The sequence below is a fragment of the Arthrobacter sp. TJ-217 genome (genome assembly GCF_058269255.1).
The window spans coordinates 505,738-563,408 of sequence record NZ_JBZCNJ010000002.1 but is presented as its reverse complement, the minus strand read 5'-3'; the positions used below and the strand labels follow the sequence as shown (position 1 = coordinate 563,408).

At 68.5% G+C, this 57,671-nt stretch carries 43 protein-coding genes and 1 tRNA gene (2 of these 44 only partly in view); 13 read left to right on the top strand and 31 right to left on the bottom strand.

Features of this window, described 5'->3' with window-relative positions; all coding sequences use genetic code 11:
• The 10 genes from AC4D2R_RS05675 to AC4D2R_RS05630 form a co-directional block, all read right to left on the bottom strand.
• On the bottom strand, window positions 1-2,336 hold the 5' portion of the coding sequence (locus AC4D2R_RS05675; RefSeq protein ID WP_490938323.1) for a helix-turn-helix transcriptional regulator. 349 nt of this gene lie to the left of the window's left edge; only the first 2,336 of its 2,685 coding nucleotides appear in the window; its start codon is at window positions 2,334-2,336; its stop codon lies off the left edge, out of view.
• Window positions 2,337-2,345: 9 nt separating this feature from the next.
• Window positions 2,346-4,979: an AAA family ATPase gene (locus AC4D2R_RS05670; RefSeq protein WP_490938321.1), complete on the bottom strand. Its 2,634-nt coding sequence runs from the start codon at window positions 4,977-4,979 to the stop codon at window positions 2,346-2,348.
• Window positions 4,980-5,225: 246 nt separating this feature from the next.
• The gene (gene pth / locus AC4D2R_RS05665) at window positions 5,226-5,813 is read right to left on the bottom strand and encodes an aminoacyl-tRNA hydrolase (RefSeq protein WP_490938319.1); all 588 of its coding nucleotides are present in this window, start codon (window positions 5,811-5,813) and stop codon (window positions 5,226-5,228) included.
• Between the two features lie 14 nt (window positions 5,814-5,827).
• The gene (locus AC4D2R_RS05660; protein ID WP_490902334.1) at window positions 5,828-6,439 is read right to left on the bottom strand and encodes a 50S ribosomal protein L25/general stress protein Ctc; all 612 of its coding nucleotides are present in this window, start codon (window positions 6,437-6,439) and stop codon (window positions 5,828-5,830) included.
• A 514-nt stretch (window positions 6,440-6,953) separates the two neighbouring features.
• Entirely contained in the window at window positions 6,954-9,629 is a 2,676-nt protein-coding gene (locus tag AC4D2R_RS05655; RefSeq protein ID WP_490938317.1) for a helix-turn-helix transcriptional regulator, read from the bottom strand.
• Window positions 9,626-12,280, bottom strand: coding sequence for a LuxR C-terminal-related transcriptional regulator (locus tag AC4D2R_RS05650; protein WP_490938315.1), 2,655 nt, complete (start codon window positions 12,278-12,280; stop codon window positions 9,626-9,628). Before AC4D2R_RS05650 ends, AC4D2R_RS05655 begins: the two co-directional genes overlap by 4 nt.
• A 353-nt stretch (window positions 12,281-12,633) precedes the next feature.
• Entirely contained in the window at window positions 12,634-13,614 is a 981-nt protein-coding gene (locus AC4D2R_RS05645; RefSeq protein ID WP_490902331.1) for a ribose-phosphate diphosphokinase, read from the bottom strand.
• Window positions 13,611-15,125: a bifunctional UDP-N-acetylglucosamine diphosphorylase/glucosamine-1-phosphate N-acetyltransferase GlmU gene (gene glmU / locus AC4D2R_RS05640; protein WP_490938313.1), complete on the bottom strand. Its 1,515-nt coding sequence runs from the start codon at window positions 15,123-15,125 to the stop codon at window positions 13,611-13,613. Before glmU ends, AC4D2R_RS05645 begins: the two co-directional genes overlap by 4 nt.
• A gap of 78 nt (window positions 15,126-15,203) precedes the next feature.
• Window positions 15,204-15,275: transfer RNA gene (locus AC4D2R_RS05635), tRNA-Gln, on the bottom strand.
• A gap of 564 nt (window positions 15,276-15,839) precedes the next feature.
• On the bottom strand, window positions 15,840-15,977 hold the full coding sequence (locus AC4D2R_RS05630; protein WP_490938311.1) for a hypothetical protein: 138 nt from the start codon (window positions 15,975-15,977) through the stop codon (window positions 15,840-15,842).
• Between the two features lie 120 nt (window positions 15,978-16,097).
• Here AC4D2R_RS05630 and AC4D2R_RS05625 point away from each other — a divergent pair, with 120 nt between their 5' ends.
• Entirely contained in the window at window positions 16,098-16,745 is a 648-nt protein-coding gene (locus AC4D2R_RS05625; protein WP_490938309.1) for a hypothetical protein, read from the top strand.
• On the opposite strand, the gene AC4D2R_RS05620 is transcribed toward AC4D2R_RS05625, so the two are convergent.
• The 10 genes from AC4D2R_RS05620 to AC4D2R_RS05575 form a co-directional block, all read right to left on the bottom strand.
• Window positions 16,659-18,203, bottom strand: coding sequence for a dynamin family protein (locus tag AC4D2R_RS05620; RefSeq protein WP_490938387.1), 1,545 nt, complete (start codon window positions 18,201-18,203; stop codon window positions 16,659-16,661). The genes AC4D2R_RS05625 and AC4D2R_RS05620 overlap by 87 nt on opposite strands.
• A gap of 8 nt (window positions 18,204-18,211) precedes the next feature.
• Window positions 18,212-20,041 carry a dynamin family protein gene (locus AC4D2R_RS05615; protein WP_490938307.1) on the bottom strand — a complete coding sequence of 610 codons (1,830 nt, stop codon included), beginning with the start codon at window positions 20,039-20,041 and terminating at the stop codon, window positions 18,212-18,214.
• 108 nt (window positions 20,042-20,149) lie between these two features.
• Window positions 20,150-21,379, bottom strand: a complete 1,230-nt coding sequence (locus AC4D2R_RS05610) for an IniB N-terminal domain-containing protein (protein WP_490938305.1) — start codon at window positions 21,377-21,379, stop codon at window positions 20,150-20,152.
• Between the two features lie 369 nt (window positions 21,380-21,748).
• Complete coding sequence (locus tag AC4D2R_RS05605; RefSeq protein ID WP_490938302.1) at window positions 21,749-24,340, bottom strand: LuxR C-terminal-related transcriptional regulator; 2,592 nt, start codon at window positions 24,338-24,340, stop codon at window positions 21,749-21,751.
• A gap of 8 nt (window positions 24,341-24,348) precedes the next feature.
• Window positions 24,349-26,367, bottom strand: coding sequence for an Hsp70 family protein (locus tag AC4D2R_RS05600; protein WP_490938300.1), 2,019 nt, complete (start codon window positions 26,365-26,367; stop codon window positions 24,349-24,351).
• Between the two features lie 114 nt (window positions 26,368-26,481).
• Complete coding sequence (locus AC4D2R_RS05595) at window positions 26,482-28,305, bottom strand: ABC-F family ATP-binding cassette domain-containing protein (RefSeq protein WP_490938298.1); 1,824 nt, start codon at window positions 28,303-28,305, stop codon at window positions 26,482-26,484.
• Between the two features lie 39 nt (window positions 28,306-28,344).
• Window positions 28,345-29,295 carry a 4-(cytidine 5'-diphospho)-2-C-methyl-D-erythritol kinase gene (locus AC4D2R_RS05590; protein ID WP_490938294.1) on the bottom strand — a complete coding sequence of 317 codons (951 nt, stop codon included), beginning with the start codon at window positions 29,293-29,295 and terminating at the stop codon, window positions 28,345-28,347.
• 123 nt (window positions 29,296-29,418) lie between these two features.
• Window positions 29,419-30,309: a 16S rRNA (adenine(1518)-N(6)/adenine(1519)-N(6))-dimethyltransferase RsmA gene (gene rsmA / locus AC4D2R_RS05585; protein WP_490938290.1), complete on the bottom strand. Its 891-nt coding sequence runs from the start codon at window positions 30,307-30,309 to the stop codon at window positions 29,419-29,421.
• Between the two features lie 111 nt (window positions 30,310-30,420).
• Complete coding sequence (locus AC4D2R_RS05580; protein WP_490938286.1) at window positions 30,421-31,581, bottom strand: resuscitation-promoting factor; 1,161 nt, start codon at window positions 31,579-31,581, stop codon at window positions 30,421-30,423.
• 321 nt (window positions 31,582-31,902) lie between these two features.
• Window positions 31,903-32,904, bottom strand: coding sequence for a TatD family hydrolase (locus AC4D2R_RS05575; protein WP_490938284.1), 1,002 nt, complete (start codon window positions 32,902-32,904; stop codon window positions 31,903-31,905).
• A 189-nt stretch (window positions 32,905-33,093) separates the two neighbouring features.
• Here AC4D2R_RS05575 and AC4D2R_RS05570 point away from each other — a divergent pair, with 189 nt between their 5' ends.
• Genes AC4D2R_RS05570 through AC4D2R_RS05560 form a run of 3 tightly spaced genes read left to right on the top strand, consistent with a single transcriptional unit; the run spans window position 33,094 to window position 38,023 of the window.
• On the top strand, window positions 33,094-34,116 hold the full coding sequence (locus tag AC4D2R_RS05570) for an AAA family ATPase (RefSeq protein ID WP_490938385.1): 1,023 nt from the start codon (window positions 33,094-33,096) through the stop codon (window positions 34,114-34,116).
• 11 nt (window positions 34,117-34,127) lie between these two features.
• The gene (locus tag AC4D2R_RS05565) at window positions 34,128-35,582 is read left to right on the top strand and encodes a DUF58 domain-containing protein (protein WP_490938282.1); all 1,455 of its coding nucleotides are present in this window, start codon (window positions 34,128-34,130) and stop codon (window positions 35,580-35,582) included.
• Window positions 35,579-38,023 (top strand): transglutaminase TgpA family protein, encoded by a 2,445-nt coding sequence (locus tag AC4D2R_RS05560; RefSeq protein WP_490938280.1) that lies wholly within the window; start codon window positions 35,579-35,581, stop codon window positions 38,021-38,023. The genes AC4D2R_RS05565 and AC4D2R_RS05560 overlap by 4 nt, the downstream gene beginning before the upstream one ends.
• A gap of 57 nt (window positions 38,024-38,080) precedes the next feature.
• Here the strand turns inward: AC4D2R_RS05560 and AC4D2R_RS05555 are convergent, their stop codons facing one another.
• The 3 genes from AC4D2R_RS05555 to AC4D2R_RS05545 form a co-directional block, all read right to left on the bottom strand.
• On the bottom strand, window positions 38,081-39,562 hold the full coding sequence (locus AC4D2R_RS05555) for an NAD-dependent succinate-semialdehyde dehydrogenase (RefSeq protein ID WP_490938278.1): 1,482 nt from the start codon (window positions 39,560-39,562) through the stop codon (window positions 38,081-38,083).
• A gap of 158 nt (window positions 39,563-39,720) precedes the next feature.
• A complete protein-coding gene (gene rsmI / locus AC4D2R_RS05550; RefSeq protein ID WP_490938383.1) occupies window positions 39,721-40,542 on the bottom strand; it encodes a 16S rRNA (cytidine(1402)-2'-O)-methyltransferase in 822 nt (273 codons plus the stop codon).
• A 199-nt stretch (window positions 40,543-40,741) separates the two neighbouring features.
• Window positions 40,742-41,545 (bottom strand): pullulanase X25 domain-containing protein, encoded by an 804-nt coding sequence (locus tag AC4D2R_RS05545; RefSeq protein ID WP_490938276.1) that lies wholly within the window; start codon window positions 41,543-41,545, stop codon window positions 40,742-40,744.
• A gap of 147 nt (window positions 41,546-41,692) precedes the next feature.
• On the opposite strand from AC4D2R_RS05545, the gene AC4D2R_RS05540 reads away from it, so the two are divergent.
• From AC4D2R_RS05540 to AC4D2R_RS05510, 7 genes are all read left to right on the top strand, one after another.
• Window positions 41,693-42,610 carry a cation diffusion facilitator family transporter gene (locus AC4D2R_RS05540; RefSeq protein ID WP_490938273.1) on the top strand — a complete coding sequence of 306 codons (918 nt, stop codon included), beginning with the start codon at window positions 41,693-41,695 and terminating at the stop codon, window positions 42,608-42,610.
• A gap of 196 nt (window positions 42,611-42,806) precedes the next feature.
• A complete protein-coding gene (locus AC4D2R_RS05535) occupies window positions 42,807-44,309 on the top strand; it encodes a dolichyl-phosphate-mannose--protein mannosyltransferase (protein ID WP_490938382.1) in 1,503 nt (500 codons plus the stop codon).
• A gap of 34 nt (window positions 44,310-44,343) precedes the next feature.
• Window positions 44,344-46,164: an AMP-dependent synthetase/ligase gene (locus AC4D2R_RS05530; RefSeq protein ID WP_490938271.1), complete on the top strand. Its 1,821-nt coding sequence runs from the start codon at window positions 44,344-44,346 to the stop codon at window positions 46,162-46,164.
• Between the two features lie 116 nt (window positions 46,165-46,280).
• Window positions 46,281-46,955, top strand: a complete 675-nt coding sequence (locus tag AC4D2R_RS05525) for a phosphoribosyltransferase (RefSeq protein ID WP_490938269.1) — start codon at window positions 46,281-46,283, stop codon at window positions 46,953-46,955.
• Between the two features lie 417 nt (window positions 46,956-47,372).
• Entirely contained in the window at window positions 47,373-47,966 is a 594-nt protein-coding gene (locus tag AC4D2R_RS05520) for a molybdopterin-dependent oxidoreductase (protein WP_490902303.1), read from the top strand.
• Window positions 47,963-48,694, top strand: a complete 732-nt coding sequence (locus AC4D2R_RS05515; RefSeq protein WP_490938267.1) for an FAD-binding oxidoreductase — start codon at window positions 47,963-47,965, stop codon at window positions 48,692-48,694. The genes AC4D2R_RS05520 and AC4D2R_RS05515 overlap by 4 nt, the downstream gene beginning before the upstream one ends.
• Window positions 48,691-48,990: a DUF6510 family protein gene (locus AC4D2R_RS05510; protein ID WP_490902301.1), complete on the top strand. Its 300-nt coding sequence runs from the start codon at window positions 48,691-48,693 to the stop codon at window positions 48,988-48,990. Before AC4D2R_RS05515 ends, AC4D2R_RS05510 begins: the two co-directional genes overlap by 4 nt.
• A 67-nt stretch (window positions 48,991-49,057) precedes the next feature.
• Here the strand turns inward: AC4D2R_RS05510 and AC4D2R_RS05505 are convergent, their stop codons facing one another.
• The 3 genes from AC4D2R_RS05505 to AC4D2R_RS05495 all read right to left on the bottom strand — a co-directional run bounded on the left by AC4D2R_RS05505 (window position 49,058) and on the right by AC4D2R_RS05495 (window position 52,091).
• Complete coding sequence (locus AC4D2R_RS05505; RefSeq protein WP_490938265.1) at window positions 49,058-49,474, bottom strand: VOC family protein; 417 nt, start codon at window positions 49,472-49,474, stop codon at window positions 49,058-49,060.
• A 137-nt stretch (window positions 49,475-49,611) separates the two neighbouring features.
• Window positions 49,612-51,000, bottom strand: coding sequence for a DUF1461 domain-containing protein (locus tag AC4D2R_RS05500; RefSeq protein WP_490938263.1), 1,389 nt, complete (start codon window positions 50,998-51,000; stop codon window positions 49,612-49,614).
• Between the two features lie 98 nt (window positions 51,001-51,098).
• Window positions 51,099-52,091, bottom strand: a complete 993-nt coding sequence (locus tag AC4D2R_RS05495) for a stage II sporulation protein M (protein WP_490938261.1) — start codon at window positions 52,089-52,091, stop codon at window positions 51,099-51,101.
• A 103-nt stretch (window positions 52,092-52,194) separates the two neighbouring features.
• Between AC4D2R_RS05495 and AC4D2R_RS05490 the strand changes: the two genes are divergently transcribed.
• Entirely contained in the window at window positions 52,195-52,995 is an 801-nt protein-coding gene (locus AC4D2R_RS05490) for an RDD family protein (RefSeq protein ID WP_490938259.1), read from the top strand.
• 46 nt (window positions 52,996-53,041) lie between these two features.
• Here the strand turns inward: AC4D2R_RS05490 and AC4D2R_RS05485 are convergent, their stop codons facing one another.
• The 4 genes from AC4D2R_RS05485 to AC4D2R_RS05470 all read right to left on the bottom strand — a co-directional run bounded on the left by AC4D2R_RS05485 (window position 53,042) and on the right by AC4D2R_RS05470 (window position 56,659).
• Window positions 53,042-54,310: a L,D-transpeptidase gene (locus AC4D2R_RS05485; RefSeq protein WP_490938257.1), complete on the bottom strand. Its 1,269-nt coding sequence runs from the start codon at window positions 54,308-54,310 to the stop codon at window positions 53,042-53,044.
• Window positions 54,311-54,424: 114 nt separating this feature from the next.
• Window positions 54,425-55,924 carry an adenosylhomocysteinase gene (ahcY, locus tag AC4D2R_RS05480; protein ID WP_490938255.1) on the bottom strand — a complete coding sequence of 500 codons (1,500 nt, stop codon included), beginning with the start codon at window positions 55,922-55,924 and terminating at the stop codon, window positions 54,425-54,427.
• 12 nt (window positions 55,925-55,936) lie between these two features.
• Window positions 55,937-56,170, bottom strand: coding sequence for a Trm112 family protein (locus AC4D2R_RS05475; protein ID WP_490902292.1), 234 nt, complete (start codon window positions 56,168-56,170; stop codon window positions 55,937-55,939).
• 99 nt (window positions 56,171-56,269) lie between these two features.
• Window positions 56,270-56,659, bottom strand: coding sequence for a DUF3499 domain-containing protein (locus AC4D2R_RS05470; RefSeq protein ID WP_490938253.1), 390 nt, complete (start codon window positions 56,657-56,659; stop codon window positions 56,270-56,272).
• An 86-nt stretch (window positions 56,660-56,745) separates the two neighbouring features.
• On the opposite strand from AC4D2R_RS05470, the gene AC4D2R_RS05465 reads away from it, so the two are divergent.
• The gene (locus AC4D2R_RS05465) at window positions 56,746-57,240 is read left to right on the top strand and encodes a metallopeptidase family protein (protein WP_490938251.1); all 495 of its coding nucleotides are present in this window, start codon (window positions 56,746-56,748) and stop codon (window positions 57,238-57,240) included.
• 81 nt (window positions 57,241-57,321) lie between these two features.
• On the opposite strand, the gene AC4D2R_RS05460 is transcribed toward AC4D2R_RS05465, so the two are convergent.
• Window positions 57,322-57,671 carry the end of a DUF5719 family protein gene (locus tag AC4D2R_RS05460; RefSeq protein ID WP_490938249.1) on the bottom strand. 1,399 nt of this gene lie beyond the right edge of the window, so the window shows 350 of its 1,749 coding nt (coding positions 1,400-1,749); its start codon lies off the right edge, out of view; the stop codon is at window positions 57,322-57,324.

Genomic DNA, 57,671 nt, shown 5'->3' with positions numbered 1-57,671 from the left:
AGGTCTGCGGCGGCGGTGAGCCCGGCGGGCGTGTTGTTGCGCCGTGCGGCGGCAAATGCGTGGACGACGGCTCCTTCGGACCCTTCGAAGGTTTCGGTCAGGGCGGCAAGGGGCGCATAGGCGGCAGTATCGCCAAGCCGGGCCGCCTGCTCGAGCGCAGTGGCGGCGACCTCGAGCAGTCCGTCGGCGGCCGCGCTGTCCGCGATCTTCCTCAGGGCTGCGGCCGCTTCGGGCTCCTGGCCGATTATGGATCCGGCGGCAAGGCGGTAGATCCGCCCGGTCAGCCGCATTTCACGGCTCCCCCGCGCTGCGGTCAGTTCTCCTTCATCGATGAGCACCTCGGCCCTGTCTTTTTCCCCGGAGACCGCGCAGGCGTAGGCCGCAAGCCCGAGCACCATGGTGAGCACCTGGGCCGGATCGGATTCGCGGATGCCTTCGACGGCGAGCAGCAGCCGGTTCCGGGCCGTGGTGGTCCTGCCTCCCCGCAGGGCTGCCGCTCCTTGGAAAAGGTCATACCAGCCGGAGAAATACACGACGTTCCGTGGGTGCAGCCGGGCGTATTCGTCAAAGGCCGCCTCCGCCTCGGCCCAGGCGCCGGCGTGGACCAGTACCAGAAGATGCCGGGCCATGACGAACTCGCGGTAGGCAAGCAGCCGGTGGCCCGTGGCGTCGATCAGGGCGAGGGCCCTTCCGGTTGCTGCGGCCCCCTGCACGGCGCGTCCGGTGGAGCCGAGCAGTTCGCCAAGCAGGGCGAGGGCCCCCACTTCCGTCTCTGGTGTTCCGTGGTCGGCGCCAAGCGCCGCCCGGAGGTCCTGTTCGACGTGGAGTATCCGGCCTTCAAGGATGAGGATGTAACACAGGAGCAGCCTGCAGCCCAGGCGGGACGTCGCGGCAGCGTCGAGTATGGCCGCCGGGCTGCTGGGGCCCTCCCGTACCTGTGCCGCCTCGATCCTGTCGATGAGCGAACTCCACCGGTCCGCGTCCCGGCGCAGGTTGGCTGGCGGCTCTCCGCCGCGGACGCGGACGTCGACGGAGAGAAGGCTCGCTTCCTTGGCGACGTCGAAGTCGGTGCAGCCATCGAGTGCTTCATCGATGAGTTCTGCAGCATAACCGAGGTTGCCGCGGGCGATCTGCGCCCGGGCGATTTCGACAAGGGCCCTCCCCCTCAAGCCCGGGGCGGACACGGCCCGCGCTGCCCGCAGCGCAAAGCCGTGGTCATAGAGGCGGTTCGCGACGACGGCGGCCTGCAGCAGGTCCCGGTCATCGGGCGGCACACCGCAGTCCAACCCCCAGGAGACGCTCCTGAGGAAACCCTCAAGCGATTCGGTCTGCGGGCTTCCCAGGCTCAGCATTGCCCGCCGGAGGGCAATACTGCGGGCCGTGGGGACCTGGCTGCGGATGACTTCGCCGTACAGGGGGTGGCTGAGCGAGACCGGAAGGTTCGGAGGTGCACCAACCGTCACCAGGTGGTCGTCCTGGAGCCGCTGCAGGGCGTCGGGATTGACGCAGCGGGAGATCGTCTTGAACGAGACGGGCTCGGCGAGGGCAACCATCTCCAGCGCCGCCATGTCGGAGGCGGCGCGCTGGCGGAGCTGGTTGAGGATCAGGTCGACGAGCCGAAGGTCCACTTCAGGCTGCCCGCCAACCATCCGCCATACGCCGTTTTTCTCCACGAGGTGCCCCTGACCGGCGCCCTGCTTCAGCAGGGTCAGGAGGAACAGCGGGTTGCCGCCGGTGGTCTGCGCCAGCATCCGGGCGGTGCCGGTGAGGACCGGCCCTCCCAGTTCCTGCCGGCACAGCGCTTCAACGGCGCGCGGGTCGAGGGGTTCGACATCGAAGCGGAAAAGCAGCCCGTCATCGCTGAGGGCGAGGAACTCAGCCGGAGTCGCCGGCGAAGGACGGGTCAGCACGAGCAGCTTCACGCGCCGGGCGCTGGCGAGCTGGGACAGCAGAGCGCAGCTGCTGTCATCGAGGTCGTGGGCATCGTCAACCACGAAGAGCGGTGGCGGCGCGTTTTCCTTCGCAGGCGGAAAGTTCTTCAGGAGGCTGCGCAGGATTGCCACCGGCGAGGCGACGTCATTGACCGAAAGATCGTGAAGGTAGGGCGAAAGCGCTCCGAAGGGTATCTCGCGGAGCGAGGATCCCCCGGTGATAAGGAACAGCTGGGAGGACCCGTTGAATTCAGCGGCGACGGCCCGTGCCAGGGCGGTCTTTCCCACCCCTGCTTCACCGACAACCAGTGCCCCGAACCCTGCCGGCGAATAGAGGGCGTCGAGAATTTCGCGCAGCAGCTCGTCCCGCCCCACCAATCCCCCGCCCTGCTGCATTCCGCCCATCGCCGGAGGCTACCTGAAGACCTGTGAGAGCTGTTTTCGGCTTGAAAGTCCAAGTTTGGTGAGCACCTGGTGCACGTGGCCTTCGACCGTCCGGACCGAGACGTGCTCGGCTTCGGCGATTGTCCTGTTCGAGGCACCGCGGGCCGCGAGCCGCGCGATGCTCCGCTCCCGCTCACTGAGGATCTTCCGCTGGGTGGACCGGCGTCCGGGTGCAGCGGCCCGGCGCGCAATCTGCTCGGCATACACGCCGATCATCGCGTCGCTGTCCTCCTGGAGGGCGTCGATGGCCCGCACCGCCGCGTCGGTGGCAAGACCGAAGTTGCCCATGTGGAGGGCGGAGGACGCGGCGTCGAGGAGCATCTCGGGGTGGGCCGCTGCGATCCCCTTACCGAAGAGGGCACAGGATTCCGCCAGCGGTCCCTCGGAGTCCGCGGCAAGCGCGCCAAGCCGCTCGGCGAACTGGTCCGCCCCGAGCTGCACCGCCTGGCTGAGGAAGAGGAGTTCCTGGCCGCGGTTGCCGGCCTCGGCCTCGATGTCGGCCATCCGCGCCAGTTCCGCTGCGGCCTCGGCGCGGTCTCCCAGGGAGCCCTGCGTCAATACCCGGAAGAAGGCCACCGTCGACCGGACCTGCCAGGAATAGCGCTGCGGTTCGAGGTCGATGCCCTGAAGGTGGGAAAGGGCCGCCTCGGCGTCGCCGTTGAGGCTGTGGGAGTAAGCGCAGGCAGCTTCGGCGATGGGCAGCAGCCCCTGCCGGTCCCGAATCCGGAGTTGGCTGATGGCCGGGCCAAGCTTGGCCAACGCCGAGTCGCCGCGCCCGGCGAAAGTATGAAGCAGGCCCTCGGTGAATTCGGCTGACGAGCCCTCATAGAGGCTTGGGCCGGCCGTGGCGTTCGCCTCGGCTGCCATCGCCATTGTCTCCTCCCAGTAACCGGCAAGGAGCAGCGCCTCAAACAGGTGTGCGCCTGCCCGCTCCATGTCCAGTGGCCCCCGGTCGGCGCCGGAGACCCGCGCGAGAAGCGCCCTGCCCGTCTCGACGGCCGCCTGCTGCCTGCCGGTCAGGGCAAGAGCCGAGGTGAGCAGTCCGGCAAGGTGGTCGGAGGGGCGGTGCCGGTCGAGGCGCTGTTGGACAAGCACCGATCCCGATTCGACGACGGCGGCGCACCGGCCTTCAAAGAGGTCCCGCTCCGCGGTGAAGTCTTCGGCCGCTTCGATCAACTCGAGGAGTGGTTCCTCTGGAGAGGTTTCCTTTTCGATCCGCGTCCGGACCTCGGCGAGCAGGCTGTCCGCTTCGGTGTGCCGGCCATGGCTTCGCAGCACCAGCCTCGCCTGCGTGAGCATCAGCCTCACCCACAGGCCTGTTTCGGTTGCGGCTGCAGCGGGCGAACCGAGCAAGGGGTCAAGCACCTGGAGTGCTGCGTCAACCTCACCGGTGATGGCCAGCGCACGCGCCGTTTCAAGCACGGCGTGCGGGTCGCGCCTGGCGTTCTTGAGCGCGCCGATGAAAGTGAGGGCCGCATCGGGCTGGTGGATATCGTTTGCGAGCCGGGCGGCATCGACCAGCGCAGGGGGCTCTTGATCGATGCCGTTGTCGAGGCACCAGTGCGCCAGCGCCATCCGGCTGGTTCCGGGCAGCGGGCTGGTGTGGGGTGCTTCGACGAGCTTCAGGAGAAGTTCCCTGCCGCGGGGTGAGACAAGCTGGGAACGCACTACTTCCCCAAAGGCTTCGTGGACCGGGTGGAGCAACGGGGGTGTGCCGTGGTCGGTGCGGAGGATTCCCTGCGTCTGCAATCCGTCGATGACCTCCGACGCGGCGGTGCCGAGCAGCAGCTCGACGGGCACCGCTCCGGCGACAGCCACCGCCTCGGCCACGGCGCGCTGTTCCGGCGAGAACCGGTTGAGCTGGCCGGTGACCCATTCGGTGATCTGCTTGCCCGACCGCTCCCGGGGGCGGCCGTCGCTCACCCACACCCCGTCGCGGATGAAGAGGTGGCCGGAGCGGGAGTCTGTCTCGGCGAGGGCCTGGACATACCGGGGATTCCCCCCGCTTGCCACCCACAGTTCGAGTGCCGCGGAGCGTGAGACTGTTGCGCCGAGGCCGGCCTTGAGCAGGGCCGCGGTTTTTCCGAGGTCGAGGGTTTCCACGTCGAGCCGGCGCAGCACGTCATCCTTCCACAGGTCGAAGAGCTCGACCGGGGTGCGCTGCATGTCTTCGCAGATAACCAGCAGCCGGACTGCTCCGACCCGCGCAAGGTGGGCAATGACCATCGCCGAACCCGCGTCGAGGGCTTCGACGTTGTCAACGAGCATCAGGGTGCGCTTTCCGCCCCTGCGCAGCTCGAAGAGGTCCTGGAGGGCGCTGAGCAGCAGCAGCGGGTTCGTTGCCGTCGCGGCGTCGAGCTGGGCGAGCACAACGCTGAGTGCACCGTAGGGGGTGGCCGAGGTGGCGGCTGATCCGCGGACGTAGATGTGTTCGAACCGGTCGGCGAGCGCGGCGACGGCATGGCGGGCGATCAGGGTCTTGCCGATGCCGGCTTCACCGACGACAAGCACCCCCCCATTGCGGTCCTCGAGCAGCGTGCTGCACACGAATTCAAGTTCTTCGTCCCTGCCGACCAGCGGCCACGCATTGGTAGTGACCGTCATAGGTCACGCTCGAGCACGCTTTCACCGGGTCGAATTACCGGCACCACCGGCTCGACGCCAGGGTAGATCACGCAAGTCACCATTGAGTCCGCCCCACAACGACTGTCTTGGAGGACTAGGTTACCGCGAAAACGAGTAAAGACCAGCGGAAATAGGGTGAAGGCTTGGCTAGACGCCGGACGCCACGCCGGGCCGGTGTGCGCGGCTCGCCGTTCGCTGCGGTTTTCAGCAGCTGGGCAGGCGGTTTCACACCGCGCGGGCGTGGAATTTCTGCTGCGCCTGCACCAGGCCGTCGCGGATCAGCAGCTCGACAGCGTCGGCTGCATCCTCAAGCAGAAAGTCAAGCTCTTTCTTTTCGGCGGTCCCGAAATCCCGAAGCACGAAGTCTGCAGGATCCTGGCGTCCGGGCGGGCGTCCCACGCCGACCCTCACGCGGTAGTAGTCCTTGGTCCCGAGGGCCTTGCTGATGTCTCGCAGGCCGTTGTGGCCGCCTTCGCCGCCGCCGAGCTTGAGGCGGACTGTATTGAACGGGATGTCGATCTCGTCGTGGACGGCGATTACCTGCGCCGGCGGAACATTGTGGAACCGGGCAAGGGCCGCAACGGGGCCCCCGGAAAGGTTCATGTAGGTGAGCGGCTTCATCAGGACCAGCCGCGGCCCGCCTGGCCCCATCCTGCCCTCGAGGGCCAGCGCCTGGGTCTTCGAACTCTTGAAACGGCCGTTGAGGCGTGAGGCGAGAACGTCGAGCACCATCTGGCCGACATTGTGTCTGTTGCCGCTGTAGCCGGGCCCGGGGTTGCCGAGCCCGGCTACAAGCCATGCTTCATGTGGCACGGAGACCGGCAGGATCAGCTGTTGTCGGCAGCGGGCTCGGCTTCGGCTCCGGCGTCTGCGGCGGGGGCCTCGGTCTCACCCAGGTCCTGGACGGTGGGAGCGGCAAGGTTGACGATGAGCGTGTCGGCGTCGACGAGGAGGCGCGTACCCGCGGGGAGCTGGATGTCGGAGGCGTGGATGTGCTCGCCGACCTGGCGTCCCTCGATGTTGACGGTGAGGCTCTCGGGCAGGTGGGTGGCTTCCGCCTCCACCAGCACGGTGTTGCTTTCGAGGTTGACCACGACGTCGGGAGCGGCTTCGCCCTCGATGTGGATGGTGACGTCAACTTCGACCTTCTCGCCGCGGCGCACGGTCAGGAGGTCGATGTGCTCGATGATCTGCTTCAGCGGGTTGCGCTGGATGTCCTTGGCCAGGGCGAGGTGGTCCTCGCCGTCCACCTCGAGGGTGAGCAGGGCGTTGGGGGTGCGTACCGCGAGGGTGGTTGCCTTCGAGGGAAGCAGTACGTGGAGGGGGTCTCCACCGTGGCCGTAGATGACGGCGGGAATCTTGTTGGCGCGGCGGGCCTGCCGGGCAGCACCCTTGCCGAACTCGGTGCGTACTTCTGCGGGGAGCTTCTGCTCTGACATTGTGTCTCCTGGTGGAACGCTTGGCAGCAGGCCGGTGGGCCAGCTTCTGGACGTTGCCGGGACGGAGAGGAGCGTGTCTAGAAACCGCTCGTTGCTGGATAGGGTTCCAGTCGAAAGTCGCTAGCCACCGTCGATAACGGAGATGGCCCGATTACTCGAGCTGCTCCCTCGCCTAGGCATCGCGTTCAATCCTACAGCACGCACGGCGGAGACCTGGTCCGCGCGGAGGCGGAGGGGCATCGGGAGGGCGGAACGGAGGGGTCGGCGGCGGCTGGGGATGAAGTCCTGGTCTCAAGAAGACTTCGACGCCGCCGACCCGGTTCCGGGGACCGGCAGTACCAGTGCGTCGTTGCGCTGATGCCTTGTCCGGCGTCTACAACTCTAGGAAGTCCCCGGGCGCGGAACACGAGTAGTGGTAACCCGTCCTTCTGCGCGAATTACCTGTTCCTTGGCTTCCCGCTACTCCACGCACACGGGTTCATACTGGGCCGGCGGTCGAGGGTCTCGACAGGACTCATTCTCCGCGGATAATCGCCTCGTACTCGGCGTTCAGTTCCTCCCGACGGGTGATCCCCAGTTTCGCATAGATGCGGTAAAGATGACCTTCGACCGTCCGAGGGGAAACGGTCAGGGCGGAGGCGATGGCCCGGTTCGACGCGCCCTCAAGTGCGAGACCCGCGATCTCCCGTTCCCGCTCCGTCAGCTGGGTTGACGGTTCGAGCTCACCAAGCATCGTCGAGGCACATCCCTCAAGTTTCCGGCGCCGGCGCCGCGCCACCTGCAGCACCGAGCGCTGGGCCTTGCGGTCACCCCTCTGGGTGAACAGGTGCATGGCCCTCAGGCAGGCATCCGCAGCGAGTACGTGTTTCTGGCCGATCTCCGCGCGGTCGCCGGCTGCCAGCAGCTGCTCCGGGTCCTGGGCGACGACCGCCGCCGCATAACTCCTCAGGAGAACGGCCTCCCTGCCCTCCAGCCCCTCGGAAAGCTCGACAAGCCGGGGTGCAGCCCGCCGGTCGCCGAGCGTGACAAGGATCTCGAGGAGTTCCTTCTCGCAGGTCGGCATTGACGCGTTCCGGGCGTCGGCGGCAAGGGCCCGGAGTCCGTCGAGCTGCCCGTTCAGGCTCTGCGGAGGTAGCTCGGCGGCCGTAACAAAGGCGGATCCGACAAGCGACAGTGCCCGGCTTCCACGCCTTGCGAGCTTGCGGAACTCCGCCGCCCACGACTGGGCCGATTCCCGGTCCTCAAGCGCACCGGCAGCCAGGGCCGCCACCGCGAGCGTGTACGGCAGGACGAGGTCGCGGTCGGAGCGGCGCAGTGCCTCAAGCGCCGGACGGAGTTTCACGAGTCCGGCGCTGAACCGGCCCCGGCGCACTTCCAAGGCTCCGTCAAGGGCGGCAAGCGTCCCGCCGATGAACGAGTAGTCCTTCTCCGGCCAGCGGGAGGCTGCCGCAAGCGCGGTTTCCGCCTCGGTGAACTCACCGGCATGGAGCAGCAGGACCAGATGGCGGGAGAAGACGAATCCGGTGAGGTCGGAAAGGGCCGGCTCGGCCTGCGCCATTGCCAGCGCCGCCGCGGTGTGCGCCCTGCCCTCGGTGCTCCTTCCCAGCCAGCCGAGGGCCTCCCCGAGCAGTGCCTGCGCCTGCGCCTGGGTCCGCGGGTCGTCCGCCGCAGCGACGAGGGACCGCAGTTGGGATTCTGACGCGGCGAACCTGCCCTCGAGGTTCAGGCCGAGGCACCGGAGGAGAAGGATGCGCCCTGCTGATGCGCCGGTGCCCGGATCGGCACCGGCAGCGGTGCTGCGCTGCCCGGCCAGGGCGGTCCACTGATCGGCCAGAGCCTGGAGGCGGGCCGGAGGCTGGCCCTGGCGCAATGCCAGCTCAGCGCCCAGGACAACGGCGTCGGCCGCCACGTCGAGCGAGTGGGCCTCCTGGGCCACTCCACGCAGCAGCTCCCCCGCCTCGTGGAGGTGGGCGAGGGCCAGGTGTGCACGTGCCAGGGCCAGCCGGGCCTCCGCGTCGTGCTCACCGTCGCGCATAGCCCCGGCGAATCGCAGCACCGACTGCACATCGAAAATGCGGTGGGCACTGCGGGCGGCGTCAAGCAGCGCGCCGTCCGGGGGTACCTGCCCGCAGTCGAGGTCCCAGTGAAGGCGCCGGAGCGCACCCCTGCCCACCGTTGGCACTGGGACGGCGCCGCCCATCATTTCCTCGTGCAGGCTGGCGCTCCTTCCGGCCGGTATCAGTTCGCGCATCGCCCTGCCGTACAGCGCGTGCGCGTTGACGGCGAACGCCGGGGAGGTCGGCAGCCCCTCGATCAGACCTGCCTCGAGCAGGTTCGCGACGGCGTTCTCGTCGCTCATGCGGGTCAACTCCGCGAACGGTACCGGCTCGGCCAGCGCGAGGACTTCGAACGCCTTCCGCTCCTCGGGCGGAAGCCGCAGCGTGATGCCGCGGACCAGATCCACGAGGGACGGCGGGAGTTCCTGGAGTTCATCTGAGAGCGACCATACGCCGTCGTTCTCCGTGAGCCCGCCATTCTCGAGCAGCTGGTCGAGGAGCGCCCGGAGAAACAGCGGCACCCCGCCTGACTGCTCGCGCAGCCTGTCGCTGACGCCACGGACAAGGTCGCCGCCGAGCACCTGGCGGCACACCTCGTCGACCTCCGACGGCTCGAGCGGCCCAACCTCGAAACGGGCAAGCAGCCCTTCGTGCGAGAGCGCCACCAGTTCCTCCGAGCGGGGCGGCAGCGCCCTGGCGAACGCGACGAGCTTGACGGTACGCGAGGTCACGAGCTGCGAGAGCAGGCGGCTGCTTTCGTCGTCGACCTCGTGGGCGTCGTCGACAACCAACAGCACCGGCCGGCCCTGGGCTTCCTCCCGGAAAAAGGAGATGAGGATCCGCAGCACCGACAGCGACGACTGCATGTCGCGCACCGTCGCCGAACCGAGGAACGGCGCGAGGGCGGCGTAGGGGACGTTTCCCGGCGCGGGCCCCGGATGCAGCAGGAAAGGGACGGCCGAGGCCCGAACCCGGTCAATGAGGTGGCGCGCGAGGGCCGTCTTGCCGGTTCCCGTGTCCCCAACGACGAAAGCGCCGTGCAGGTCGGGGCGGGTGACCGCGTCCTGAAGGGCATCGAGCAGCGGCCCGCGGCCCACCAGGAGGGTGTCCCCGGCCAGGGCTGGATCCCTCATGGCTGCGTTTCGGCCGGTACGAGCTCGGTAAGCTCATTCCGCGTGCAGACATTCAGCTTGGAGTAGACCTGGTAGAGATGGCCCTCGACTGTGCGGACGGAAACGAACATCCGCTGCGCGATTGCCTTATTGCTTGCGCCGCCCGCCGCCAGCTGGGCGACCTCGCGTTCCCTCGCGGTAAGCCGGTCGAGGCCGGACCCTGCGCTGCTCCAGGCTGCGGCCTCGGGAAGGATGTCCCGAACCCTCCGCTGGAGCTGCCGGAGGGCGTTCTTGTCCCGCGTTCCCATGGCGCTGCGCAGCGCCGCCTGGGCTGCATCGGCCGCGAAACCGGCGTCACTGGAGGCTGCGGCAAGCTCGGCGGCCTGCACCAGCAGCTCGGCGTCGTTGCTTCCAAGGCCCTTCGCGTAGAGCTCGCAGGTGCGCGCAAGGGGGCCCTGCGTTTTCGCTGCGACGGTCCCCAGCCGGTCAAGCGCGGCGCGTTCACCGAGCCGCACGGCCCGGCACAGTGAAATCAGTGCCCACGTGCTGGCGCCGCGTTCCTGGTCCTCGGCGCTGAGCCTGGTGAGGTCCCGCGCGGCGTCGGCCTTCACCTCGAGCACGGAGGAGGTGAGCAGCTGGAAATGGCGTGCGGCGCGGCGCACCTTCCAGGGGCTTCCCCGCCCGGCCTCGCTCAGCGGCAGGAACGCGATTGCCTGTTCGAGGTCGCGCCCGAGCGCGTAGCAGTACGCGATGACGGCAGCGGCCACGGGCAGCTGCCCTTCCGGATCCCGTACCTGCAGCTGGTTGAACGCCGGAAGGAGGGCCGCAAGCGCCGCGTCGGCCCTGCCCTGCGCCGCTTCGGCCATCCCGGTCTCGATGATCCCGGGCGTTCCGCGGTGCGCCCTGACGCCGTCGGCATAGACGCCGGCGGCCTCGAGGACGCGTTCACCTTCGGACCCTGCGCCGACCAGGCGGTATACCTCGCGGATGGTGCGGGCGGCCGCCGTTGTTGCCGACGAGCTGATGCCGCTTCCGCCGAGGTTCCGCGCCAGGGAGGAAGCGAGGTCCATCGCCTCGAGCTGGCATTCGGTCATCGCCCATGCCTCGCACAGCAGCGTCTGGATCCGGACCCGGAACTCGGGGTTGCTGCCGTCGTCGTCGGCTGCGGCGATCGGCGCCAGCATGTCTGCGTTGACCCTGTAGTTCCCGTCGAAGGATGCCTGTTCTGCCCGGGCGAGGAGCAGCTCCCCGCGCAGCGTTGCGAGCGTTCCCTCAGCGAGGGTGGATGCGAGGCCCCCGAGCACCGCTTCGGCTTCGTCGAGCCGGAGCGGGGCACCGTCACGGCCCAGCCTTCGGGAAAGCGCGGCCGAGGCAAGATGGAGGCGGATGAGCTCAGCCCCGCCGAGTGCGGAACCGGCTTTCGCAAGCAGGGACGCGGCGGCGGCGTCGGCCGTCTCGTAGTCTCCCTGCCCTGTGGCGGCGGCAACCGCCTCGAGGGCGAGAGCCGGAGTGAAGGACTGCTCCAGCCCCTGGGCGGCGATCAGTGCGGCGCAGGCGTACCGGCCCCGGTGGTTCGAGGCCTGCGCACCGGCGACAGCGACCCCGTCGGGCAGCGGCATTCCCGAACGCAGCAGCCAGAACGCGTGGCGCGCCGGCTCGTCGTCGAGGACGGCTCGGGCCCCTTCGAAGCCGCAGAACTGGCGGTACAGGGCGCAGGCCTCTTCTGCCGGCACGGTCTCGGCGATGGCATCGGCCATCGCCGTGCTGGAGCAGCGCGCCACGGGGGACGGCCCGTGGTCGACCTCGATCAGCGAACACTCCTGCAGGGCGTCGAGATCTTCGGCGTCGAAGTGCTCAAGCAGCATCGCCCATGGCAGGTACCCGGCAAGCGCAATAAGCTGAACGATGCGCCGCCGCGGCCTGCTCGCGGTGAGCAGGGGGGACGCCGCCTCCGTGAGCTCCCGGCCCAGGACGAGCCGCCCGGGAAGAAGCACCCAGAAGCTGTTGTTCCGGACCAGGAGGTGCCGGCGCACCAGGCCGTGGACCGCGGCCCTCAGGGAGCGGGGGTTTCCCCCGCTCAGGCTCCACAGCGCTTCCGCGGCTTCCCGCGACGCCGGAGCGCCGAGCTCGGCCTCGATGAACCGGACCGACTCATCGAAGCTCAGCGGAGGAACATCGAACCGGCGCAGGGATCCGTCGCACCACATCGCCATGAAGGCGCTGTCCGCCCGGGCGAAATCCTTGACGGCGAGCACCACCCGGACGGTGTCCGAAAGGACGAGCTGGCTGATCAGGGCCGAGGAAAAGGGGTCGAGGTGTTCCGCATTGTCGACCGCGATGATCAGCGGCTTGCCCTCGGCGTGCTGGTGGAGCACGCCGGTCAGTGCCTGAAGCACCATGACCGGGTGTGCCAGCGTCTCCGGTTCGAGCTCGGAGAGCAGGAAGCTCAAGGCCCGGTAGGGAAGGTCCTGGGACGAGGCGGAGCCGCGGACGTGAACGATGTGGAACCCGGCTTCTCCGCGGAGGCAGTGCTGGAGGAGTGCTGTCTTTCCGACCCCAGGCCCCCCGACAAGGAGGGCGCCGACGGAACGCGGGTGGCGAAGTGCCTGCGCGATTCCCGCCTTGAGCTCCTCGCGGCCGATGAAAAAGGTTCCCGGCAGGAGCGCGGTCATGGCCGCCTCCCGGCCGCTGTGTATCTACACCTGAGCACTCCACGACGACAAAAGCCATTTTGAGACCACATTTGAGACCTTCTCTACCCCGGACTGTGTGTCTTGCTAGTTCACAGCCTAGGAAGGTGGTCAGGTGGTGGCACGAGTGGAGGCTACGGGTAAATCGAGACCGTTACCTAGATTGTCCGTAACCCTGCTCAGCGGACTACTCAGTTTCGCGCTACTCACTACTCGAGGGGCCCAAGTATGCCCCTTCAAGTACTTGAGACGCGGCCCAAGGGTCCGAAGAGCGCACGAGCACGTCAAAAGGCGGCGGCGCCGGCGATGCGGTGCCGGCGCCGTGTCGCGCAGGGTCAGGCGATGCCGTCGAAAAGGCTCGTCACGGAGCCGTCGTCGAAGACTTCGCGGATCGCACGGGCGATGAGCGGCGCGATTGAGAGGACGGTGAGCTGGGGGAAGCGCTTCTCCGTGGGGATGGGCAGGGTGTTCGTGACAACAACCTCGCGGGCACCCGATTCGGCGAGCCGCCGCGCCGCGGGGTCCGAGAAGACGGCGTGCGTGGCGGCGATGATGACGTCCTTGGCTCCCGCATTCTTCAGGACCTGCACGGCACCTGAGATCGTTCCCCCGGTGTCGATCATGTCGTCGATCAGCACGCAGGTGCGGCCGGCCACTTGTCCCACTACCTGTTTGGAGACCGCCTGGTTGGGCACGGTCAGGTCCCGGCTCTTGTGGACAAACGCCAGCGGTGCCCCGCCGAGGCGCTCGGCCCACTGCTCTGCTACGCGCACGCGGCCGGTGTCGGGGGAAACAACGGTGACGTTGTCGGCGTCGACCCGGGAGCGGATGTAGTCAGCGAGCAGCGGAATGGCCATCAGATGGTCGACGGGCCCGTCGAAGAAGCCCTGGATCTGCGAGGTGTGGAGGTCCACCGACATCAGGCGGTTGGCGCCGGCCGTCTTGTACAGGTCGGCGACGAGACGAGCGGAGATGGGTTCACGCCCGCGGCCCTTCTTGTCCTGGCGCGCGTAGGGGTAGAACGGTGAAACGACGGTGATGCGCTTGGCGGAAGCCCGCTTCAGGGAGTCGACCATGATCAACTGCTCCATGAGCCAGTTGTTAAGGGGAGCAGGATGGGCCTGGATGACGAAGACGTCCGTGCCGCGGACGCTCTCTCCGGAGCGGACGTAGATCTCGCCGTTGGCGAAGTCGTAAGCGGAAACCGGCAGGAGCTCGGTGCCGAGCCAGCTGGCAATCTCCTCGGCGAGTTCCGGGTGTGCCCGGCCCGAGGCGAGAACCAGCTTCTTTTCTCCGTGCGCCGTAATTTCGCTCATGCCGTGGTGCTCTCTTCCGTGGTTGTCGCCGCCGTTGTCTCGTTCGCTTTGGCAGCGGCTTCGGCGGCCGCACTGCCCTGGCGCTTGCTGGCAACCCAGCCCTCGGCGTTGCGCTGCGGCGCGATGCTGAGGGCGAGGGCTCCGGCGGGAACGTTCTTCCGGACAACGGCCCCGGCGCCGGTGTAGGCGCCGTCGCCCACCGTGACGGGCGCAACGAAGACCGTGTTCGAGCTGGTGCGCACGTGTGAACCGATCACGGTGCGGTGTTTGTGAACGCCGTCGTAGTTGGCGGTGATGTTGCCACAGCCGATATTTGTGTACTCGCCGATTTCTGCGTCGCCGGCGTAGCCGAGATGGGAAAGCTTCGAGCCCCGGCCAATCGTGACGTTCTTGGTTTCGTAGAAGGCGCCGATCCTGCCTTCCTCGCCGAGAACGGTGCCCGGCCGAAGGTAGGTGAAGGGACCGACCGATGCTCCAGCACCGATGCGGGCTCCGCTGCCGTGGGTGCGCACCACGTTGGCGTTTTCGCCAACGACGACGTCAGTGAGGGTTGTGTCGGGGCCGATGACCGCATCCCGGTGCACGGAGGTCGAGCCGTGAAGCTGCGTTCCGGGAAGGATCGTGACGTCTTCGTCAAGGACCACTGTGGCATCGATCCAGGTTGTGCCCGGATCGACGATCGTCACTCCGGCCCTCATCCACTGGTCCAGGATGCGCCGGTTGAGTTCCGCACCGAGGGCGGCGAGCTGGACGCGGTCGTTCGCGCCCTCCACCTGCCAGCGGTCTTCCGAAACGAGTGCGGCGACCCGGCCACCCTGGCTTCTGGCGATGCCGAGCACGTCGGTGAGGTACATCTCGCCCTGGGCATTCTCGGTGGTGACCGACCGCAGGGCCTCCCTCAGCTGCGCGGCGTCGAAGGCGTAAATGCCGGAGTTGATCTCGCGGATCTGGCGTTCGGCCTCGGTGGCATCCTTATGCTCGACGATTGCCGTGACGGTGCCGTCGGCCGCGCGCAGGATGCGGCCGTAGCCGGTCGCGTCATCGAGCACCGCGGTCAGCACCGTGACGGCGTTCCCACCGGCGGTGTGCTCGGCCACGAGGGTGTTAAGGGTCTGGGCAGTCAGGAGGGGAACGTCCCCGTAGGTGACGACGACGGTTCCGGTGATCGGGGATCCGGCGGCGTCGAGGGCTTCGAGGGCAACCTGCACGGCGCGGCCGGTGCCGGGAACCTCGTCCTGGTCGACCAGCAGTGCCTGGTCGTCGAGCTCGGTCACGGCTGCGGCGACGCGGTCGCGTTCGTGGCGGACCACCACGGCGAGCGCCTCCGGGGAAAGCTGGCGCGCTGCCGCGAGGGCGTGGCCCACCATCGAGAGCCCACCCAGCGGGTGAAGGATCTTGGGGGTGCGGGACTTCATTCGCGTGCCTGCCCCGGCAGCGAGAACGATCACTGCGGCCGGTGGCGGGGATTGCTGAGCTGGTGCCGTCGCAGTGGCTGCGTTCTGGTGGCTCACGAAGAAGCGCTCCTACCTGTTGGGTGTGTCGGCCTGGCGGGCGGCCCACCCGGCCATGTTACCCGGCAGTGTCCGCCGTTCCGCCCATAGGATTCGAACCTATACTCCACAGCTCCAAAGGCTGGGGTGCTGCCGTTACACCAGGGCGGACCATGCGCATGGCCTGCTTGCCGCAGGCATGTGCACACGGGTATCTAGTCTGCCATGTTCAATTAGCTACAGCGAGCCGGGCCGCGGTCCGGGACCGCCGCGCAGCACCTTGCCACGGCCTGCGGCCGGAGCCCCCCGATCCGGAACCCGGTTCGGCGGCCCGCCCGACGGGTGGGTGCGGCCGCCGGCGCGTTGAGGCGGGCCCCCCAATGGTTCGGGAGCAGACCGCGGCGGGGCATTTCGACACTGCCGGCAGTGTGCTTCGACGGGAGCGCAATCCCGGGCGCTTCGGCGGGAGGGAGATCTTGGGCACAGGGAGGGCACCGCGTTCCACGGCGGCCCGGAGGTGGCTTAACGCCGACTGCCGCCGGAACGACGGTGGGAAACCGTTTCAGGGTCCGGCGGCAGGTGCGGGCATGCAGGTTGGTGCTGAGGAATGGGTGCTTCCGGGGAGATGGCAGTGGCGCTTGGCCCCGGTGTTGCGGGGTGGCGCCGGCGCTGGCGGCCGGGCCCCTTCCGGTCGGACCGGGGCGGCTGGCAACCCGGAACCCTCGGGCGGGAGATCTAGAGCGAAAGGATGACGACGACCACGATCACGGCCGCAGCGGCTGCAATCGCCCAACCTGCCTTGAGCCTGCCTGCGGGAGGGGCTACCTGCTTCCGGCGGCGGCCGTGGACTTTTGTGTCATTGTTTGTAGTCATGGCATTCACGCTAGGCGCGCCCGCCTCAGGCGGAACAGAGTAGAAACTACTCGTTCTCGAGGGCGGACTACTTGCCAAATTCCCGGTACCCATCCGTGCCTGCGGTGCTAGATTACGTCCATGTCTCAGGAACAGGAATCCCACGACGGCCGTCCGGTAAGCGCCCCCGATCAGGCCCGGGAGCCGGTGGGCACCCCAGGATCCACGGGGCCCGAGGGCAGGCGGAACACCCAGCCGCCCCGCCCGGCCATGGCTGCCACGGCCCCTGCCCCGATCGATGTTCAGGTGCCGCCGAACGGGCCCGTCAAGGTATCCCGCGTGCTGTGGTTGATGAGTTTCCTCGTCGGGCTTGGCGCGGCCGTGCTCAGCTTCTTCAACCGCGACGCTCAGCTTGAACGGCTGCGGCAGAGCGTTGCAGCAGTCGACGCGGAGCAGGACGCCGAGACCCTTGACACGGTTGCTTCAATCGCATTCTGGGGCAGCCTCGGGGCAGTGGTTCTCGTCATCGTCATAGAGGCTGCCCTGCTCTCGGTGCTCCTGCGGCGGCGCGGATGGGCCCGGTGGGCGCTGCTGGTGATGTTGATCATCCAATTCGGCGTGATGCTTGTGGCGGCCGCCTTCCTGGCGGCTCCCGGCGCCGAGGGAATGTACTTCGTCCTTCTCCTCGCGGCCCAGGCGGTGCTAGCCGGTGCGGCGCTCGTGTTCAGCCTGCTCCCCCGGGCCGGCGCCTGGTTCAGGGACGGCGCCGCCGGGTCCAGGCGCCCCTGAGCCTTCCGTGAGCCCGCCCAGCAGGGCCTCGCAGCTGCGCACCGCGATCGAACAGACCTCCACGGCGGTACGGTCGGTCAGGGGGTTTTCAGCCACCGTGCGCCACCGGCGCAGCTGCGCCATGGCCCCGTTCCGTAGCTCCTCGACGGACGCCTCGTCCGCCAGCCCCAGCCGCTGCGCAGGGGCGATGCCATACCCGCCGACCAGCCGTTCGACGTCGGCCGCGAGGTCCGCGGCAAGGGCAAGCCCCTCGGTGTGAAGGGTCGCCAGGAGCCGCAGTTCCCGGAACTCGTGGGCACTTGCCTGAATCCGCTCAAGGGAGGCGGAAAGCCGCTCCGCACCTGTCCGGGGCCGCTCGCGCAGCAGTGCCTCGACGGCGTGGAGCGCGGTTCGGGCCTTCAGGTGCGTCGCCCGTTCCTGGAACTGCCGCGAGATCAGCCGCAGCAGCTGGTCGAGCCCGCTGCGCCGAGCAAGCTCGTGGGCGAGCACAGTCGGGTCGGAGATCCCGCCGCGGAGCAGCGCCGAAGCTAGGCGGATGCCGAACAGCCCGAACCGGTCGAGAAGCGCCGCGCGGTCCTCGGCGGTGATCTCCACCCCGGGCTGGGACCGCAGGAAGCGGTCGGCTGAGAGCAGCATCAGTTCGCGGTCGGCGCGCTCGAGGCGGGAGAGCTGGGCCAGGGCCGCGAACTCGCTCTGGCGCAGGGTCCTTGCGCTCTGGGCCAGCAGGCCGGCGACCGGGATGACGCCCATCGCCAGGGCGCGCAGGTCGGGATCGCTCCGGTAACGCTCGGCCACCTTCTGGGCCGATAGGAGCGCGTCGATGCGGCCCGCCCCCACCTCGTCGGCCCGGGACAGGACAGCGAGGGCGTTGATTGTGCCCGACTGCCCTGCCGCGGTGTCCCGGAACGCCTCGAGGAAGTTCAGGTCGCTCGCGTGAAGGTGGCGCATCAGGTAGACCACGGCGTCCGCCTCCGAGGGCGCATCTTCGGGGGTGAGGAACGTGGTCGACCGCGCCGAGACGTCTTCGGAGAGCGAGGCAATGCCGGGGGTGTCGATCAGGGTGATGTCCCTGAGGCTCTTCGCGGGCCAGTCGACAACGATCCGTTCGACCTCTTCCGCGGTCGTGGCTCCCATATCGAACTGGAGCCGGCCCTCCGGCCGCCGCACGGGAAGCAGGCGCGGCTCCCCCGCGATGGGATACATCGTCACCCGAGGTGTGTCCCCGTGGCGGTACCAGGTGACGACCTTCGTGCACTCGCCGGTATCGGTCGGGGCGATCTGCTCACCGATGATGGCATTGAGGAGTGTGGATTTTCCCGCCTTGACCATCCCGGCCACGGCAACGCGCAGCGGCTCCTCGAGCCGCCGCGCGTACCCCTCAAGCGCGGCGCGGGCCGCCGGGTCGTCGTCGTAGACCTGTTGGGCCTCATCAAGGAGCGCCGCGACGTCGGCGCTCATCTCACCGCTCACGTCCCTGCGGCAGGTGCCGGTTCGGCGGCGAGCCTGCCAGCCTGCCCGTGCAGCGCATCAACCCGCTGCAGTTCAGCCCGGATCTCGCGGATGCGCTGCTCGCGCTCGAGCTTGTAGCTCGCTGCGGCCTTCTGGGCCGCCATCACAGAATCTGCCAGTGAGCGGTGATGCTCCTCGGCGATCTCGGTGAAGTGGTCGCGCGTGGCGCGCTGGACGAGCCGCAGCCGGTCCTTGAGCTGCTTTCCCACCTGGAAGATGACGTCGTCGATCTGGCGGCGCACCAGCGCCTTCGCTTCGCCCTGCCGGCGCTTCAGGCGGGCCTCCTTGTCCTCGCGGTAGGCTTTGCGGCCCAGCAGGAGCCCGGCGCCGACCGAGAAGGGGTTGATCAGGGACATCCCGATGATGCCGGTGAGCAGGCCGAACATCAGGACGCCGCCGTAGGATCCGCGCATGCCGATGAGGATTTTCTGCATCGGCCCGATCCGGCCCGGGTCGAGTTGGGCAACCTGGTCCACCGGGCTGAGCACGTCTTCGGTGTCCGATACCTGAAGCACGGGCAACGGCACCTCGTCCTCGACGAAGTGTTCGGCAACCTGTTCGGAGAGCCACTGGGCGCGTTCATTGGTCCAGACAAAAGTGTCTGAAACCGCCGAGGCCACGCGCTGTTCGAGCCACTCGGCGAACTGCTCCCAGGTTGGCCCCGGGTCGCCCTCGTCGATCGCCTGCTCGGCGTCGCGCTGGATTTTCCGCAGGCGGTCGCGGAGGTCGTATTCCATGTCCGCGATGAGGTCGCTCACCCCGTCATTGAGGGTGATCTGCCAGCGGGCCGAGCGGCGGCGCTGTTCGTCGGCGCGCTGTTTGGAGGCCTCGAGCTCGGCGATCATCAAGGGCGTTCCCTCGGGATCCTCGAGGGCGCTGAGCTCGGACTGCAGCGACAGGCGCAGGTGCTCGGTGATGGACAGGAGGTCCTGGGCGACCGAACGCCGTTGGAGCCGTTCCGCCTTTCCGAGGACGTCCCTGCGCAGATAGCTCACGAGGGCGGGGAACCCCGACTCGGTGTTCAGGTCGTTGTCCTTCAGCCGGGCAGCGTGGAGACGCAGGTCCGACGACACGGGGATCAGCGGGATGTCGGCACCCACGCGGTCAAGGTGCGCGCGGTCCAGTTCCTCGACCCTGCGCCACTGCGGGTAGAGGTCGGTCTTGGAGAGCACGCATCCGACGTTGGGCGAAATCCGCATGGCGTGGCGCAGGAACCGGATCTCCGGCTCCGTGTACTCCTGGGAGGCATCGGAGACCAGCAGCATTGCGTCTGCGGTGGGCAGCGCGGTCAGCGTTGTCAGCGAATGGGCCGAATCGAGGCCGCCGACCCCCGGCGAGTCGATGATCGAAAGCCCGCCGGTGAGGATCTTGCGCGGAAGGGACACCTCCGCTGCGACGATCCGGCGGGAATTGCCGGGATTTCCCTTTTCGGAGACGTAGGTGGCGATGTCGGCAAGCGGCACGGGGCGGCGCTCAAGGGCGGGCTCGGAGTCGGAATCGTCACCGCCGTCCTTGGGGACCACAATGACGGCGGATGCAGCATCGCCGTGGCGGACGACGGTTGGAACGGAGGTGGCGATGTCATCGTCGACCGGGCATACCGGCGCATTGACGAGGGCGTTGATCAACTGGCTCTTGCCTTGCTTGAACTCACCGACAACGATCACGCGGACGCTTGGATCGAGCAGGCGTTTCCGGGTCTGCTCGAGGCGCCGGCGGAGGTCCGCCCGGTCCCCCGCACTCACCAGTTTGATGCCGTGCTCCACCAGTTGAACCAACTCGACCACAGATGCCCCTATCCGGAAGGATTGCTTCAGACGACACTACAGATCGGCCCGCCTGGAAGCACGCTTCCTGACGGGCCGATCTGCGCTTCTTGAGACAGTCTTTGTTCCCTAGAGGGCCGTGTCTACGTCGACGTCGGCTTCTTCGATGGCGATCTCGTTGTCGACCAGGACAACCGAGTCCTCGATCGAGGTGAATTCGGCGTCGATGTCACCGGTCTCAACGTTGGTCGAGTTGTCCGTCTCGTTGAACGAGTCGTCGATCTCGACATCGACGTGAGTCGAGTTGTCGGTCTCGTTGAACGAGTCGTCGATGTTCACGGTCTCGGTGGTCGTCTCGTTGAACGAGTCCTCAACCTTGACATCGGTGGAGTTGTCGTTGTGCGAGTTCTCGTTGTTGTAGGAGTTCTCGTTGTAGGAGTCCTCGTTGAAGGAATCCTCGACGTTGACCTCGTTGAACGAATCCTCGATGTTCACGTCGGTGTGCGAGTTGTCGGTGTAGTTGTGCGTCTCGTTGTGGGTCTCGTCCTTCGAGTTGTCCTCGTGGTGCGAGTTGTCCTCATTGTGGGAGTTCTCGTGGGTCTCGTTGTGCGAGTTCTCGTGGGTCTCGTTGTTCGAGTTCTCCGTATTGTTGGAGTTCTCGGTGGAGTTGTCGTTGAAGGAGTTCTCGGCGTCGATGTCGACGTCGATGTTGGTTTCGATGTCGGTGTTGCCGATCTCGATGTCCGCGTTGTCTCCCGCAGTGACCGTGTTGTTGGTGGTGTTGTTGGTGGTCTCATCGGCGGCGTTGTCCGTCGAGTTGTCCACTGCAACGTCGCCGCCGGCGGCGATTGCACCGTCGCCCGAGGCGATGATGGCATCGTTGTCAAACATCTGGGTGACGTCGCCGTTGGCCCAGATGTTCTGGTTCACCGACTGGTCGGTGATCGTGTCGCGGTCATCGATGCTCGAGGTGTAGGAGTAGTTGTTGACGACGTGCGTCAGCTGCTGCACCGCGTGGGCGTGGTCGTTGTGGTCGTGGCCCTGGCCGGGACCGTGTGAGTGGCCGCCCGTGCTCGGAACGCCGATCGGACCGACGCTCACTCCGCCGTTGCCGTTGCCGCCGTCGACGGTGGAGGTGTTGCCGCCGGTGTTGTAGTTGCGGTCGAACGAGGAGTCGACGGTAACGGGGGCGTAGTCAACGATGACGGGCATGACCGCGTCGACGTCTTCCATGCAGACTCCGCCGAGCCCTGCTTCGGCGAGGACGCCCTCGGGGTCCTCCTGGAATGCGGCAGCGGCCTCGGGGTCCTTGAACAGGTTCATCAGGAATTCGAGAAGGGTTGTGGCGAGTGTAGGCATTGGATGCTCCCTCAATCTGAAGAGTGTTTTCTCAGTAACCGCCGAGCTGGCTGCTGGCTTGAATCAAACCTAGAACCGGCTGCGGACCCCGCCATCGGGGCCGTCCCCCCTCCTTAACGGGCACCGGTTAGGGGTTTGGGGGAATGCCTGTACAGGGGGTTAGGGGTTTTCGGGTTAGGGGTTTTGCCCTCTCCCGGGATCGGAGGCCCCGCTGAGCCCGGACGCCGAGGCTTCCGGCGGGCCGGGGCGCACGACGGGCTGGGGGTGCCGACGGGCCCGGGCGAAGGACGAGGCGAAGGACGGGCCGGCCTGCGGCGGCGGTTTTCTGTGTTGCCGTGTTCCGGTGTTCCGAAGATGCGGGGAGGCCGGTCAGTCGGCGGTGTCGTCGGTGCGTCCGAGGGCCAGGCGGAGCTGGATGAGCAGGTCGGCCCGGTTCGTGACGCCGAGCCGCCGGCGGATCCGTGCGATGTGGTGCTCGGCGGTGCGCGGTGAGATGAAGATCGCCTCACCGATTTCCCGGTAGGTCCTGCCCTCGAGCACAAGGCGTGCCACTTCGCGCTCCCGGGCGCTGAGTCCTGAACCGTCGCCTGCGGCGGCTCTCGGGCGGGGGGCCGGACGGCGCCTGGCTCCGGCTCCGGCTGGGGCGCTTTGCGCAGGTGTAGGCGCACTGGCGGGCAGCGTGGGGTGGAGGTCGCGTGCGCACGCCATGAGGCGTGCCATGTCCCGGCGGTCGTCGGCACGCGCTGCGGCATGTCCGGCAAGGCGTGAGCCGTCCCACCGGAACCCGGTGGCAGCGAGTTCGCGCGCAGCGGTCTCGACTGTATCGACAGCGAAGTTGCCCGCGAGCACCGAAATCCAGGCCCGTCCGGCCGCAGCGAGGATCGAGGCCAGATGGTAGCTGCCGGCCGCCCGCACGAGTGCGGCGGCATGCGGGGCGAGATCTCCGGGCCGCTCGGAAAGCAGCGCCGCCTGGACGGCGGACCAGTGCAGGGGAACCGACCACAGGGCGGGCTTGCCGAGCCGGGCCAGCAGCGCCCACGCCTCGTTGAGTTGGAAGTCGAGCCGCGCGGAATCGCGTAGCCGTGCTGCGGCGACAAGCAGCTCACCGAGCGGAAGCAGGCAGTAAAGGTCGATCGAGATCCGCAGGATTCCTTCCCTCGCCCGCTGCCATGCAGTGACAAGCGTTGGAACGTCACCTGTGCGCCGCGCAAGGCCCACAAGGAGTGCGGTGTGGAAGAACTCGTCGCGTGGTGGCATGCCGCCCGGCGCCGACGCCGCTTCGGCGGCGAGTGTGCTCGCCCTTTCGGGCTGGTCCTGCTGCAGGGCCGTCCAGGCCCGCAGGAGCAGGAGCCGGGGGCGTGCCGCGGCTCCCCCCTGCCGACCGTTGAGGGCGGCGTCAAGGACGGACTCGGCAACCTCAAGTTCCCCGCTGTTCAAGGCAACGAGTGCGGCAAGGGCGGCAGGGGAATCGGGCAGGGGCACGGCCTGGCCCGAGGCGGTCATCATATCCGAGGCCCGGATCAGCACGGGGAGGGCCTGGGTGGGCGTCGGGCCGAGCGAGTCGGCAATTCCCTGCCCCATCAACGCAACGGACACCGCGAGCAGGGTCGGGGAGCCGGACGAAGCGGCGCTCTGAAGCATCGATTCCGCGCCGTCGCGGTCACCGCTGCCCATCATTGCGACAGCGGCGAGGGCTGCGGAGCCGCCCGCCCGGGTCTCCCCGAGCCACCGGTAGACCTCCGCAGCGCGCGAAAGCATGCCCCGCTGGGCCCACACCGATGCGGAAACGTCGACGGCGCGGGTCAGGTCGGGGATCGAATCCTGGGCAAGGAGCTGGTCGAGGATGCGGCAGGCCCCGTCGAGGTCTCCGGTTGCCGCCGCTGCCTGGGCACGCCGGGCGGCGGTGGGGAGTCCGTTCCCGCCCGCCGTTGCCGCCTCCTCGTACAGGGCCGCGGCAAGGTCGGGCTGCTCGGCGAGGGCGGCGTCCCCCGCTTGCTCGAGTGCCGCCGCCACCCGCGGGTCGGTGAATCCGTCGCGCGCCAGGTCCCGGGCGACTTCGGCCAGTGGGAGCCCATCGGCGGCAAGGGTGTCGACAAGCGCCTGCTGAAGCCCGCGCACGTGGTATTTCGGGGTGGTCAGCAGGACCGCGCGGCGGACGAGCGGCGCGATCCTGCCGTCGGGCAGCAGGAACCCCGCTGCCCGCCCCCGGGCGAGGATGGCATCGACCGCTTCGTCGCCGTGTTCGGCCATCGGCGGAACCTGACGGGGTCCGAAGCCCACGGAGAGGGCGAGCAGCAGCCCACGCAGCGCCGGATCCACTTCGTCGAGGTCGTAGGCAAGATTGTCCAAAACGCTTCGGGGAACGGCTCGGGGCGATCCGGGCTGCCAGCCCTCCTGCTGCAGGCCCGTGAGGAGCCGCTGAACGAGCCAGGTCATTCCGCCGGTCAGCTCGGTGACGAGTTCGACCAGGCCCGGGGGCACGGGCGTGCCAAGGGCAGCGCCGGCATGGGCGGAAATCTCGCTGCGCGTCAGCGGCCCGAGGACCACCGTCGGGTGGTGCTGCTCAAGGGCCGCCAGGAGCGGCCGGAGCGCCGGCGGCCGGGGATGGGGCCGGTATGCGACGATCACCGTCCCCGCGCGGTCCTCGACAAGGGTCGAGATGCGCTCGATATCCGAACTGGTGAGGAGGTGGGCGTCGTCAACGAGCACTGCGGTGTGCCCGCTGCCCGGCGGGAGGTCGAGGGCCGACGCCCCGCGCAGGACCTCGGCCCCTGCGGCGCGGTAGTGCTCCTCGACGGCATCGAGCAGCGCCGTCTTGCCCGAGCCGCCGGCGCCGGCGATCCCCGCAACGACCCGCAGCCCCGGCGTGGCGGCGCTGTTTTCAATCTCGCTGAGGAACGAGGCAGCCGCCGCTCCACGTACCGCTCCCCGCACTGCCACCCCCATAAATCCGGCCCCCATGCCGTTGATCATCCCTCAGGCGCTACAGGCGGTTCGCCGCTGTCGGTGGGAACCGGCTCCGGTTCTGGAGCCGAGGTGGGTGTGAATGTCTGCTCGGGTTCCGGAGCCGGGTCCGGGTCTGGAGCGGGAGCGGGATCCGGGTCCGGAGCAGGAGCCGGGTCGGGATCGGGGGCCGGAGCAGGAGCGGGGTCCGGAGCGGGCGCCGGGGTGGTGGGTGCCGGCTGCTGGGTGGTCGGCACGGGATTCGGGGCCGGAGTGGTCGGGTCCGGATCCGGGGCCGGCGAGGGGTTGTCGCCCGGGGTCGAGCCGGGCGTCGGCGCGCCGGTCGTGGGTGACGGCGCGCCGGTCGTGGGTGACGGCGCGGGCGTCGTCGGCGACGGTTTCGGCGTGTCCCCCGGTTTGGCAGCGTCGGATGTCTTGGGGCCCTGCGACGGAGTGGCGGTTGAGTTCGGCTTCGCCGTCGGGGATTTGTCGTCGGAGGAACGGGTGGACGAAGGCTTGGCGCCCTTTTGCGGTTCGTCGGTTTCCCCGCCCTGCGCCTGGGCTGCGCCGAGCCCTGCCTCCTCGGTCGCCTGGGCGAACCAGCTCTCGGCCGGCCCCTGCGCCTCGCCGGTGTCGGGGCCGGCCGGCGCACCGGTCTCGGCGGGGGCCTGTGTTTCGACGGTGCCGTTCGACTCGGCGAGGGCACTCGCGGCACCGAAGAAGGTGGGGCTCTGCGCCGCCGTGGCGGTCAGGCCGGTGACGAGGGCGGCGGAGGCAACGACGGCGGCCACCCGGACCCGTCTGCGGGACCGGGCCGCTTGTCCGTGGGCGCCCGCCGGGAGGATCGGTGCGTGCCCCTCGGCGAAGGCCGGGCGCACCGGGGCAGCTGCCTCGAATCCGGCAGCTCCGGCGGCTCCGGCCCCAACCACCGGAAGGGTGGCAACGGCATCGTCGTCGTCCGACTCGACAAGGGACGCCGCAGCGAAGGCGGCGCCGAGGGAAATCGACGCCTTGGGGTCGGCGTCGATGGCGATCGGGCGGTTCAGTTCGTCGGACAACAGTTCGGCGACGAGCGGAATGCGTGAGGATCCGCCGATCAGCAGCACGGCGGAGAGGTCAGCGGCCTCGACCTCAGCTGCCTGCATCACCTCGCCGAGCAGGGCGAGGGTCTCCTGCACCGGACCATCGATCATCGCTTCGAACTCGGACCGCACGAGGCGCACCGATGAGGAAACACCAGGAAGCAGCAGGCGGATTGTCGCCTCGGAGTCCGCGGAGAGCGCCTCCTTGGCCTCGGTGCATTCCCTGCGCAGCCTCGACAATGCCGAAAGCGTTTCCGGATCGGAGGGATCTATCCGGGAGAAGGCTTCCCCCGCGCTGGCGGCAACGTGGGCGAAGACGGCGTGGTCGAAATCCGCGCCTCCCAGCCGCTCGATTCCGCCGGGACGTCCAAGGACGGTGAAGGACTGGGATTCGTTCTTGCGCAGGACTGCGGCGTCGAAGGTGCCGCCGCCGAGGTCGTAGACCGCGATGGCGCTTCCGGTTTCCACGCGCTCCTGGGAGGCATAGTGCAGCGCTGCAGCCTCCGGTTCGCTGAGCAGCACGACGTCGGCGAGGCCGACGCCTGCCAGTGCCTGCCGGACGAGGGTTTTCTTGTACTCGCCCCAGGCGGCCGGGTGGGTGAGCGTGACCGCCTCGGGCGCTTCACCTTCGCGCTCCTCTGCACGGTCGACCACCCAGCGGGCCATTGTGGCGAAGAGGTCCTCGGGGGCGACGCTGACGTCTCCCACAACAATCGGCACCGAGTCTCCGATGCGCCGCTTGAACTCGCGCACCACCCGTTCGGGGCAGTCAAGTCCGCGCCGCTCGGCGGCTTCGCCGACCAGGGTCGAACCGTCTTCGCTGAGGAAGATCACCGTAGGCACTGCGCCCCCGCGCAGACCCAGCCCGAGCACCTGGGGCGGAGGAACGGCGTCCCTGCCCAGCCGCGTTATGGCAGCGGCAGTGAAGCTCGTTCCGATGTCAACGCCAAGCACGTAAGGCATATAGCAGTCCTAATGAAGCATCTTCGTTCGCGTAGGTCAGCCTCTAGCTAACACCGCGGTTCAGGCGAAACCCATCGTAATTTCGCCCTTCCGATACTCGTTTTTAAGCGCTTACTACTCGCCCAGCACCTCCGCCGCGAGCAGCCACTGGGCTTCAAGTTCCTCGGTCTCCTGCTGCAGTGCGGAGAGCTTCGCGTTCAGTCCCGCCAGGTACTCAAAGTCGGCGTCCGCCCTTGCGCCGGCCTCGCCCATCTGCTGGTTCAGCTTGCCCTTCTGGGTGTCGAGCTTGGTGATCTGCCGCTCGATCCGCGCCAGATCCTTGCGTGCCTGCCGCAGGTCCGCCTCCGAGGAGGATCCGCCCGCACCGCCCCCGCTGACCGCGGGAGACGCGGCCGCTCCGGTCGCCGTCATCGGGCCGGCGGCGGCGCGCAGTTCGAGGTACTGATCAACACCGCCGGGCAGGTCGCGCAGCCGGCCGTCGCCCAGGAGTGCCATCTGCGTGTCGGTGACCCGCTCGAGCAGGTACCGGTCGTGGGAGACGACAACCAGGGTGCCGGGCCACCCGTCAAGAACGTCCTCGATCGCCGAGAGCGTGTCGGTGTCGAGGTCGTTTGTGGGCTCGTCGAGCATGAGCACGTTCGGCTCGCCGACGAGCAGGCGGAGCAGCTGAAGGCGGCGGCGCTCGCCCCCGGAGAGCTCGCTCACCCGGGTCCACTGCTTTTCGTTGGTGAAGCCCAGCTGCTCAACGAGCTGGCTCGCCGAAACTTCCTTGCCGCCGACGCTGAAGACACGCTTCTCCGACTCGATGACCTCGATCACCCTGCTGTCGCCGAGCTCGTCGAGCTCGCGCACCTCCTGGGAAAGGACGGCCGTCTTCACAGTCTTGCCCCTCTTGAGCCGGCCGGAGGTCGGTTTCATCTCACCGTTGAGCAGGCGCAGGAGCGTTGTCTTACCCGAACCGTTCACCCCGACCAGGCCCAGGCGCTGGCCCGGCGCCAGCCGCAGCGTGATGTCCCGGAACAGGGGGCGCTCGTGCTCCTCGCCGTCATCAATGGCGAGGCTGACGTTCTCGAGGTCAAGGACGTCCTTGCCGAGCCGGGCCATCGCCATCTTGCTCAGGGCCAGGGAGTCGCGCGGCTCGGGGACGTCGGCGATCAGTTCGTTCGCCGCCTCGATCCGGAACTTCGGTTTCGCCGTCCGCGCCGGAGCGCCGCGTCGCAGCCACGCCAGCTCCTTCTTGACCAGCTGAACGCGCTTGCTCTCCACGACGGTGGCCATGCGGTCCCGTTCGGCGCGGGCGAGCACGTAGGCCGCGTAGCCGCCGTCGAAGTCATCGACAACGGCGTCGTGGACTTCCCAGGTGTGGTTGCAGATTTCGTCGAGGAACCAGCGGTCGTGGGTGACAACGAGGAGTCCGCCCTCCGAGGGCCGCCACCTCTGCTTCAGGTGGCGGGCGAGCCAGGCCACCCCCTCGACATCGAGGTGGTTGGTTGGCTCATCGAGCATGATGACGTCGTCGTCGCCGATGAGCAGCTTCGCGAGCGCAACGCGCCGCTTCTGCCCGCCGGACAGCGAGGACACCTTCGCATGCCAGTCGACCTCCGACACGAGCCCGCCCATGACGTCGCGGATCTTGGGGTTCGACGCCCACTCGTGGTCGGCCTGGTCGCCGACGATCGCCTGCCCCACCTCGAGCGCGCCGTCGAGGACGTCCGTCTGGTCGAGGTAGCCCACCGTGACGTCGCGGCGGCGGGTCACGCGGCCGGAGTCGGGGCTCTGCCGCTGGGCGAGCAGGCGCATCAGCGTCGACTTGCCGTCGCCGTTGCGTCCCACCATGCCGATCCGGTCGCCGTCTTCGAGGCCGAGGGACACCCCGTTGAGGATGGTGCGGGTGACGAAGGCGACGCTGAGGTTTTCAGCGCCGAGAAGATGTGCCAAGGAAAACTGCTTTCAGTAAAAGTGCTGCCGGCGGGAGGTTCAGCCGGTGATGGTGTCGGGAACGATCCGCGCCCCGTGCGCCGGCCCGTGGACCGCGGCTGCGGGAAGGCCCTCTGCGGCGAGCCGCGTCTCAAGATCGAGCGCATGCCCGGCGCTTCGGGCCAGGAATGCCACAGTGGGACCGGAGCCCGAGACGATACCCGCCAGCGCGCCTGCTGCACGCCCTGCCTCTAGGATATCGCCAAGCCCGGGGGCCAGTTCCAGTGCCGGCCGCTGGAGGTCGTTGTGGAGCAGCGGCGCAAGGGCAAGGGCGTCACCGGCGCGCATCGCGCCAAGGATTGCGGGATCGATTTCCGGCTGCAGCGGGGGCTCCTCGCCGTTGCGCAGCCGGATTTCATCGAGCAGCCGGTACACGACGGGGGTCGCCAGTCCGTAGTCGGCCGGCACAAGGGTCCAGTGGAGCGGTGTCTTCGAGATGGCGGGAGTCAGCCGCTCGCCGACACCGAGGCCGACCGCGGTTCCGCCAAGCAGCGCGAACGGGACGTCGGCGCCAAGGCCAACGGCGATCTTGGCCAGCTCGTCCCGGGAGAAACCACAGCCCCACAGGGCGTCGCAGGCGAGCAGCGCGGCGGCGGCGTCGGCCGACCCACCGCCCATGCCCCCGGAGACCGGTACGCGCTTGGTGATGTCCAGGTGCACCCCGGTCGAGCCGGCGCTGACGGCGGCGAGCAGGTGCGCGGCGCGCACCGCAAGGTTCGTTGCGTCAAGGGGGATCGCCTCCGGCGGCAGGTTGAGGGTTCCCTGGCCGTTGACGCTGACGGTGACGTCGTCGCCGTCGGTGCCCGTCGCAGTGACCTCCTCATACAGGGAGACGGCGAGGAAGACGCTGGCGATGCCGTGATACCCGTCTTCACGGGGCGGGCCCACCCGAAGCGAGACGTTGATCTTGCCCGGCGCCCGGACCCTCACGGTCCGCGGGCCAATCCGCATATCCCCTGCTCTGCCCGACACCATAGAGTCAAACTTAGATCACTGCCGAATCTGCGGAAAATCGCAGCGCCACGGAAGCGCCCTCCCGGGGCGCCGAAGGACCGACGGGCCGGCCCTCCTGCCCTACTGCGCCTCCTGCAGCGGGAGCGCGCCCCGGGCCTCGGCGATTCGGGCGAATGCCTCGATGTCGAGGACTTCCCCGCGCGCCGTGGGGTCCACCCCGGCCTGCCGCAGGGCCTGCTCGGCCTGCGGTGCGCTTCCCGCCCAGGGCGCCAGCGCAGCGCGGAGCGTTTTCCGCCGCTGGGCGAAGGCCGCGTCGATCACGGCGAAGACTTCCTCCCGGGAGGCCTTGGTCGCCGGAGGGTCGTGCCGGGTGAACCGGACGAGGCCCGAGGCGATCTTCGGCGCTGGCCAGAAGACGTTCTTGCCGACCACTCCGGCTTTCGACATCCGCGAATACCAGGCTGCCTTCACCGACGGCACTCCATATACCTTCGAACCGGGGCCGGCGGCGAGGCGGTCGGCTACTTCGTCCTGCACCATGACGAGCCCTGAGCGCAGTGAGGGAAAGCGCTCGAGGAGGTTGAGCACAACAGGCACCGCGACGTTGTACGGGAGGTTGGCGACGAGCGCCGTCGGCGCGTGCGGAAGCTCCGTCACCCGCAGGGCGTCGGCAAGGACGACGTCGAGTGCGCCGGCACGCTCGGGCCGCCACTGACGCACCGTCGCGTTGAGCTTGCCGGCGAGAACCGGATCAATTTCAACGGCGACGACGCGCTCGGCGGCGTCGAGGAGGCCGAGGGTGAGCGAACCGAGGCCAGGACCGACCTCGAGGACGATGTCGGCGGGTCCAAGCTGCGCGGCAGCGACGATGCGGCGGATGGTGTTGCCGTCGATCACGAAGTTCTGGCCAAGGGTCTTGGTCGGACGGATGTCCAGTTCGGCCGCGAGCCGCCGGATGTCGGCTGCTCCGAAGAGCGGTGCGGGGGGCGGCGTTGTCGAGGGCGAAGTCACCTAGTCATGGTAGCCGCCGGGCGCCCGGCGCGTTTCAGCAGCGGTGCTCCCGGGCCCGCCGCGGCTCCTGTCCCGACCGGTCGGGACGGCCTGACGCCGCGCCCCTGACCGTCAGCCGAGGCCGAGCTTGGCGGAGCAGGAGGGCCAGTGCCCCCAGCCGCCGTTCTGCTTCAGCACCTCCGCGGTGGCGATCTGCTCACCGGGCGAGGCGAGATGCGGCAGCGGGGCGTACTTCCCGCCACCGGCGCCGAGCCAGCTCGACTCGCTGAACTGCAGCCCACCGTAGTAGCCGTTGCCGGAATTGATCGACCAGTTTCCACCGGATTCACACTGGGCGAGGGCCGCCCACGGGCCACCGGCCGGCTGCGCGCCGCCGCGGGCCCGTGCGGGCTGGGCGGGCCGGGCGGGTGCGGCGGCAACTTCGGCGCGCTCGGCCTTCTTCACCGGCTCCTTGGTGCCGAGGGCTATCTGCTCCTCGACAGGTTTGCGGGTCACCTTGTCACTCAGGAGGGTGCGGGAGACTTCCTTGCCGTCGACAAGGTCAACGGAGAAGACCTGGGTGCGCTCACCGCGCACGCCGGCGATCTTGACATCCTTTTCGCCCTTGGCGAGGCGGGGGTCCTCGGTGACCGTGCTGCCGAACGGGAGGGCTTTGGTGACTGTGATTCTCTTGCCGCTCTCAACCCGGGTGATCTTCAGCCCCATCCCGTTCACGACGGCCGAGGAGGAGGGAATTGAAAGCCTGTCTTCGGGGCCGAGGGTGATGCGCAGCTCGGTGAGCAGCTCTCCGAGCCAGGCGGAGGTGGTGGTTGCGGCCTTCGTGCGGCCGTCGACGGTGACGGTCACGTTCTTGGGCGTGGTGATTGTCAGGGGGCCGTCGAGGGCCTTGAGCGGCGTGCTTCCGGCCTCCGAGACCTTCGAACCGCGGGGAACCCCGAGTTCGGAAAGAACGTCGGTGACAGTTGCCCCGACCGTGTGGAGGGTCGTGGCCGAGCCGTCGAGGACGAGCGGGACGGGGCGGGCCTTCTGCACCCGGATTGTCGTGCCGTCCCGGACCTCCGTCGCGAGGGCGGGACTGACGCGGTCGTGCTCGGTAAGGGAGACGTTCGCCTTGGCGAGGACTTCCTGCACTGTCGCGCCGTAGGTCTGCACTGCCGTTGCCTTGCCGTCGACGCTGAGGCGAACCTCCTTGCCGTTGCCCACGAAGGCAACGAGCCCAAATACGAGGCTTCCCATCACAACGCCCTGGCCGGCCTTTTTGAGCAGCCGCATACCCTTATGCTTCGACATCCAGTCCCCCATTACGCTGAACCTCCGGGCACGGGGAACGTCAGCACCGCGGCGGCCCGCGGCCCTGCGCAAAACGGCAGGACGGCAGGCGCGCCCCGAACGGCAATAGCCGCCGGCGCTGCGCAGGCAGATCAGGAGCAGGCCGAAGGGCGGCAACACAGACGCGCTGCCCGATTTCGACCTGCAGTGAACGGTATTAGTCCGGAAAGCCTTCCCCGACCCCGGCTAATGAGTGTCACCGTAATCGAAATGTGACCTGAACCGCAAACCGCGCCACGCTTCCACCGCCGGGGCGGCGCCGGATCAGTCCCAGGACCCGTAGACCGCTTCAGTATTCGAGGTGAGCCTGCCGCACAGTTCCTCGAGGTCGGCGCCGAGCACCTCGGCCATGAAACGGACCGTATAGGGAACCACATAGGAGGCATTCGGCTGGCCCCGGAACGGGTGCGGGGTGAGGAACGGCGAGTCGGTCTCGGTGAGGACGAGGGCCGGATCGGCGAGCAGCAGCGCCTCGCGGAGGTTCTGCGCGTTCTTGAAGGTCACCGTCCCCGCAAAGGACATGTACCAGCCGTTTTCGTTGCAGATCCGCGCAAGGGCCGCGTCCCCCGAGAAGCAGTGGAGGACGACCCGGTCGGGGGCGCCCTCGGTCAGGAGGGTGTCGACGACGTCGTCGTGGGCGTCGCGGTCGTGGATCTGCAGCGCGAGCCGCAGCCGCTTGGCGATGTCGAGGTGGCGCACGAAGGAGTACCGCTGGTTCTTGATGCCGCCCGGTGGGGTGCGGAAGTAATCGAGGCCGGTCTCCCCGATCGCGCGGATGCGCGGGTGCGCGGCCAGCTGCTCGATTTCAGCGAGGGCCGCCTCGAGGGTGCCGTTCTCGGCCAGGACCGGGGCGTCGTTGGGGTGCAGTGCGACTGCCCCAAGCAGCCGGGGATCGGCATCGACGGCCTGCACTGTGAAACGCGAGGATTCCAGATCGGACCCGACCTGCACGGCTCCGCGGACTCCGGCCGCGGCGGCGGCGTCGAGGGCCTCGCGGAGCGTCACCTGCACGAGTCCGTCACGGAAGTCGAGGTGTGTGTGGTTGTCGATGACGGGCACCGGCAGCGGTTCGGGCAGCGGCGGGTATTCGAGTTTGCGCCGCTGACCGCCGCTCTCGGCAGCACGCGCCTTCACCGCCTGCAGGTCCTCCACACCCCCCGGAACGGCAAGTGCCGGCCCCTGCCCTCCGCCGGATCCCGCGGCCGGGTCCTCGGCGCGGTACGGCTGGGGAATACTGCCCGGGGAATAATCGGAGCTGTTGCACATGCCCCAAGACTATCCAGCCGCGGAACTTTCCACCCGCAGGACAGGTTGAGCTAGTACCCTGTAAATCTAGTCAGCCGAAGCACACCCCCGTGGACATTGCCTGTGGACATTGTCGGGGTCGGCACCTGCGCGTCGATCTCCGGCAGCCCGCCGCCGGAGGACCGCAGCGGCACCGCGCGGAAGGTATTCATGGACGTCCAGAACACCGCTGTTGAGGCCCCCCAGCTGCTGCCCTCGGGCGCTTCCACGCCGGCGCCGGATTCGTTCGCCGCGGTCAGCTCCCGCATCCTTGAGTCGATCAACACCGTCATCGACGGCAAACCGGCTGCGGCGCGGCTCGCCCTTACCGTGCTGCTGGCGCAGGGCCACCTGCTGCTTGAGGACGTCCCGGGCGTCGGCAAGACGATGCTCGCCAAGACGCTCGCCCGGACCATCGACTGCAGCGTGAACCGGATCCAGTTCACGCCGGACCTGCTGCCCTCCGATGTCACCGGTGTTTCGATCTTCAACCAGGACACCCGCCGGTTCGAGTTCCGTCCCGGACCGGTGTTCGCGAACATCGTCATCGGGGACGAAATTAACCGTGCGTCGGCGAAGACGCAGTCGGCCCTTCTTGAGTGCATGGAGGAACACCAGGTGACAGTCGACGGGCACACCCACGCCCTCGGTTCCCCCTTCATGGTGGTCGCCACCCAGAACCCGATCGAAATGGAAGGCACCTATCCCCTGCCCGAAGCGCAGCGCGACCGCTTCATGGCCCGCATCTCGATGGGATATCCGGACGCGCGCTCCGAGGCCGAGATGCTTGAGGCCCACCAGTCGGTCTCCCCGCTCAACGGGATCCGTCCCGCGGCGAGCGCCGCCGGTATCGCCGCAATGATGCAGCAGGTCCAGGAGGTTTACGTTTCCCGCGCGGTCAAGGAGTACACGGTGGCGCTGGGCACCGCGACGAGGACCCACCCCCAGGTGCGGCTTGGAGCAAGCCCGCGGGCGCTCCTTCAGCTGCTGCGCGCCGCCAAGGCGAGCGCCGCCCTCGAGGGCAGGGACTTCGTGCTTCCTGACGACATCGCCGGCATCGCCGAGGCGGTCATCTCCCACCGGCTCCTGCTCGACCGCAGGGCAACCAGCGCCGGTGAGACGTCGTCGTCGGTCATCGAACACATCGTGGCGAAGGTGCCGGTGCCGCGCGGCTCCGACGCCAGGCGGACCTGAGCTCCTCCCCCATGGCACTTCTTGACAGGCTCCCTTCCAAAACCCTGACGCAGCGCGGCTGGGGGTTCGTGCTGACCGGGGTTTTCTCGCTGCTGCTCGCCCAGGGCCTCGGCCGCCGGGACCTGCTCTACGTCGGTGTCTTCCTCATCACCGTCCCCCTTCTGTCGGTGCTGCTGCTGCGCCTGATCAAGCCGCGGTTCAGTGTCGAGCGGAACTTCTCTCCCCAGACGATGGAAACCGGATCGACGACCACGGTGGGGCTGGCGGTGAGCGCCGACAGCTTGTCCGGCCCGCCGGTGTCGATGGCAGAGCAGGTTCCCTCCCGGTTCGGTCCGGCACCGCAGTTCACCTTCCCGTCCCGGAATCCGACCCGCGCCGGTGTGAGCCTCTACCAGTACCGGCTGCGCTCCTCGGCACGCGGGATCTACGAGATCGGACCGGTCACCGCCGACTTCACCGACCCCTTCGGCATGGGCAAGTCCCGCCACGTGCTTGGCAGCACCTCGCCGCTTGTTGTGACCCCGGCAGCCCTTGAACTGCTCCACTCCCCGCTGTCGGGCTCCCGCGGCAACGACGGCCAGGCCGCCACGCGGCGGGCAGCGAATCCCAGCGACGACGATGTCATGACCCGGGAGTACCGGAACGGCGACTCGATGCGCCGTGTGCACTGGCCAGCCACGGCCCGGCACAACGAACTGATGGTGCGGCAGGAGGAGTCGGTGACCACCCCCCAGGCGACACTGCTCATGGATCAGCGCCATTCAAGCTTCGGGTACGGGCTCCATGCCGCACTGGGAAGCGACGCCGGACCGGGCGGCATGAGCACCTCGCCGGCCTTTGAGTGGGCGGTGACGGCCGTGGCCTCCATCAGCGCCCACCTCCTCGAGCGGGGATATGCCGTGCGTTTCCTTGACCATTCCGGGGATCCCGCTTTGTTGTCCTCGCCGTCGGCTCCATTTCCGCGCGACGAGGAGTTCCAGGGCCCGGGTGCGCTTGCCTCGCTCACCGAAGGACTCGCCGCGCTGGGTCTGGCCCCCGACACGGGGCGGCGCCAGGGCAGCACCGCGGTGAAGGCCGGGCGGAACGGGCGCATGCCGCTCCGTCGGGCGGCGGCGCGGCGGGAGGAGGCCGAAGCCGAAGCCGCGCACCGGCCATTCGGTGACGGGCTGCTCGACAAGCTGGCCGCGACCCGGCACCGGGGGCCACTTATCGCCGTCCTGGGGCAGTTGACGCGGGCCGAGGCGGTGAACCTCGGCACCGCCTCCGGGTACGGCTCGGCGGCCCTTGCGCTGTTGATCGCCGACCAGCCCGCCCACGCGGAGGTGCAGTTGGACATCCTCCGGGCAGCCGGGTGGCAGGCGGCCGCCGTCTCCCCCCGGGCCGACCTTCCTGCGGTGTGGGCGGGGCTGGGCCTGCCGTCCGGTTCCGCTGCGCCGACGCCGGCACGCGCGGGAGGCGACCGATGACGGCGACACTTGAGCGCCCGCTCAGCCCTGCCCGGCCGGAAGGGAAGACGGCGGCGCCCCAGGAGCGGGCGCACTGGCTCGTAACCGCCGCGGCGGGGACCGCCGTAATGGCGTCGGCCACCAGCCTGAACGGCGTCATCGAATCCTGGACCTGGTTCCTCCCGGTCCTGCGGACAGTCATCCCCGTCCTGCTCGTCATGGCGCTGAGCCGGGCCGTCCGTCTTCCGGAGGCGGTGACCGCCCTGGCCGGGCTCCTCGCGCTCGGCGGTGCCCTCACCGCGCAGTTCCTCAGCGCCCGGAGCATCCTCGGGGTGATCCCCGGGCCCGGCAGTTCGGTGCAGGTGCGGATCCTGCTCAACCGTGCCGAGGAGACAATCACCTCGCAGGTCGCCCCGGTCCTGCCGGGCGCCGGGATCTTCCTCGTGACGTGCGCGGCCATCGGGCTGATCGCCGTCGCGGTGGACCTGCTCGCCACCACCCTGCGCATGCCGGCACTCACCGGGGTCCCGCTGCTGTGCCTCATGGTGGTTCCGGCGATCGTCAAGCCCACCGGCGTCGGCATCGGCCCGTTCCTGCTCACGGCCGCCGCCTATCTCCTCCTGCTGGGCTGCGCCCAGTGGCGGGAGGGCCTGGTCTTTTCGGAAGCCGGCTCGGGGTCCTCCGGATACCTCAGCCGCGGGCTGGCGATCGGCGCGGCAACCCTCACCGTGGTCCTGCTGCTTCCCCTGGCCATCCCCGGATTCACCACCGGCGCGTTCCCGCAGGGATCGCGCCTGAAGATGTGGGGCACCTCCACCGGCCTGAACCCCGCCGTCACCCTGGGAAACGACCTGCGCAACCCCACGGGGTTCGGGCAGATCACCTACGCCACCGATTCCCCCGACCCCGTCTACCTCAGGGCGGTAACCCTTGAGGACTTCTCCGGCCAGCGCTGGGAGCCCGACCAGCGGCTGGCGGAGCGCGAGCGCGGACTGCAGGACATGGGTTCGGAGTCCTTCCGCGCGGCAAACGAGTTCGGCGAGAGCAGCCTTACCCGCATCGACACGCAAAGCTACACGAGCCCCTGGCTGCTCGCCCCCTACGCCCCGGCGAGCGTCACCAATCTCAACGGGCGCTGGACCTGGGATCCGAAAAACCTGAGCATCCTCTCCTACGACGGCGGCACCACCGTACGGCAGACCTACGACGTCCGCAGCTCCAGCCCCGAGGTGACCCGCGAACGGCTCAGCACCATCCGCCTGGCCCGCCGCGGTGTCGTCGACCCGATCTTTACTGAGTTGCCGGAAGACACTCCCGAGATTGTGAAGGAGCGGACCCAGGAGGTTGCCGGAAGGTTCAGGAACCCGTACGACAAGGCACTCGCCATCCAGAACTACCTGCGCGGCCCGGACTTCACCTATTCGGTCGACGCCCCTGTCGAAGGCGGCTACGACGGCAGCAGCATGGACGTGATGGCCCGGTTCCTCGACGTGAAATCCGGGTACTGCGTCCACTACGCCGGAACGATGGCCGTGATGGCCCGCGCCGCCGGCATACCGAGCAGGGTGGCGGTGGGCTACACTCCGGGGCTCGCCACCGGTGAGGTCTACGACGGCCCCGACGACACCGAACTGCGCGAATTCGAGGTCGACTCCCGGAACGCCCACGCGTGGCCGGAGCTCTACTTCAGGGGTGTCGGCTGGGTCCGGTTCGAACCGACCCCTTCGCGCGGGGTCGTGCCCGAATACGCCCGCGCGGCGGTTTCTCCGGCCGGCGCCCCGATCGACGATGAGAACCTGAACCCGGGACGCGTCCCTGGGGTCCCCGGCGCCGCGGCAAGTCCGGGCGCCGAGTCTCCGCAGGGCTCACGCGGAGGCGCTGGGTCTGCCGAGGAATCGGCGGGCGCGGCCGGCGCTGCCGTCCTCGCGGCGGCGGCCCTTGCCCTGCTGCCGCTGCTGCTGCGCACCGCACGCACCGCTTCCCGCCGCCGGCGCGTCCTCGAGGGGCCCGAAGCCGGAGCGGCGACTGCGGCCTGGGAGCAGACCGCCGACGTGGCCAGCGACTACGGGCATCCGATGCGGCCCACCGACACGCCGCGGAGCTTCTCCGTGCGCCTCGCCAGCGAGGCCGGTTTCGACGGGGCTGCCGCCGGTTCGCTGGAGCGGCTGCAGCGGGCCTACGAGCGTGAGGAGTATGCCGCACCGCGCCCGAACCCGCGCCCACTGCCTGCGGCACCGGGCGGCGGCGGAGGTTCAACGGTGCTCGCGCCTGATAAAACCCCAGATCAGCAAACCCCCGACCGGACCACGGGGACCGGCGCGTGGAGCGACGTTGAGGCCGTGACCGCTTCCCTCCGGCGCGGCAGCACCCCCAAGGGCCGGCTCATCGCCCGTTTCCTGCCCCGCTCGCTGGCCGGCGGCCTCCTGCGCGGCGGCGGTCCCCGACGCCCGGAACGGTCCTGACCGGACAAAAGGAACATCCCGTCCCCGGGCGCACAGACGGCCCGGGGACGCTGGCCGCTAGGACGCGGTGGGGTCGGCGATGCCGATGTACTGCGTGTAGAGGTACTCCTCGATTCCCTCGGAGCCGCCCTCCCGGCCGAGCCCGGACTGCTTGACGCCGCCGAACGGGGCCGCCGCGTTGGAGATGACGCCGGCGTTCAGCCCCATCATCCCGGTGTCGAGGCGCTCCCCCATGCGCAGCCCGCGGTTGAGGTCGCGCGTGAAGACATAGGCAACCAGCCCGTACTCGGTGTCGTTGGCCAGCTCAACCGCCTGGTCCTCCGTTGAGAACGTCACGATCGGCGCGACCGGACCGAAGATTTCCTCCTTCAGGATCCGCGACGAGCGGCGAACGTCCTTGAGGACCGTTGGTGCGTAGAAGTAGCCGGGGCCCTCGACCGGAGAGCCGCCGGTCACTGCCTGGGCGCCGTCGGCGAGCGCGTCCGTGACAAGGCCATGCACCTTGTCGCGGCTCTTGGAATCGATCAGCGGGCCGAGCTTGGAGTCGTCCTCGGTGCCGCGCGCTGTCTTCATCTCCGCCATGCGGCTGCCAAGCCGTGACGCAAACTCGTCAGCGATGGATTCGTGGACGATGAAGCGGTTTGCTGCCGTGCAGGCCTCGCCCATGTTGCGCAGTTTTGCCGCCAGCGCTCCGGTGACCGCGGCGTCCAGGTCCGCGTCCTCGAAGACGAGGAACGGTGCGTTGCCACCGAGTTCCATCGAGGTGCGCAGCACGTTCTTCGAGGCCGCCGCGAGGAGGCTGCGGCCAACGGGTGTGGACCCGGTGAAGGAGAGCTTGCGCAGGCGCGGGTCTTCGACGAGCGGACCGGTCACGCCCTGGGCATCCCTTGTGTGGATCACGTTGAGCACCCCGGCGGGCAGCCCGGCCTCCTCCATCACCTGGGCGAACAGCGACGACGTCAACGGCGTGAGGTTCGCGGGCTTGAGCACCATCGTGCAGCCGGCGGCCACCGCGGGGGCCACCTTGCGGGTCGCCATGGCCAGCGGGAAGTTCCACGGGGTGATCAGCAGGCAGGGACCGACGGGTTTCTTCGTCACGAGCAGTCGCGACTTCCCGTCCGGCGCCACGGTGTAGCGTCCTGAAGTGCGCACCGCCTCCTCGGAGAACCACCTGAGGAATTCGGCGCCGTACGCCACCTCGCCGCGCGCCTCGGCGAGGGGCTTGCCCATCTCCAGGGTCATCAGCAGCGCGAAATCGTCGGCCCGCGCGGTGACCAGCTCGAAAGCCCGGCGGAGGATCTCCCCGCGCTCCCGTGGTGCGGTCTTGGCCCAGTCCTCCTGCGCGGCGACGGCGGCATCGAGGGCGGCCGCCCCGTCTTCGGGGCTTGCATCGGCGATCGAGAGCAGCGTCCGGCCGGTGGCCGGATCCTCGATCGGGAAAACCGCGCCGGTTGAGGAGTCCCGCCAGGAACCGTTGATCAGCAGACCCGTGGGAACCTGCGCCAGGAGGTCCTGTTCGCGCTCGACAGTTACAGTCATTTACAACTCCTACAGAAGAAGGGGAACGGTCGCGGTGGCACAGCAGTGCAACGGAGCTCGCAGCTCACGCTAACCCCGCCGCCGCAGGAGTGTCTAGGCGTTCCTGCACCGCAGGCACAGCGAAACGTTGGGCACCTGCACAAAAACCGGAGCGTGGGTCACCGGGAGGCGATGACCGCCGCGTAGAGCTCCCGTTTGCTGACCTTCGCGTCTTCGGCAACGGCGCCAACGGCGTCCTTGAGCCGGGCGCCGCGTCCCACCAGCTCCTGCACCGCGGCCACGTGATCCTCGGGGCGGCTCGGGGGTGCCTCCGGTGCGCCGCCCACGACCACCGCGATCTCTCCGCGCACTTCGCCGTCCTGCGCCCACTCGAGCAGTTCGAGGAGCGACCCGCGCAGCACCTGCTCGTGCATCTTGGTCAGCTCGCGGGCAACAGCGGCAGGTCGGTCGGATCCAAACGCCTGCCGCAGCGATCGAAGCATCGCTTCCAGCCGGTGGGGCGCCTCGAAAAAGACCATGGTGCGGCGTTCCGCGGCAAGTTCGGTCAGCCGGGTCGAACGCTCCCCCGCCTTACGCGGCAGGAAGCCCTCGAAGCAGAAGCGGTCGGTGGGCAGTCCCGAGAGCGCGAGCGCGGTAAGGACCGCCGACGGGCCGGGCGCCGCGGTGACATCGATGCCTTCGGCGGCGGCGGCTTCGACGAGCCGGTATCCCGGATCGGAGACCGACGGCATTCCCGCGTCGGTCACCATGAGGACCGTGGCACCCGAGCGGACCTGCTCAAGCAGCTCCGCGGTCCGGGTTGCCTCGTTGTGTTCGTGGTAGCTGACGATCCGGCCGCCGACGGCCACCCCCAGCGCGGAAACGAGGCGGTTCAGCCTGCGGGTGTCTTCAGCCGCCACAACGTCGGCGCTCTGCAGGAGCCCGATCAGGCGCTCCGTCGCGTCCCCCACGTTCCCGATCGGCGTCGCGGCGAGCACCACCCTGCCGCGGGAGCTGCCGTCGCCCGCGGTTCCCCGGTAGGCGGTGAAGCCGGGGGCCGGGCCGGACCCGTCCGGAGCGCGCCCGGTCTCGCCCGTTCCGACGCCGGGCTCGGTGCTTTCTGCTGCTGGCTCATCCACCCGACAAGCCTAGCCCTTCGCGGCCCGGCCGGCCCCGCACCGGGCGCCGGCCAGGGCGCGCTTAGTCCGTCGTCACGTCCTTCGTGGAATGGTCGTACTCGAAAGTGACCTTCCCGCCGGGGTGGTGGAGTTCGTGGTCGGGACCGCCCGGAACGCCGTAGGCGCCGTAGTTCTCGACCCAGGACCTGTCGATGGCCACCTTGTATGCGTAGGCGCCCGGCGGCAGGTCGACGGTGATCTTCCACTTCTGCTCGGCGGGGTCGAACACCATCTGCGCCTCGTCGACGTGCGGCGCCCAGTTCTCCGACGCCCCAAGGTGGGAGGCGAAGTTCCCGGCGATCGCAACGGCGGCTGGCTGGCCTGCGCCTGGGGCGGCCTCCTGCGCTGCCGGTCCGGAGCCGGACTCGGAACCCGCCTCCGCGGCGTCGCTGGGAACCGGCGTTCCGGCCGGCACCGGAGTGCCGGAGGGCATCGTCGTACCTGCCGGCACGAGCGGCTCGGCCGGCACCGGTGTTCCCGAGGGGATCGGCGTGCCCGAGGTCATGGCGGCGGTGAATGACTCGACGTCGGGAAAAGCGGCTGCTGCCCGCAGTCCCTCCTCGGTGACGGCCCATCCGCTCCTTCCCTTGACCAGCCATCCGACCTTCACGAGTTTCGAGGTCGCGGTGGTGAGCGCCTTGAAGCCCCGGGGCACCCCGCCGCTGAGCAGCTCGCTCTCCCGTTCATCGAGCGGCACGCGCGTGATGGCCTCCGTGAGCACCGCGCTGCTGGCGCCGCGGGGCTCGCCCGCCTGCGCCTGCCCTGCCAGGATGTCCAAGACTGCCTTCAACCGGACATTCGTCTTGTCCTGCGGCTTCGTTTTCACAATTGACCTTCCACGTGGCTTCTCTCGGTGCGCGGGGCGGTGCGCGGCACCGCCCACGTTCACGCTAGGTTATTTCCGTGGAGTCCTCAATACCGCCCACCGACGCACGGGCGACCTTGCCTCCGCGCGCCACGGTAGTCTAGGCCTATGGGGAACCATCACCACGGACACGGCACCGACCACACGCACCGCGGTCCGCTCGCCGGGGCTTTGGCCCTCACGCTCGCCGTCTTCGTGCTCCAGGTCATCGGTGCCGCGTGGACCGGCAGCCTCGCCCTCCTCTTCGATTCGGCGCACGTCTTCACCGACGCCGCAGGGCTGGCGATGGCGTTGACCGCCGCGACCCTGGCGATGCGACCCGCAACGGCCCGGCGCACCTGGGGGTTCCGCAGGGCCGAGGTTGTTGCGGCGATGGCACAGGCGGGCGTGCTGCTCGTCGTCGGGCTTTACGTGCTGGTCGAGGGGGTCCAGCGGCTGATCACCCCAGTGGACGTGGCCGCACCGGAAATGGTCGTCTTCGGGGTAATCGGCCTGGCGGGCAACCTGGCCGCACTCGGCGTCCTCGCCCGGCACCGCACGGCCAACTTCAACCTGCGGGCGGCGTTCCTCGAGGTGGTGAACGACGCCCTCGGGTCCGTGGCGGTGATCGTCGCGGCGGTGGTCATCACGCTGACGGGCTGGATGCGCGCCGACGCGATCGTGGCGCTGCTGATCGGCGCGCTGATCATTCCCCGCACCGTGCGCCTGCTGCATGCGACGGTCAACGTCCTCCTCGAATCGACGCCGGCGGGAATCGACCCGGATGCGGTGCGCTCGCACATTGCGAGGCTTCCCCACGTAACCGATGTTCACGACCTTCACATCACACAGATCGCGACAGGCCTGCCCGTCCTGACCGCGCACGTTGTGGTCGAGGACGACTGCTATTCGAGCAACAACGCCCATGCCGTGCTCGACCAGCTCCAGGAATGCGTGGTCAAGCATTTCGACCTCAGCATCGAGCACAGCACCTTCCAGATCGAACCCGCCAGCCACCGCCTCCACGAGGACCGCCTGGCCCACTGACGCCGGCGTCCGCCTCGTTCGGACGGGAACCGGGCGGTGCTCCCGGTAGCATTGCAGGGTGAGCCACACAGCCCTCCTGGACCCCGGAAAAGCCCCGGGCCGCCCCCGGGCAACCTGGCTCGCTTCCCCCTCGTCCGCCTTCACCCGGCAGGCGCTGCTCCAACGGCTCCTCGGGGCCGCGCCGCACGGGCCCCTGATGTGGATTCTGCCGGTCGCCATGGCGGTCCTTGGCGGGGTGCTCCGCTTCGTGCGGCTTGCCGAACCCGGGTCGCTGATCTTCGACGAGACCTACTACGTCAAGGACGCGTACTCCCTGCTCCAGTCGGGCTACGAACGCGAATGGCCGGAGAACGCCAACGACTCCTTCAACGCCGGCGATCCGTCGGCGATCCTTCCAACGGCCGACTACGTGGTCCACCCGCCCGTCGGGAAGTGGATGATTGCCGCGGGCATGGCGGTCTTCGGTTCGGACAACCCCTTCGGATGGAGGTTCTCGGCAGCCCTGATCGGGACCCTGTCCGTCCTGCTGATCGCCGTCGCGGCGGGGCGGCTCTTCGGCTCGCCGATCCTTGGCGGAGCGGCAGGGCTGATCCTCGCCGTTGACGGCCACCACCTCGTCCACTCCCGGACCTCGCTCCTCGACATCTTCCTCTCCTTCTGGATCCTTGCGGCGTTCACCGCGCTGCTGCTCGACAGGGACGCGTCGCGCCGGAGGCTCGCGCTCCTGCTCGGCCGGCACGCGGCCGCGGCGGAAAACGGCGTACCGGCACAGCACCTGCTGCGCTTCGGCCCCTGGCTGGGCATCCGGCCCTGGCGCCTCGTCGCCGGGATCTGCCTCGGGCTCGCAGTGGGCACGAAGTGGTCCGCCCTGCCCTACCTCGCGGCGTTCGGGCTGCTCACCGTGGCCTGGGACCTGAGCGCCCGGCGCATTGCCGGAGTGCGGCGCTGGGCGACGGGTGCGGTGCTGAAGGACGGATTCCAGGCCTTCGTCTCTATCGTTCCCGTGGCCGCGCTCACCTACCTGGGGACCTGGTCCGGCTGGCTGCTCTCCAAGGACGCATACGACCGCCAATGGGCGGCGGACAACCCCTCGGAGCAGTGGGGCTGGGTTCCCCCGGCCCTGCGTTCCCTTGCCGAATACCACCGCAGCGCCTACGAGTTCCACAAGGGGCTCGGATCGGACCACCCCTACGAATCGGGCGCCTGGTCCTGGCTGCTCCTTGGACGGCCGACCTCCTTCTTCTATGAAAAGCCGGGCGCCGGCGAGGGCTGCCTTGTCGATTCGTGCTCGCAGGCGGTCACGGTGCTCGGCAACCCGGTGATCTGGTGGAGTGCTGCCCTCGCCCTTGGCGTGCTGCTCTTCGCCTGGGCGGGCCGCAGGGACTGGCGGGCCGGCGCGGTCCTTGCCGGCGTCGCCGCTGGCTACCTGCCGTGGTTTCTCTACCCCGAACGCACAATGTTCTACTTCTACGCCGTCGCCTTCGAACCGTTCCTCGTGCTCGGCCTCGTCTACGGCCTTGGGCTCATGCTCGGCCGTCCCGACGACCCGCACCGGCGCAGACGCCGCGGTATTGTGCTCGTGGGGCTTTTCCTTGCCGTCGTCGTCCTGGTCTCCGCCTATTTCCTCCCCGTGTGGACCGCCGAAGTCGTCCCCTACGAGCAGTGGCGGCACCGGATGTGGATCCGCAGCTGGATCTAGGGCGCCCCGATCAACCCTCCGAAAGCGAGTCCCGGTGCCGAAATCGTCAACACACCCCCTGGCCGGCCTGCGCCCGGAAAGCAACATCACCGACCTCCTCCTGCGCCGGCACGCGCTCGCCCCGGACGCGCCGCTGTACGCCGTGCGCACGCCGGGCGGCTGGAACGACATCAGCGCCGAGGCCTTCCTCGCGGAGGTGCGCGGCGTCGCCGCAGGATTGATCGCATCGGGGGTCCGGCCCGGCGACCGGGTGGCCGTGATGTCGGCGACCCGGTACGAATGGACGCTCGCCGACGTCGCAATCTGGTTCGCCGGAGCGGTGACGGTTCCGATCTACGAAACCTCCTCCGCCCACCAGGTGGCATGGATCCTTGAGGACGCCGCGCCAGTGGTCGTCCTGGTCGAGGACGACGACAAGGCCCATGTGGTGGCCGAAGCGGTCCGTGCCGGCGCCGGCGGGGAACCCCGGGTGTTCCGGCTGAGCCCGTCGGAGCACTCCGCGGGCGCCGGCCTCGAGGACCTGGTCCGGAGCGGGCGCGGCATCAGCCCCGCCCGGATCGAAGAGGCGCGGAGCGCCTGCGGCCTCGAGGCCCCCGCGTCGATCGTCTACACCTCGGGCACCACGGGCAACCCCAAGGGCTGCACCATCACCCACGGGAACTTCGCCCTGTTCGCGGTCAACACCATCGAGTTCCTCCCCGAACTCCTCAAGGCGGAAAACGCCCGCACCCTGATGTTCCTCCCCCTCGCCCACGTCCTTGCCCGGGCGGTGCAGGTCGTCTGCTTTTCGGCAGGAGTCACCCTGGCCCACAGCGGATCGGCCGAGGAACTCCTCGACGACCTCGGCACGTTCCGCCCCACCTTCCTGCTCGCGGTGCCGCGCATCTTCGAAAAGATCCACGCCGGTGCGCGCCAGCGGGCCGCGGCGGCTGGAAAGGGGCGCCTTTTCGACGCGGCGGAGCGCACCGCCGTCGCCTATTCGCGGGCACTCGATGCGAAGGCGCGCGGCGGGCGCGGGCCGTCCCCGGCCCTGCGCGTGGCCCGCGCCGGGTTCGACCGCCTCCTCTACCCCCGGCTGCGTGCCGTGTTCGGCGGCAACCTGACCTACACAATTTCCGGGGCCAGCCCGCTCAGCGAGCACCTCGTCCACTTCTTCAGGGGCGCGGGCATCCTCATCCAGGAGGGGTACGGGCTCACCGAAACCACGGCGCCGTGCACCGTGAACACGGTCGGCTCGACCCGCGTCGGATCGGTGGGCATCGCCATGCCCGGCACTTCACTGCGCATCGACGACGACGGCGAGATCCTGGTGCGCGGAACAGGCGTTTTCGCCGGCTACCACAACAACCCCGCTGCCACGGCTGCGGCGTTCACCGCCGACGGATACTTCAGGACCGGTGACCTCGGTTCCCTGGACGGCGACGAATTCCTGACCATCACGGGCCGCAAGAAGGACCTTCTCGTGACTGCCGGCGGGAAGAACGTCGCTCCCGCCCCGCTTGAGGAGAAGCTGCGTGAACATCCCCTCGTGGCCCACGCCGTCGTGGTGGGCGAAGGGAAACCGTTCGTCGGGGCCCTCCTGACCCTCGACGGGCAGGCGCTCGCCGCCCGGGGGTCAGTGCCCCCAGGTGAACCGTCCGCCGATCCGGAGATCCTCACGGAAGTCCAGGCGGCAGTGGATGCTGCCAACGCGACCGTCTCCAGGGCCGAGCAGATCCGAAGGTTCACCGTGCTCCCCGGGGACTTCAGCGCGGAGGCAGGTCAGCTGACCCCCACCCTCAAGCTCCGGCGCGCCGCGGTGGTGGCGGAGCATCATGACGCCGTCGAGGCGCTCTACCGGGCACCCCGCCCCTGACCCGGGCGCCGCAGCAGCGCACGCGGCGGTCGAGGCGGATACTTGAAGGACCTGCCGTCGAATCCCCTCCGGCAGGGCGGCGGCTTCGCAGGGTAGGCGGACGGGCGGGGTGGACAATGGCGCTTTTTCAGGACCGTGTTGAGGCCGGGCGCAGGCTCGGCGAGCGGTTGGGCCACCTGCGCGGCACGCCCGTTGTTGTCCTCGGCCTGCCGCGCGGCGGCGTCCCTGTGGCATACCAGGTCGCCGAGGCGCTGCGGGCGCCGCTCGATGTGATCGTGGTGCGCAAGCTCGGGGTTCCCGCCCAGCCGGAACTGGCAATGGGCGCGATCGGCGAAGACGGCGCCCGGGTGCTTGAGGACCGGGTGCTCGGCGCGGGCCGGATCTCGGAGGCGGAACTGGAGGCAGTGGAGCAGCGTGAACGCCAGGTGCTCTCCGCGCGCACCGCGCTGTTCCGGAGCGGCCGCGGCCGCCGGGACCTCGAGGGGAAGGCGGCACTGATCGTCGATGACGGAATGGCGACCGGGGCCACGGCCAGGGCCGCCTGCAAGGTCGCCCGGGCACTCAGGGCGGCATCGGTGATCTTCGCCGTTCCGGTCGCTCCCGCAGCCGCCCTGCGGCGCCTCGATGAAGCCGACGAGGTCTTCTGCCTCGCCTCGCCCCGGTTCTTCCGTTCGGTGGGCGAGCACTACAGGGACTTCTCCCCCACCACCGAGAACGAGGTCGTGGCCCTGCTCGACGCCGCGCGCAGCCTTGAGCACCGCTGGACGGCAGAGCAGGACGGCTCGCGCTAGGCCTGCGGACGGAAGCTGGCGGGCGAATTGTCACGCACGCGAATATCCATTTCGGCCCGACCCGGATCGGACCTACGCCGGCTTTTCCAATTCCACGTTGAAGTGATGCAGGCCAGGGAACGCCGCAGCACGCGGAAAACACTTCACATATTCGTCATATTGTCCGTTGCCCGATCATGAATTCGGGCGCGGCAGCGGAGTGCGTGCGGCAACACCGCCGGAATTGCCCGAATGACGGTGCCGCAGCGTTCCAGAGGGCCCGGTGCCACATCCGAAGTGCCCTTTCAATAAAGCTGGTTCGGTGATAAAACGAGCGACTAAGCGACGACTGCCGCTTCCCGAAACTTCAGGGAACGCACTGGAAGCGAGAAGGTTTGTTCCCACCGTTACGGGCACGGCCACCGATGGAGGAGCACGATGGGCATCATTTCGTCCGGGTTCAGGGGGCGCAGGGACAAGAACCAGAAGGGCCTGCCGCCGGGCCAGTACAGAACTGACAGCTTCCCGGTCCTCTCGGCGGGCCCCACTCCCCGGGTCGACACAGCCGAGTGGGAATTCAAGATCCTGACAGAAAAGGGAGCAGAGCACCGCTGGACGTGGGAGGAGTTTCAGAACCTCCCCCAGCAGGATGTCACCGTCGACATCCACTGCGTCACGAGCTGGTCGAAATTCGACACCACCTGGAAGGGAGTCTCGCTCGACACTTTCTTCGGCGACGTGGATACCGCCTACAACTACATGATGTTCACGAGCTACGGCGGCTACACGACGAACCTGGCGGTCGAAGATGTCCTCGACGGCAAGGCGTGGGTTGTCCACAAGTTCGACGGCGAGGACATCGCCCCGTCCCACGGCGGCCCGGCCCGCCTGCTGGTGCCCCACCTGTACTTCTGGAAGAGCGCGAAATGGGTCCGGGGACTGCGCATGATGCCCCAGAACGATCCGGGCTTCTGGGAGAGCAACGGCTACAACCTCCACGGCGATCCCTGGCTGGAAGAACGCTACTGGTGAGCCGCACCTGGCGCACCGCGGACGTCCTCGGCGTTCGGCCGGAGACGGAGTCAGCCACGACCATTCGGCTCCGGTTCCCCGCCCCCGTTGAAGTTACCCCCGGTCAGCACATCGACATCCGCCTGACCGCCCCCGACGGATACACGGCCGTGCGGTCCTTCTCCCTTGCCGCGTTGCTTCCGCCCGACGAGGTCGAGCTTACGGTGGAGGAGCTCGTCGACGGCGAGGTTTCCCCGTACCTGGTGCGGGAGCTCGCGGCAGGGGAACAGCTCGAGGTGAGGGGCCCGGTGGGCGGCTGGTTCGTCTGGGACCCCGCCGACCCTTCACCGGTCCAGCTGATCGGCGGCGGCTCGGGCGTTGTGCCGCTCATGGCGATGGCCCGCACGCGGCACGAGGGCGGAATCTCCACTCCTTTCCACCTGCTGTACTCAGCGCGCAGCGAGAAGTCGGTGTTCTACCGGAAGGAGCTCGATATGCTCGCAGCAAGTGCCTCCCCGCTGGTCGTGAAGATCATCTACACACGCAGCGCGCCGGACGGCCAGCCCGCGGGCCGGCTCACCTCGGAGTCCCTCCTCGCGAACGTCCTGCCCGCGGCGGACAACCCCGCTGTCTTCATCTGCGGGGCCACCGGCTTCGTGGAATCCGCGTCTTCATGGCTGGTCGAGGCGGGCTATCCACCGGAACGCATCAAAACCGAACGGTATGGCGGAATAGGGGGCGACGGATGACCGTCAACGACGGCCCACGGGCCGGGTATGTGAACGACACCGAACATCTCGACGGCAACGCACTGGCAGGGATGTTTTCGGAGGTTTTTGCCGCCGACCTCACCTCGGCAGTCGGCAGATGCGCCAACTGCGGGGCTTCGGGGGCGCTCGCAACAACCCACCTCTACCACCGCGCACCCGGGATGACGCTGCGGTGCGCCGGCTGCGGTGCGGTGCTGATGCGGATGTGTGAGATCGGCGAACGGATGGTGCTCGACCTGCGCGGGCTCAGCTACCTGAGCATCGCAAAGCCCTGACGGGGCATTGCCCCGGCTGCCTCAGCAGTAGGCCCGCTTCCCGCGCCTACTGCCGGGCTTTCCGGGCCTACTGCTGGGCGGCTCCGATGTTCACCATCCAGCTCACGCCGAACTTGTCGCTGCACATCCCAAAGCTGTCCCCCCAGGGCGCACGCTCAAGGGGCAGTTGGACGGTGCCTCCGTCGGCGAGCCTGTCCCAGTAGCCCTGCAGCTCAGCCTCGTCTTCGCCGCTGAGCGAGACCGAATAGTTGGAGCCGGTCGAATACTCCATGCTGTTGGGGGTGTCGGCGCCCATGAGCACCATTCCACCGTCGGTCACGAGCATCGCGTGCATGATCTTGTCCTGTTCGGACGGATCCTCGCTCGCATTGAACTCCGCGTACGTGCTCATTGTGAGTTCGCCGCCAAAAACGGACTGGTAAAACTCCATCGCCTGCTTTGCCGTGTCACGGAATCCCAAATAGGGATTTAGTCGCGTGCTCATAATTCAGCCTCCTGGTCGCCATTAATACAGCTCGAATTATCTTCCCCTGTGCCGCTTCGGGGAAGCCGGGAATGCAAGAAGCAGAAGCCTTGGTGGAAAAACGGGTAGCTGCCGGTGGCGGGACGTACCGGCCGCGGCTACAGCGACGGGGCGCCGGCGGCGCGGTGCCGCTCCTGGAGTGCTATCTGGGCAGCCCGGGACCGCGCACGCCGTGCACGGGTCGGCCAGGCGGCAATGAGCGTGAGAACCGTCGCGAGCAGCACCAGCACCCCCACGGTTGCTGCGGCGTCGGTCCAGAACTGCTCGGGGAAGAGCCGGATGAGCGTATCGTCCTCCCGGAAGGTCCACGTGCCCTCGGCGAAGAACAGGCCGTGGACCTGCGCAAAGAACAGCTCCCAGGCCAGCACGGCAGTGGCAGCGAGCGCGGCAATGAGTGCGATGGTGAGGACTGCGCCGGAGAACAGCGCCCTGCGGATTCCTCCCTTGTAGCGGCGGGCGAGATAGATGCAGGCAGCAATGCTCGCCAGCAGCATGATTGCGGCAACGACAAATGAGGCACCGAGTACCGACTTCACGTCCTGCATGTGGCTGACTTCGCTGTCGAGGAACAGCTGGCGCCCCTGTGCGTCAACCAGCCCGCCGAGGTAGCGCGCGGGGGCCAGGTTGAGCACGTAGTCGACGGCGTAGGACCCGTAGGTCATGCGGTCCTCCGTGGAGAACCCGAAGCTGTCCGAAGGGAAGCCAGGGCGGTGGTATTCGGCCCAGAGGAACAGCGACGACGTGACCGCCCGCACTGCTCCGGCGAGCACGATCACCGGGAAGAACAGTGCAATCAGAACCTGGAGGAACCGGGCCAGGACGGGCTTGGCCCGCACCGCGTGGTCGCGTTCACGGGCCCTGCGCTGGACCTCTTCCTCGGAGGGCCGCAGTGAGAGGGACCCCGTTGTTGAGGCAGGTTCGGCCCCGGTGCCGTTCCGGACCGGATCCACGCGCGTTTCGGGATCCTTGACGTGGGCTCCCGCGGCGTGTCCGGCGGCTGTACCGGCACCTGAGTCCGCGACCGGAAGCGCAGCGGTGGCAGGGCCCGCCGGAGCGGAGTGTGAATCGGCGTCCGTGCCCGGCGAAGCGGCGCGGGAATCACCGGCGGCGGGGGCCGCGACAGGCAGTGCGGCGGTGGCGGGGTCCGCCGGGGCGGAGTGCGAAACACGGGTGTCCGGTTCCGTCACCGGCAGCGCGGCGGTGGCGGGGTCCACCGGGGCGGAGTGCGCACCACCGTTGATCCCGACGCCGTCGCGTGAAGCGTGGGGCGATCCAGCAGGAGCTTCTGCGTCCGGCTCCACCTCGGACTGCCCTGCGGAGTGCGCGCCGGTGAGGAAGCGTGAAACGTCGGGCATCGTGCTTGCCTTGCGCATGGGGAGCGAACTGCGCTGCGCGATGACCGGCTCGCGGGGCGCGGGATCCGTTCCGGGCTCCTGCCCGGTACCCGCAGGCTCGTGCTCTCTGCCGGTTTTGTCGATCTCTGCCACTGCTGGGTCTCCTCGCTGTGCGTCAGCCGCCCCGGGCGGCTCCTGTTCCTCGAGCGTACCGGCCCGCACCCCCGCCGTGCCGGAGGCTCCCCGCGGTCCTACGCCGTCCTGAGTGTTTCGCCCCTGTCGATGCGCGCGAGGTCCCCGGTGTGCCCGGCCCGGACCGCCCTGCGGCCGAGGATAAGGGTGTAGGCCCAGTAGGCGGCGAGCACCAGCGCGCCGATCGCGATACGCAGCCAGGCAGGGAGCATGCTGGGCGTGACGAAACCTTCGACGAGCCCCGAGACGAACAACACGAGGACGAGCCCCAGAGCGACGGTGATGAGGGCGCGCCCTTCAGCGGCGAGCGCCGAGGCGCGCGGCCGGCGGCCCGGGGCAACCCAGACCCAGAACAGGCGCAGGCCCGCCGCCGTCGCGATGAAGATCGCTGTAAGCTCCATCAGCCCGTGGGGGAGGATGTAGATCAGGAACACATCCATCCGGTCGTAGGCGGCCATCATCCCTCCGGCCATGCCAAGGCCCTGCGCGTTCTGGTAGAGGATCCACGGCGCCCAGATGCCGGTGACGCCGAACGCGACGGCCTGGAGCGCAATCCACGCATTGTTCGTCCACACGGCGCCGGCGAACGACGCCGCCGGGTTCTCGGAGTAGTAGTTGACGAAGTCTTCCTCAACGTACTGGCGGAGCTCCTCGTCGGTGCCCAGCGCGGCGATGACCTGAGGCGTTGTGGCGGCCCAGAACCCATAGAGCCACGCGACGCCGAGGAACAGGATTCCGACGACGACGGTCAGCCAGCGGATGCGGTAGAACGCCGCAGGCAGCGATGCGGTGAAAAACAGTGCCATGTCCTGGAGGAAGTCCGAGCGCGCACCGGTGAACCGGGTCCGTGCCCGGGAGAGCCGCATCGAGAGGTCCCCGGAGAGCGCACTTTCCGGAGCGACGGAGCGGATCATCGACAGGTGGGTCGAGACACGCTGGTAGAGGGTCAGGAGTTCGTCGGATTCCTCACCGGCCAAGCGGCGCCGCCGTACCAGTTCATCAAGCCGTTCCCAGTCGGGGCGGTGCACTTCGCGGAAGGCGTCGACGTCCATGCGCCTACCCTATAGGGTCGCGGGGGCGGTTAGGCTTGCACCGGAAACGCCGCATCGGCCCGGTCCGGGAGATGCACGGTGCGCGAGGAAGAGGGGAACCGCTGTGAACCAGGTCGTCACCGGCGAGGCCGTGGTGCTCGAGCTGCGGCCGGCAGGCTTCGCGGGCCGCGCACTGAGTGCCCTCATTGACGCCGTCGCCCAGGTCCTCCTGCTCTTCGGAATCCTGATGCTGGTCGGCGGCACGCTCGAGGGCGTCTTCGACCCGGCGCTGACCCGCACCCTCGGACTGGTGCTCGTCCTGTTGGTGTTCCTCATCCTCCCGGTCACCGTTGAGACGCTTACGCGCGGCAAGTCCCTGGGTCGGCTGGTGACGGGCCTGCGGATCGTGCGCGACGACGGCGGCGCCATCCGCTTCCGGCACGCCTTCATCCGGGGCATGCTGGCGGTCCTTGAAATCTACTTGCTGCTCGGTTCGCTCGCGTTTGTTGTCGCACTGTTCAACGAGCGCTCGAAGCGCCTCGGGGACCTGCTCGCCGGAACCTATTCGATGCGGGAGCGGGTGGTGGTGAAGCCGCGGGTCGCCGCTCACATGCCGCCCGGGCTTGAGCAGTGGGCGTCGACCGCCGACATCGGGCGGCTCCCCGAGTCCCTCGCGCGGCGGGCCTCACAGTTCCTCGCCCAGGCGCCCCGGCTGAACCCGCTCTCGCGGACCGCGCTCGCGATGGACCTGGCCCACGAGATGAGCCCGCATGTGGCTCCTGCTCCCCCGGCCGGCACGTCCGCCGAGGAGTTCCTCAACGCCGTCATCGCGGCACGCCGCGAGCGGGACTACAGCGCGCTGTCCCGGCAGAAGGCCCGGGCGGCGGAGGCGGCCCAGCGGCTGCACCGGCTTCCGTTCAGCTGACGATACGGCGCTGCACTGGACAGGACGCCACGGGTGCCGGGATCGGTCAGGGCTGGGAGGAGTATTCCTCCCACGAGAGGTTCCAGTCACCGAACCCGTCGTGGACGTACATGGGGCCGTAGTTGGTGTTGAGGATCTGCACCACGTCCCCTGCGCTGAAGGTGTTGTAAAAGTACTCGGCGCCTTCAGGGGACATGCCGACACAGCCGTGCGACACGTTGAACTGCCCGAGGGCCACCTGCGCCGCGGGCAGCGCCTCGTGCACGAATGCCCCGCCGTTGCTGAGCCGGCTGGCATTCTTGACCACCGTGGGAGGGTAGTAGGCGTCGTCGCCGGGCTTGAGCCCGATCGATTCCGCCGTGAACTTGGTCGACTCGTACTTCTCCATGACCACGTGGTAGCCCACAGTGGAGGGCCATTCCTCGGTGCCGAGGGTGATGGGGAAGGTCCGGTCGAGCTTGCCGTCGAGGTAGACCTTCATGGTTTTCGTCTTGTTGTCCACAACGGCCAGGCGGGTGTTGTGGGTCTTGACGGTGAACGTCCGGTCGAAGTTGCCGATCATCGAATTGCCGAAGTCGACGCCGAACAACTTCATGTCAACGGTGATCGTGCTGTTCGGCGCCCAGAACTCCTGGGGCCGGTAGCGGACCTTGGTGTCGCTCAGCCAGTAGAACGCTCCGGTCTGCCCGCTGGTGCTCGTGACCTTGATTGCTTTTTCGACGGCGTCGCGGTTGGTCACAGGTTCGCTGAAGTTGATTTCGAGGGGGTGGCCGGTGCCAACGGTGGAGCCGTCGAGCGGGAAGAGCGCCGCGTCGGCCTCGTTGGCCGGTTCGACGGTGGTGAAGCTCTTCTCGCTTGACGTCTTCGCCCCTGCGGAGTCGACGACCGTGAACGTGAACGAATACGCGGTGTTGAAGGCCAGCCGTTCCGTGGCCTTCCAGGAGGATCCGTCGCTTGAAAGCCCGCCCGCGACGGGCGCTCCCCCCGTGCTCGGAGCGAGCTGGACATCCTCGAGCGTTCCGTTCCTGACCTTGATCTCGGCGACCGTTGCCGGGTTCACGGCCAGGGCGCCGTCCGTGGGGGTGACGCCGACCGTTGCCTTCTTCGGAGCCGGTTTCGGTGTCGCCGAGGGTGTGCTGTCCGGGGTCGAGCTGTGCGACACCTCAGGGGTGGTCAGGGGCGCGGCGCCGCTGTTCCAAGGTGCGGCAACTGCGATGCCGATACCCCCGCCGACGACCACCATGCCCGCGGCTGCGAAAGCCACGATTTTTACGGCCTTGCGGCCGGACTGTCCCTGGTGTGTTCCATGCGTCATACGCCCAACCCTGTTCCCTTGAGAAAGCTGACCACCGCGATCTTACGCGGCAGGGGCGCTGAACCGGCGCAGCAGAGATTACAAACTGTGAACAATGCAGGGCCCCGCGGTGCGTCAGTAACGGTAATGATCCGGCTTGTACGGCCCCGTCACGTCGATGTCGAGGTACTCGGCCTGGCCCTTGGTGAGTTCGGTCAGTTCGACGCCGAGGGCGCCCAGGTGGAGCCGGGCAACCTTCTCGTCAAGGATCTTGGGCAGTACGTAGACCTGGTTCTCGTACTCGGGGGTGCCCTCGGCGCGGAGCTTGCCGGCCTTCGTGAACAGTTCGATCTGCGCGATTGTCTGGTTGGCGAAGGAGTTGCTCATCACGAACGACGGGTGGCCCGTGGCGTTGCCGAGGTTCAGCAGCCGTCCCTCGGAGAGCAGGATGATCGAGTGGGCCGGAGTGCCTTCGGCCTCGCGTGCGGGGAAGACCCACTCGTGGACCTGCGGCTTGATCTCGATGCGGGTGATGCCCTCGGTCTTCGCCAGTCCGGCGATGTCGATCTCGTTGTCGAAGTGCCCGATGTTTCCCACGATCGCCTGGTGCTTCATTGCGGCCATATGGCTGGCGAGAATGACGTCCTTGTTGCCGGTTGTCGTGATGAAGATGTCGCCCTGGCCGAGGACCGATTCAAGGCGGGCCACCTGGTAGCCGTCCATTGCGGCCTGCAGGGCGCAGATCGGATCGATCTCCGTCACGATGACGCGGGCGCCCTGGCCGCGCAGGGCCTCGGCAGCGCCCTTGCCGACGTCGCCGTAGCCGCACACGACGGCGACCTTCCCGCCGATGAGGACGTCGGTGGCCCGGTTGAGGCCGTCGGGAAGCGAGTGCCGGATCCCGTACTTGTTGTCGAACTTCGATTTGGTGACGGAGTCGTTGACGTTGATCGCAGGGAAGAGGAGCTTGCCCTGGGCGGCCAGCTGGTACAGGCGGTGCACGCCGGTCGTGGTTTCCTCGGTGACGCCCTTGATGCCGGCAGCGACCGCGGTCCACTTCCGCGGTTCGGTCTCGATGGTGCTGCGCAGCACGTCGAGGAACACCGTGTACTCGTGGGAGTAGTCGACGTCGCCCTCGGCCGGGTTGGCGGGGACGGCGCCTGCGGCTTCGAATTCGACGCCCTTATGGAGGAGCATCGTCGCGTCCCCGCCGTCGTCGAGGATCATGTTCGGGCCGAGGCCCTCGGCCTGTCCGGGCCAGGTGAGGATCTGGGCGGCCGTCCACCAGTACTCTTCGAGCGTCTCGTTCTTCCAGGCGAACACGGGAACACCCGCGGGTTCCTCGACCGTCCCTGATCCCACGACGACCGCCGCTGCGGCTTCGTCCTGGGTCGAGAAGATATTGCAGGAGGCCCACCGCACCTCGGCGCCCAGCGCCGTGAGGGTTTCGATGAGGACCGCCGTCTGCACTGTCATGTGCAGGGATCCGGCGATCCTCGCTCCCTTCAGCGGCTGCGATTCGCCGTACTCGCGGCGCAGGGCCATCAGTCCCGGCATTTCATGCTCGGCAAGGCGGATCTGGTGCCGGCCGGCCTCCGCAAGGGAGAGGTCGGCGATCTTGTAGTCAAAAGTCATTGGAGAGGATTCCTAGGGTTGTGCGGGGGTGTCGGTGCCGGGGGCTTCCGCCGCGGAGTCGGTCGGCCCGTCCGGAGAGGGTTCGGAGTGGAGCATCACGGGGATGCCTTCTTCGACCCGGTAGCTTGAAAGCTCGCCTGCTTTACCCGGCATGACCGCGACGAGGAACCCGTCGCGCTCGACCAGCGGGGAACCCGTCAGCGGGCAGCGGAGCACCTCGAGCAGTTGCTTGGACAAAGGTGCCATGGGCCCTGGCTTTCTGGAGAGGACAACTGGGGAAAATCGCTCCGCTTAAGACTACCGCCCGGTGCCGCCGCGGCGGGAATCCTGGACGGGCCGGCCCCGTTACTGCTGTTCAGGCAGGACCCGCAGATGCCCGCGCCGGGCGCCGGGCCCGTCGGCCGGGGGGTCGAGCGGCGTCTTGGTGGCTCTGGCGGCGGGCGAGCCGGCCTCGGGCGCGCGGTCGGCGGCGGCCTCGCGTACGGCGTCGGCCAGGGCCAGGAGGTCGTCAGGGTTGGGTTCGGGGAGGGTGGCCGGCAGGACCAGGCGCAGCACTTCCCACCCCCGGGGCACTGTCAGTTTCTCCGCGTGAAGTGCGCAAAGGTCGTAGCAGTGAGGCTCCGCGTAGGTGGCCAGCGGGCCGAGCACAGCTGTGGAGTCGGCATAGACATAGGTCAGCGTGGCGAACGCAGGGCGCTGGCAGGCTGAACGTGAACATTGACGGATGGATCCCACGATCCTGAAGCCTACCGGTTGGGAAGCGAAATCCGGGGAGGGCTCCCGGGAGTGCATTGGCATTGCATTGGGCATACAGTCGATACATGCGGGATGGATCAACATTTTCGGTGAACCTTACGGAGCCGGACCCGGCGGCCGCGGGGGCGCGCCGCTCCTATTTCGAACGCCGTCGGAACCGTCGGGGACGGGGACTGCGCGGCGACCTCATCGGGTCGCACCTTCCCGGTTTCCGCACCCGTTCCGAGCAGTTCGACGAGTGGGTGATGGAGTCTGCCCAGCGCCTTGAACGGCTCTGGGGGGACCGCATCCAGGATCTCCAGATCGTGGTCCAGGAGATTCCGGACGGTCTTGAGGAGATTTCACGCGAGAAGCTGCGCGACCTGCTCGGCGCCGCGACCCGTGCCACCCCCGGGCGCCCCGCGGCGATCACCGTGTACCGCCATCCCGTGGAGATGGCTGCCAAGGGCGTCATGCCGGTCAACGAACTGGTTCACGACGTCGTGGTTGAGCAGGCCGCCGAGCTGCTGGGGATGGCCCCCGAAGCGGTCGACCCCGCCTACGGCCGCTCCCAGGCCTGAGCCGGCGCCGGACAGCTCCGGCTCAGCCGGTTTGGCGGAAAGCGCGTCCCCTCAGCGTCCCATAAGCGTTCCAGCAGGTTTTCAGTAACCCAGAGTCACCTGGATGCTCTGCGTTCCCGTATTGCCTGCCGGAATTGGACTGACCGCGATGCCCGATGCGCCGCGGGGAAGCGTGTTGGTCTGCGCTCCGAACACCGGATCCCCCGATGCGTTGAGGATGGCGGCGGTGGTGCCGGCGCCGAGGGCTGAGGCGGGCACGACGACCGAGGTTCCGCCGGCAATGCTGATGACCTGCTCGGCACCGAGCCTGCCGCCCTCCCCCACCGGGGTGAGGGTGATCTCGGAGCGTCCGGCGGGGGCGCCGAAGACGAGGGCTGAGTCGACTCCCTCGGCGAAGACGACACTCGAGTCGCTGCCGACCCGCTCGGCCG

Excerpts from the sequence above, each read along its gene's own strand:
- AC4D2R_RS05565 (WP_490938282.1), top strand. The coding sequence starts at position 34,128 with ATGGCACTTCTTGACAGGCTCCCTTCCAAAACCCTGACGCAGCGCGGC.
- AC4D2R_RS05590 (WP_490938294.1), bottom strand. The coding sequence starts at position 29,295 with ATGCGGATTGGCCCGCGGACCGTGAGGGTCCGGGCGCCGGGCAAGATC.
- AC4D2R_RS05600 (WP_490938300.1), bottom strand. The coding sequence starts at position 26,367 with ATGCCTTACGTGCTTGGCGTTGACATCGGAACGAGCTTCACTGCCGCT.
- AC4D2R_RS05465 (WP_490938251.1), top strand. The coding sequence starts at position 56,746 with ATGCGGGATGGATCAACATTTTCGGTGAACCTTACGGAGCCGGACCCG.
- AC4D2R_RS05535 (WP_490938382.1), top strand. The coding sequence starts at position 42,807 with ATGTGGATTCTGCCGGTCGCCATGGCGGTCCTTGGCGGGGTGCTCCGC.
- AC4D2R_RS05660 (WP_490902334.1), bottom strand. The coding sequence starts at position 6,439 with ATGTCAGAGCAGAAGCTCCCCGCAGAAGTACGCACCGAGTTCGGCAAG.
- AC4D2R_RS05610 (WP_490938305.1), bottom strand. The coding sequence starts at position 21,379 with ATGCCTACACTCGCCACAACCCTTCTCGAATTCCTGATGAACCTGTTC.
- AC4D2R_RS05510 (WP_490902301.1), top strand. The coding sequence starts at position 48,691 with ATGACCGTCAACGACGGCCCACGGGCCGGGTATGTGAACGACACCGAA.
- AC4D2R_RS05625 (WP_490938309.1), top strand. The coding sequence starts at position 16,098 with ATGTCTCAGGAACAGGAATCCCACGACGGCCGTCCGGTAAGCGCCCCC.
- AC4D2R_RS05540 (WP_490938273.1), top strand. The coding sequence starts at position 41,693 with ATGGGGAACCATCACCACGGACACGGCACCGACCACACGCACCGCGGT.
- AC4D2R_RS05475 (WP_490902292.1), bottom strand. The coding sequence starts at position 56,170 with ATGGCACCTTTGTCCAAGCAACTGCTCGAGGTGCTCCGCTGCCCGCTG.
- AC4D2R_RS05650 (WP_490938315.1), bottom strand. The coding sequence starts at position 12,280 with ATGACCGCGCTCCTGCCGGGAACCTTTTTCATCGGCCGCGAGGAGCTC.
- AC4D2R_RS05655 (WP_490938317.1), bottom strand. The coding sequence starts at position 9,629 with ATGAGGGATCCAGCCCTGGCCGGGGACACCCTCCTGGTGGGCCGCGGG.
- AC4D2R_RS05520 (WP_490902303.1), top strand. The coding sequence starts at position 47,373 with ATGGGCATCATTTCGTCCGGGTTCAGGGGGCGCAGGGACAAGAACCAG.
- AC4D2R_RS05620 (WP_490938387.1), bottom strand. The coding sequence starts at position 18,203 with ATGAGCGCCGACGTCGCGGCGCTCCTTGATGAGGCCCAACAGGTCTAC.
- AC4D2R_RS05525 (WP_490938269.1), top strand. The coding sequence starts at position 46,281 with ATGGCGCTTTTTCAGGACCGTGTTGAGGCCGGGCGCAGGCTCGGCGAG.
- ahcY (WP_490938255.1), bottom strand. The coding sequence starts at position 55,924 with ATGACTTTTGACTACAAGATCGCCGACCTCTCCCTTGCGGAGGCCGGC.
- AC4D2R_RS05645 (WP_490902331.1), bottom strand. The coding sequence starts at position 13,614 with ATGAGCGAAATTACGGCGCACGGAGAAAAGAAGCTGGTTCTCGCCTCG.
- AC4D2R_RS05580 (WP_490938286.1), bottom strand. The coding sequence starts at position 31,581 with ATGCGGCTGCTCAAAAAGGCCGGCCAGGGCGTTGTGATGGGAAGCCTC.
- AC4D2R_RS05605 (WP_490938302.1), bottom strand. The coding sequence starts at position 24,340 with ATGGGGGCCGGATTTATGGGGGTGGCAGTGCGGGGAGCGGTACGTGGA.
- AC4D2R_RS05560 (WP_490938280.1), top strand. The coding sequence starts at position 35,579 with ATGACGGCGACACTTGAGCGCCCGCTCAGCCCTGCCCGGCCGGAAGGG.
- AC4D2R_RS05485 (WP_490938257.1), bottom strand. The coding sequence starts at position 54,310 with ATGACGCATGGAACACACCAGGGACAGTCCGGCCGCAAGGCCGTAAAA.
- AC4D2R_RS05495 (WP_490938261.1), bottom strand. The coding sequence starts at position 52,091 with ATGGACGTCGACGCCTTCCGCGAAGTGCACCGCCCCGACTGGGAACGG.
- AC4D2R_RS05570 (WP_490938385.1), top strand. The coding sequence starts at position 33,094 with ATGGACGTCCAGAACACCGCTGTTGAGGCCCCCCAGCTGCTGCCCTCG.
- AC4D2R_RS05555 (WP_490938278.1), bottom strand. The coding sequence starts at position 39,562 with ATGACTGTAACTGTCGAGCGCGAACAGGACCTCCTGGCGCAGGTTCCC.
- AC4D2R_RS05670 (WP_490938321.1), bottom strand. The coding sequence starts at position 4,979 with ATGACGGTCACTACCAATGCGTGGCCGCTGGTCGGCAGGGACGAAGAA.
- AC4D2R_RS05505 (WP_490938265.1), bottom strand. The coding sequence starts at position 49,474 with ATGAGCACGCGACTAAATCCCTATTTGGGATTCCGTGACACGGCAAAG.
- AC4D2R_RS05630 (WP_490938311.1), bottom strand. The coding sequence starts at position 15,977 with ATGACTACAAACAATGACACAAAAGTCCACGGCCGCCGCCGGAAGCAG.
- AC4D2R_RS05575 (WP_490938284.1), bottom strand. The coding sequence starts at position 32,904 with ATGTGCAACAGCTCCGATTATTCCCCGGGCAGTATTCCCCAGCCGTAC.